Source organism: Microcoleus sp. T3_B1 (assembly GCF_036700445.1).
Lineage (GTDB): Bacteria > Cyanobacteriota > Cyanobacteriia > Cyanobacteriales > Microcoleaceae > Microcoleus.
This window is the reverse complement of the sequence record NZ_JAUBOX010000045.1, coordinates 1-57671: the sequence shown is the minus strand read 5'-3', so window position 1 is coordinate 57671 and position 57671 is coordinate 1. Positions and strand designations below refer to the sequence as shown.

The 57671-nt window shown below is 45.6% G+C and carries 47 protein-coding genes, 1 tRNA gene and 1 pseudogene (1 of these 49 running past the window's edge); 18 read left to right on the top strand and 31 right to left on the bottom strand.

What is annotated here, in order from left to right; all coding sequences use genetic code 11:
- Positions 1–192 carry the beginning of an ABC transporter ATP-binding protein gene (locus tag QT990_RS22195; RefSeq protein WP_006631855.1) on the bottom strand. The gene continues 516 nt to the left of window position 1, outside the view, so the window shows 192 of its 708 coding nt (coding positions 1–192); the start codon lies at positions 190–192; its stop codon lies off the left edge, out of view.
- Between the two features lie 61 nt (positions 193–253).
- Positions 254–1033, bottom strand: a complete 780-nt coding sequence (locus QT990_RS22190; RefSeq protein WP_333143799.1) for an ABC transporter ATP-binding protein — start codon at positions 1031–1033, stop codon at positions 254–256.
- Positions 1034–1326: 293 nt separating this feature from the next.
- Between QT990_RS22190 and dpdE the strand changes: the two genes are divergently transcribed.
- From dpdE to QT990_RS22165, 5 genes are read left to right on the top strand one after another with little or no spacing between them, the layout of a single operon-like run.
- Complete coding sequence (gene dpdE / locus QT990_RS22185) at positions 1327–4695, top strand: protein DpdE (RefSeq protein WP_333465753.1); 3369 nt, start codon at positions 1327–1329, stop codon at positions 4693–4695.
- Positions 4695–7238, top strand: coding sequence for a protein DpdF (dpdF, locus tag QT990_RS22180; RefSeq protein WP_333465752.1), 2544 nt, complete (start codon positions 4695–4697; stop codon positions 7236–7238). Before dpdE ends, dpdF begins: the two co-directional genes overlap by 1 nt.
- Complete coding sequence (dpdG, locus tag QT990_RS22175; RefSeq protein WP_333143802.1) at positions 7235–8122, top strand: protein DpdG; 888 nt, start codon at positions 7235–7237, stop codon at positions 8120–8122. Before dpdF ends, dpdG begins: the two co-directional genes overlap by 4 nt.
- The gene (gene dpdH, locus QT990_RS22170; protein ID WP_333465751.1) at positions 8119–11229 is read left to right on the top strand and encodes a protein DpdH; all 3111 of its coding nucleotides are present in this window, start codon (positions 8119–8121) and stop codon (positions 11227–11229) included. Before dpdG ends, dpdH begins: the two co-directional genes overlap by 4 nt.
- Before the next feature lie 5 nt (positions 11230–11234).
- Entirely contained in the window at positions 11235–11942 is a 708-nt protein-coding gene (locus QT990_RS22165) for a hypothetical protein (RefSeq protein WP_333143804.1), read from the top strand.
- A gap of 261 nt (positions 11943–12203) precedes the next feature.
- On the opposite strand, the gene QT990_RS22160 is transcribed toward QT990_RS22165, so the two are convergent.
- Both QT990_RS22160 and QT990_RS22155 read right to left on the bottom strand, forming a co-directional pair.
- Complete coding sequence (locus tag QT990_RS22160) at positions 12204–13037, bottom strand: SAM-dependent methyltransferase (protein ID WP_333143805.1); 834 nt, start codon at positions 13035–13037, stop codon at positions 12204–12206.
- A gap of 272 nt (positions 13038–13309) precedes the next feature.
- Entirely contained in the window at positions 13310–14875 is a 1566-nt protein-coding gene (locus QT990_RS22155) for an ABC transporter permease subunit (RefSeq protein WP_333143806.1), read from the bottom strand.
- Positions 14876–15011: 136 nt separating this feature from the next.
- On the opposite strand from QT990_RS22155, the gene QT990_RS22150 reads away from it, so the two are divergent.
- Entirely contained in the window at positions 15012–15614 is a 603-nt protein-coding gene (locus QT990_RS22150; protein WP_333143807.1) for a Uma2 family endonuclease, read from the top strand.
- Positions 15615–15643: 29 nt separating this feature from the next.
- On the opposite strand, the gene QT990_RS22145 is transcribed toward QT990_RS22150, so the two are convergent.
- From QT990_RS22145 to QT990_RS22130, 4 genes are all read right to left on the bottom strand, one after another.
- The gene (locus QT990_RS22145; RefSeq protein ID WP_333300584.1) at positions 15644–15934 is read right to left on the bottom strand and encodes a helix-turn-helix transcriptional regulator; all 291 of its coding nucleotides are present in this window, start codon (positions 15932–15934) and stop codon (positions 15644–15646) included.
- 22 nt (positions 15935–15956) lie between these two features.
- A complete protein-coding gene (locus QT990_RS22140) occupies positions 15957–16358 on the bottom strand; it encodes a type II toxin-antitoxin system RelE/ParE family toxin (protein ID WP_333143809.1) in 402 nt (133 codons plus the stop codon).
- A 170-nt stretch (positions 16359–16528) separates the two neighbouring features.
- The gene (locus QT990_RS22135; RefSeq protein WP_333143810.1) at positions 16529–17605 is read right to left on the bottom strand and encodes a branched-chain amino acid ABC transporter permease; all 1077 of its coding nucleotides are present in this window, start codon (positions 17603–17605) and stop codon (positions 16529–16531) included.
- 259 nt (positions 17606–17864) lie between these two features.
- Positions 17865–19259 (bottom strand): branched-chain amino acid ABC transporter substrate-binding protein, encoded by a 1395-nt coding sequence (locus tag QT990_RS22130; protein WP_333143811.1) that lies wholly within the window; start codon positions 19257–19259, stop codon positions 17865–17867.
- A gap of 295 nt (positions 19260–19554) precedes the next feature.
- On the opposite strand from QT990_RS22130, the gene QT990_RS22125 reads away from it, so the two are divergent.
- Genes QT990_RS22125 through QT990_RS22110 form a run of 4 tightly spaced genes read left to right on the top strand, consistent with a single transcriptional unit; the run spans position 19555 to position 21075 of the window.
- On the top strand, positions 19555–19851 hold the full coding sequence (locus tag QT990_RS22125) for a DUF1778 domain-containing protein (RefSeq protein ID WP_333143812.1): 297 nt from the start codon (positions 19555–19557) through the stop codon (positions 19849–19851).
- Complete coding sequence (locus QT990_RS22120) at positions 19842–20354, top strand: GNAT family N-acetyltransferase (protein WP_333143813.1); 513 nt, start codon at positions 19842–19844, stop codon at positions 20352–20354. The genes QT990_RS22125 and QT990_RS22120 overlap by 10 nt, the downstream gene beginning before the upstream one ends.
- A gap of 39 nt (positions 20355–20393) precedes the next feature.
- On the top strand, positions 20394–20741 hold the full coding sequence (locus QT990_RS22115; protein WP_333143814.1) for a nucleotidyltransferase family protein: 348 nt from the start codon (positions 20394–20396) through the stop codon (positions 20739–20741).
- The gene (locus QT990_RS22110; protein WP_333106827.1) at positions 20719–21075 is read left to right on the top strand and encodes a HepT-like ribonuclease domain-containing protein; all 357 of its coding nucleotides are present in this window, start codon (positions 20719–20721) and stop codon (positions 21073–21075) included. The genes QT990_RS22115 and QT990_RS22110 overlap by 23 nt, the downstream gene beginning before the upstream one ends.
- 142 nt (positions 21076–21217) lie before the next feature.
- Here QT990_RS22110 and QT990_RS22105 read toward each other — a convergent pair whose 3' ends face one another.
- From QT990_RS22105 to QT990_RS22085, 5 genes are all read right to left on the bottom strand, one after another.
- Positions 21218–21706 (bottom strand): hypothetical protein, encoded by a 489-nt coding sequence (locus QT990_RS22105; RefSeq protein ID WP_333143815.1) that lies wholly within the window; start codon positions 21704–21706, stop codon positions 21218–21220.
- A 129-nt stretch (positions 21707–21835) separates the two neighbouring features.
- Positions 21836–22825: an AAA family ATPase gene (locus QT990_RS22100; protein WP_333143816.1), complete on the bottom strand. Its 990-nt coding sequence runs from the start codon at positions 22823–22825 to the stop codon at positions 21836–21838.
- The gene (gene pnuC, locus QT990_RS22095; RefSeq protein WP_333143817.1) at positions 22822–23493 is read right to left on the bottom strand and encodes a nicotinamide riboside transporter PnuC; all 672 of its coding nucleotides are present in this window, start codon (positions 23491–23493) and stop codon (positions 22822–22824) included. The genes QT990_RS22100 and pnuC overlap by 4 nt, the downstream gene beginning before the upstream one ends.
- A gap of 24 nt (positions 23494–23517) precedes the next feature.
- Positions 23518–24969 carry an NAD(P)/FAD-dependent oxidoreductase gene (locus QT990_RS22090; protein WP_333143818.1) on the bottom strand — a complete coding sequence of 484 codons (1452 nt, stop codon included), beginning with the start codon at positions 24967–24969 and terminating at the stop codon, positions 23518–23520.
- 59 nt (positions 24970–25028) lie between these two features.
- Entirely contained in the window at positions 25029–26273 is a 1245-nt protein-coding gene (locus tag QT990_RS22085) for an RNA-guided endonuclease TnpB family protein (RefSeq protein ID WP_333143819.1), read from the bottom strand.
- A 29-nt stretch (positions 26274–26302) separates the two neighbouring features.
- On the opposite strand from QT990_RS22085, the gene QT990_RS22080 reads away from it, so the two are divergent.
- A complete protein-coding gene (locus QT990_RS22080; protein WP_333143820.1) occupies positions 26303–26452 on the top strand; it encodes a CopG family transcriptional regulator in 150 nt (49 codons plus the stop codon).
- Between the two features lie 105 nt (positions 26453–26557).
- On the opposite strand, the gene QT990_RS22075 is transcribed toward QT990_RS22080, so the two are convergent.
- Entirely contained in the window at positions 26558–27589 is a 1032-nt protein-coding gene (locus tag QT990_RS22075; protein WP_333143821.1) for a glycosyltransferase family A protein, read from the bottom strand.
- A 778-nt stretch (positions 27590–28367) separates the two neighbouring features.
- Between QT990_RS22075 and QT990_RS22070 the strand changes: the two genes are divergently transcribed.
- Both QT990_RS22070 and QT990_RS22065 read left to right on the top strand, forming a co-directional pair.
- On the top strand, positions 28368–28517 hold the full coding sequence (locus tag QT990_RS22070) for a glycosyltransferase (RefSeq protein WP_333143837.1): 150 nt from the start codon (positions 28368–28370) through the stop codon (positions 28515–28517).
- Between the two features lie 24 nt (positions 28518–28541).
- Positions 28542–29237, top strand: coding sequence for a hypothetical protein (locus tag QT990_RS22065; protein ID WP_333300587.1), 696 nt, complete (start codon positions 28542–28544; stop codon positions 29235–29237).
- Positions 29238–29526: 289 nt separating this feature from the next.
- On the opposite strand, the gene QT990_RS22060 is transcribed toward QT990_RS22065, so the two are convergent.
- Positions 29527–30066 (bottom strand): Dps family protein, encoded by a 540-nt coding sequence (locus QT990_RS22060; RefSeq protein ID WP_333108980.1) that lies wholly within the window; start codon positions 30064–30066, stop codon positions 29527–29529.
- 757 nt (positions 30067–30823) lie between these two features.
- On the opposite strand from QT990_RS22060, the gene hetZ reads away from it, so the two are divergent.
- The 3 genes from hetZ (at position 30824) to QT990_RS22045 (ending at position 35774) form a co-directional block, all read left to right on the top strand.
- Entirely contained in the window at positions 30824–32005 is a 1182-nt protein-coding gene (gene hetZ, locus QT990_RS22055; RefSeq protein WP_333143822.1) for a heterocyst differentiation protein HetZ, read from the top strand.
- Positions 31998–33068 carry a hypothetical protein gene (locus QT990_RS22050; RefSeq protein WP_333143823.1) on the top strand — a complete coding sequence of 357 codons (1071 nt, stop codon included), beginning with the start codon at positions 31998–32000 and terminating at the stop codon, positions 33066–33068. The genes hetZ and QT990_RS22050 overlap by 8 nt, the downstream gene beginning before the upstream one ends.
- 342 nt (positions 33069–33410) lie before the next feature.
- Positions 33411–35774, top strand: a complete 2364-nt coding sequence (locus QT990_RS22045) for a transglutaminaseTgpA domain-containing protein (protein ID WP_333465750.1) — start codon at positions 33411–33413, stop codon at positions 35772–35774.
- Between the two features lie 281 nt (positions 35775–36055).
- On the opposite strand, the gene QT990_RS22040 is transcribed toward QT990_RS22045, so the two are convergent.
- The 6 genes from QT990_RS22040 to QT990_RS35860 form a co-directional block, all read right to left on the bottom strand.
- Positions 36056–36418 (bottom strand): DUF5615 family PIN-like protein, encoded by a 363-nt coding sequence (locus QT990_RS22040; RefSeq protein WP_333053246.1) that lies wholly within the window; start codon positions 36416–36418, stop codon positions 36056–36058.
- 3 nt (positions 36419–36421) lie between these two features.
- Positions 36422–36784: a DUF433 domain-containing protein gene (locus tag QT990_RS22035; RefSeq protein ID WP_445252043.1), complete on the bottom strand. Its 363-nt coding sequence runs from the start codon at positions 36782–36784 to the stop codon at positions 36422–36424.
- A gap of 224 nt (positions 36785–37008) precedes the next feature.
- Positions 37009–37090 (bottom strand) — tRNA-Leu (locus tag QT990_RS22030).
- A gap of 308 nt (positions 37091–37398) precedes the next feature.
- Positions 37399–38109: a peptidoglycan-binding protein gene (locus QT990_RS22025; protein WP_333143825.1), complete on the bottom strand. Its 711-nt coding sequence runs from the start codon at positions 38107–38109 to the stop codon at positions 37399–37401.
- 814 nt (positions 38110–38923) lie between these two features.
- Positions 38924–39598: a glycosyltransferase gene (locus QT990_RS22020; protein ID WP_445252042.1), complete on the bottom strand. Its 675-nt coding sequence runs from the start codon at positions 39596–39598 to the stop codon at positions 38924–38926.
- Between the two features lie 4 nt (positions 39599–39602).
- Positions 39603–39788 carry a hypothetical protein gene (locus QT990_RS35860; RefSeq protein ID WP_445252041.1) on the bottom strand — a complete coding sequence of 62 codons (186 nt, stop codon included), beginning with the start codon at positions 39786–39788 and terminating at the stop codon, positions 39603–39605.
- Positions 39789–40328: 540 nt separating this feature from the next.
- Here QT990_RS35860 and QT990_RS22015 point away from each other — a divergent pair.
- A pseudogene (locus QT990_RS22015) lies at positions 40329–41523 on the top strand (RNA-guided endonuclease InsQ/TnpB family protein).
- A gap of 49 nt (positions 41524–41572) precedes the next feature.
- Here QT990_RS22015 and QT990_RS22010 read toward each other — a convergent pair.
- From QT990_RS22010 to QT990_RS21970, 10 genes are all read right to left on the bottom strand, one after another.
- Positions 41573–43096, bottom strand: a complete 1524-nt coding sequence (locus tag QT990_RS22010) for a carboxypeptidase M32 (RefSeq protein ID WP_333306022.1) — start codon at positions 43094–43096, stop codon at positions 41573–41575.
- Positions 43097–43175: 79 nt separating this feature from the next.
- Positions 43176–44378 (bottom strand): tetratricopeptide repeat protein, encoded by a 1203-nt coding sequence (locus QT990_RS22005; protein ID WP_333306020.1) that lies wholly within the window; start codon positions 44376–44378, stop codon positions 43176–43178.
- Positions 44379–44800: 422 nt separating this feature from the next.
- The gene (locus QT990_RS22000) at positions 44801–45565 is read right to left on the bottom strand and encodes a Uma2 family endonuclease (protein ID WP_333143829.1); all 765 of its coding nucleotides are present in this window, start codon (positions 45563–45565) and stop codon (positions 44801–44803) included.
- Positions 45566–45772: 207 nt separating this feature from the next.
- Positions 45773–45886 carry a TPR end-of-group domain-containing protein gene (locus QT990_RS35855; protein WP_445252040.1) on the bottom strand — a complete coding sequence of 38 codons (114 nt, stop codon included), beginning with the start codon at positions 45884–45886 and terminating at the stop codon, positions 45773–45775.
- Complete coding sequence (locus QT990_RS21995) at positions 45865–47580, bottom strand: tetratricopeptide repeat protein (RefSeq protein ID WP_333143830.1); 1716 nt, start codon at positions 47578–47580, stop codon at positions 45865–45867. Before QT990_RS21995 ends, QT990_RS35855 begins: the two co-directional genes overlap by 22 nt.
- Complete coding sequence (locus QT990_RS21990) at positions 47577–48923, bottom strand: ATP-binding protein (RefSeq protein WP_333143831.1); 1347 nt, start codon at positions 48921–48923, stop codon at positions 47577–47579. The genes QT990_RS21995 and QT990_RS21990 overlap by 4 nt, the downstream gene beginning before the upstream one ends.
- A gap of 104 nt (positions 48924–49027) precedes the next feature.
- Positions 49028–49546, bottom strand: a complete 519-nt coding sequence (locus tag QT990_RS21985; protein ID WP_333143832.1) for a Ycf51 family protein — start codon at positions 49544–49546, stop codon at positions 49028–49030.
- Between the two features lie 84 nt (positions 49547–49630).
- On the bottom strand, positions 49631–50689 hold the full coding sequence (locus QT990_RS21980) for an adenylate/guanylate cyclase domain-containing protein (protein ID WP_333143833.1): 1059 nt from the start codon (positions 50687–50689) through the stop codon (positions 49631–49633).
- Positions 50686–51060, bottom strand: coding sequence for a response regulator (locus tag QT990_RS21975; protein ID WP_333143834.1), 375 nt, complete (start codon positions 51058–51060; stop codon positions 50686–50688). The genes QT990_RS21980 and QT990_RS21975 overlap by 4 nt, the downstream gene beginning before the upstream one ends.
- Complete coding sequence (locus QT990_RS21970) at positions 51053–54772, bottom strand: response regulator (protein ID WP_333143835.1); 3720 nt, start codon at positions 54770–54772, stop codon at positions 51053–51055. Before QT990_RS21970 ends, QT990_RS21975 begins: the two co-directional genes overlap by 8 nt.
- 1310 nt (positions 54773–56082) lie before the next feature.
- On the opposite strand from QT990_RS21970, the gene ltrA reads away from it, so the two are divergent.
- A partial coding sequence (ltrA, locus tag QT990_RS21965; protein WP_333143836.1) for a group II intron reverse transcriptase/maturase occupies positions 56083–57671 on the top strand: 1589 nt, incomplete at its 3' end.

The window sequence follows — 57671 nt, the reverse complement described above, 5'->3', positions numbered from 1 at the left end:
AGGCTTTCCCTCAAATAATACAGTGCCTTGGCGCGGGCGCAGCAGTCCTTGAATCGTGCGGAGAGTTGTAGTTTTCCCCGCCCCGTTGCTGCCGATTAATGTCACAACTTCTCCCTGCGACACTGTTAGCGATACTCCTTTGAGAGCGTGGATATTTCCGTAGTAGGTGTGAATGTCTTTAATTTCCAACATAATTGCTCTTTGTGGGCTATCTTTACCTAAATCTTAATCAAAATATGGAGATATTTACCCATTAACCATGTCCATCTTCTTCTTTTCCCAAATATGCCTCAATCACGCGGGGATCGGCGCGAACTTCTGCCGGAGTTCCCTCAGCAATTTTAGTACCGTACTCCATAACACTCACGCGATCACTAATTCCCATCACCACTTTCATATCATGTTCAATCAGCAAAATACTCAAATTCAACTCATCGCGAATTCGGTAAATAAAGCGAGTTAAATCAGCCGTTTCGTTCGGGTTCATCCCGGCAGTTGGTTCGTCCAAAAGCAACACTTTCGGATCGGAAGCCAAAGCCCGCGCAATTTCCAATCTACGCTGATCGCCGTAGGAAAGGTTTTTTGCCAACTCCGGCGCTTTAGCAACACCTAAACCGACAAAATCAAGCATAGCGAGCGCTTTTATTTTAGCTTCCCGCTCCTCCAGATTCGCAGCGGGAGGGCGGAGGATTGCACCCAACAAACCTGTTTTTAATCGGCAGTGTCTACCTACTAAAACATTATCCAGGACAGTCATGTTGTTAAACAAGCGGATATTTTGAAAAGTTCTAGCAATGCCGAAAGTTGTCAGGCGATCGGGCGGTAAACCCGTGATATTCTTCTGTTCTAGGAGCAACTGACCCGCACTCGGTTTGTAGATACCTGTCAGCATATTAAAAAAAGTAGTTTTGCCCGCACCGTTGGGGCCGATCAAACTGGCGATCGAGCCTTTTTCCAATGTTAAACTCACCTGGTTAACGGCAGTCAAACCGCCGAATCGCATTGTAAGTTGCTGTGCTTCTAATAATGACATTTTGGTTGTGATTCCTAATATTAGTTAAGCGGTTATAGCTCGGATTCTATATAATACCAAATCGGCTCTGTTAAAGTGCGTCAGCTTGGCTGTGGTGGGATGCTCGTTACCACACGGAAAGATTTGGGGATCGGAATGCGTTACAGAAAGTCTTGGGCCAAGCTTCATGACTGCGTTTCGGTTTAAGGTTTCCCCTTGAGTGTAAGGACAAAAAGGGTGGAAAATTAAATTACACTGCTAGTTTTTCATGGGGATGGGCTAGTCTAGTAAGAGGGTATGTAGAGGCCGGAACTATGATAAAGCTTGGTTTGCTGGTGCGATCGCGAAGCGTCTCCGCAGAAAAATCGCCAAACAACGACTTAGGAATCGGAAAAGTTACCGAGCTATCCTACTCTACAGCAACGGTTGAATACTTCTGCTCAATTGGGCAACGCCTGGAAAAAACCTTACCCTTAACTTCGCTTTATAGAGTTCAACTCCCGCCTCAGACACGATGCTACATCCAGCCAGAAACCCAGGATACATGGATAATTGGCCGAATTTTTGACTGGGATCAAGACAAAGGTCAGTATCGAATCGATCTACCCGATAAAAAGATAGCATTAGTTGCTGAGCACGAAATTTACGTTCGTTGCAATCTACCCATCGATGACCCCATCGAAACTCTAGCGATGAAAGGTCAGGAAACGCCCTACTTTCACGATCGACGTTTAGCTTTTGTCCAGTGTCTCATCGAACAACGCGCTGTCAGTCGCGGGATGACAGGGCTGATTTCTGCCAATATTGACCTTTATCCCCATCAAGTTGAAGTTGTCCGCCGCGTACTCGAAGACCCCATTCAACGTTACCTCTTAGCGGATGAAGTTGGACTGGGAAAGACGATCGAAGCAGGTGCTATTCTTCGCCAGTATCTCCTCGATGAACCGCAGGGACGTGCAGTGGTGCTTGTACCGCAATACCTGCGGGAACAGTGGCTTCAAGAATTAGAACATAAATTCTATGTCTCTGACTTGGACAATCGTGTCCAGGTTCTTGCAGTAGAGGATGTCGATCGAGTCAGCCCGAATGCCGATTTGGGCTTCCTGATTTTAGATGAAGCACATCATATTGCAGCAATGGCGACCTCTTCAGATTCGATAAAGCGCAGCCGTTTCCAGACTTGCAAACACCTCGCTCATAAAAGCGATCGCCTACTTCTATTATCTGCAACTCCAGTTCTCAATCACGAGCAAGATTTCCTGGCGATGCTGCACCTACTCGATCCGAGCACCTACCAACTTGATGATTTAGAAGGTTTTCGTGCGAGGGTGAAAAACCGCCAACAAATTGGTCGAGTTTTACTCTCATTTAAAGAGAAAGCAAATCCGTTTGTGCTTAAAACTAACCTCAACCAACTGCGAAACCTTTTTTCTGAAGATAAATATCTGCTAAATCTCGTAGAGGAATTACAAAATTGTTTGCTTTCTAAAGAAACACTCCCGGCAGATCGAGATCGAATTGTGCGATCGATTCGCACCCACATCAGCGACACCTATCGGTTACACCGTCGAATGCTCCGCAACCGTCGCGCTGCGGTGGAAGATGTAATTTTTGCCCGAAATGTGACACCAAAAGTAGAGTATGACTTAGATGAGCGATCGCCCCAACTTCACGAACTAATTGATGAATGGCGCACAGTCGCTCCTAACCAACAACAATATCAGCAAATTTTTCTACTTTTATTCCGTGCTAGCGGGACTTGGTTAGGGATTTTAGCGCAAGTGCTGGAAACCCGTTTAAGCGGCATCTCCCATTCTGCCTTGATTCAAGAATTTGGTGCTGATAATATCCGCATTCTGACAGAAACCCCTAAATTTTCTGGGGAAGAACAGATTTTGCAATCTTTACTAAGAATTATTCAGCAACCTTCAGAAGAAGGATCTCGCCTCGAATTACTAAAGATAGTGATACTGTATCATCTTTCAGAGACTTTTAAACTTCAATCTTATCGCAGCAACCTTCATAAATTGCTCGAACAGGTGCAACAGCAAATTCGCAGACCGATATCGGGAACTCCCCTACCTAAAATTGTCATTTTCACCAGTTTTGCCCAAACAGGCGCTGAAATTTTCCGGTGCTTATCAGATACCTTTGGTCAGGCCTCTGTAGCTAGCCATCAATTAGGACTGTCTCGTTCTCATGTTGAGAAAAGCCTCAACAAGTTCAAAAATGACCGAAATTGTTTTATCCTTGTTTGCGATTCCTCTGCTGAAGAAGGTCGGAACTTTCAATTTGTTGATTGGATGATTCATTTCGATCTTCCCTGGTCGCCAAATCGTTTAGAACAAAGGATTGGTAGGATCGATCGCATTGGTCGCCCTTTAAATGTTCAATTTACAGTATTCGCAGGCTCAGACTTAGAGGATAGCCCTCACGATGCTTGGTATCAATTATTAAAAGACGGTTTCGGCATCTTTCATCAATCAATTGCCAGTCTCCAGTTTTATGTAGATGAAAAACTACCAGGACTACTAACCACTATGTTTCAATCTGGTGCTAGTGGACTATTGGAAATGATAGGGACTATCCAACAAGAAATTGCTGAAGAACAAGTAAAAATTAGCGAACAAAACGCTTTAGATGAAATAGATGCCCAGGATGAAAATGCTACCCAATATTTTCAAATTTTAGATGATTATGATGCTCGCCATCAGGAAATTAAACGAGCAACAGAAGACTGGATATGTCAAGCACTGCACTTCAAACAAATTGACGATCCGAATTTAGAAAAAGTAGGGCGTTATCAACCTACTAAGCGCACTCTAATTCCCATCCACGATCTGCAAACTCGCTTTGCTGCTTATGCACAACCCTCTGGTACTTATAACCGGAGAATATCAACTAAATATCCTGGTGTCAACCTCTACCGTATTGGGGAAGGATTTGTGGAAGCACTAGCATCTTATATCCATTGGGATGACAGGGGTCAAGCATTTGCTCTATGGCGATGCGATCGCTCTTGGGATGCTGGAGAAGGGATGGAATGGTTGGGTTTTCGCTTTAATTATGTAGTCGAGGCTGATTTGGAATTAGCCCAGCAAGTTTCAACAGATTTTGAGCTGGAGCGAAGTAGATTTGTATCTGTGAAACGGCGCGCTGATGCGTTATTTCCTCCAATCCTAGAGACAATTTTTATTGATGCTCGCTACGAACCAATGAGCATTGTTGAAGATGAAGCTGTTTTGAAGATTCTGCAAGGTTCATACAAGGGTAAAATTTCTCATCCCTGCCGAGATTATAATTTAGCAAAAAGTCGATTATCGGTTCTCAATGAGTTTGTTGATGAGAGTAAGTGGCCTGATTTGTGCAGTCAGGCGCGGGAGACTTCGGAAATACTGTTGCGCGATCGCACTTTTTTTATCTCGCTCTGCGAACAGCGCGCCCGAATCGCCGACCAGAAACTAGGAAATAGACTAGACCAACTGCGGCTGCGCCTCAACCGAATGGCTGAAAGCCAACAAACTTCGCACTCTTTACTAGCAAAAGAAGTCAACATAGAAACTGCGTTAAGTCAAGCTATTTTAGAAGGAATTCGCCATCCGCGAATCAAGCTTGATTCTGTAGGATTTATTGTAGTTTCTGGGCGACCTCCGGTTGAATCTCAGGAAGGGGGAGATGAGTGATGGCTGATTCTTTTCAAAAGCTCAGAGAAATTCTCCAGACAGATAAGATTCCTGGCGATACAAGTCAATTTTCAGAAGTTGGTTACAGGCGCTTGCTGGAAACTTTGGATGCTGCGGGAACTTCTTATGCGCCGGGAATGGGAGATATTGCGGCTCTGATCCGTCAGGTTCTGCGGCGGGAATACGAGCAAAAGGGCGGGATACCCCCAACTTTGAAAGTACCTCGGACTTCTCTTTTTCCCGATCGCGAAATGTGGCAACAAAGCGGTATCGATATTTTGATCGAAGGTGCGGATTACTATCTGATTAGCGCTCATCCTTGGCAGCCTGATTGGCTAGATTTTTCCGCACAATATCCCCCAGAAAAACCCGTACTTGATGATAAAAAACGCCGCAATTACGAGCCAGTAGAGGGAGATCCGTTTCTGGAATTGGTGAATTGGCAGAAGTATCGGAGTGTAGGGCAACGTGAAGCAATTCGGGCTGTTTTGACGGCTCCTGACAATTCGACACTCGCCATTAACCTGCCTACTGGATCGGGGAAAAGTCTCTGCGCTCAATTGCCAGCGCTGGTGCGATCGAAAAATGCTGGTGTAACAGTTGTTGTAGTACCAACTACAGCACTAGCCATTGACCAGGAACGAGCTTTAAAACCTTTTGTGAACCATGCCACTGCCTATTATGGCGACGAGTTTGGGCAAGGACAAGAGAGACGGCAGGAAATTCGCGATCGCATTCGCAACGGCACCCAGCGAATCGTTTTCACCTCACCCGAAAGCTTGATGAATTCTCTCGCACCTGCTCTTTACGAAGCCGCCAAATCAGAAATGCTGCGGTATTTCGTAATAGATGAAGCGCATATCGTCGAACAGTGGGGCGATGAATTCCGCCCCGCTTTTCAAGAACTCCCAGGTTTGCGAAGAGATTTGCTGCGCTTAACTTCTTTTACAACTTTATTGCTGACTGCAACCTTAACAGAATCCTGTTTAGATACCCTAGAAATTTTATTCGGGAAACCCGGCCCGTTTCAAGTGATATCTGCCGTACAGTTGCGACCGGAACCGTCTTATTGGTTTGCTTGGTGTCAAAGTGAAGAAATCAGGAAACAGCGATTAATTGAAGCAGTTTATCATCTTCCCCGCCCTCTGATTGTTTACGCCACGAAACGCGAAGATGTCAGGCGATGGCAACAGGATTTATTGTCGGCTGGATTCAAACGGTGTGCGATTATGACCGGGGAATCCAGCCCAGAAGAACGCTCTCAACTGATTGAAAATTTGCGCGAGAGACGAGTTGATATAGTTGTTGCTACTTCTGCCTTCGGATTGGGCGTGGATCAGTCAGATATTCGAGCCGTGCTTCATGTCTGCATCCCAGAAACTATCGATCGCTTTTATCAAGAAGTGGGTCGAGGGGGTCGAGACGGCCAAGCAGCAATCTCGCTCACCTTACATACCAATGAAGACTTAGAGATTGCCAAATCGCTTAATGACAAATCTGCCATAACGATCGATCGGGGTTTTCAGCGGTGGAAAAGTATGTTTTTGAGGAAAGAAATTCTTCCCGATGGGCGGTTTCGCGTTCCCGTCAATATTCCTCCATCCTTACAATCAGGAGACATTGACATGAACAGCCAACAGAATCAGGCTTGGAACATCCGCACTTTAACGCTGATGAGTCGATCGGGTTTAATCGATATTGATGCCGAGGAACCGCCGCGAAGAAGAAATTTTAAATCGGAAGCAGCTTATAACGAAGCTTGGGAACTGCACAGAGAGTCCCGGTTCATCCGCATCCGAGATGAATCACATCTGAATCGTCAAACTTGGGAACATAAAGTAGAGCCAATTCGCCAACAGCGCCAAAACTGGAGCTATAAAAATCTGCAATTGATGCGTGAGGTTTTGCGGCCGAAACGCTGTATTTCCGAAATCTTTGCTGAAGCTTACACTATTCCCGCCCGTGCAGTGCTAGAACCGAGAAAACAGGTGATAGTTTCTCGCGCTTGCGGTGGATGTCCTGTTTGCAGAAAAAACAGGGAACCAGAGTTTTCGGGAATTATGCCTGCGCCATTACCTGTATGGCAAAAACCGAATTTTTTTGTAGGTGAAGAACTAAAAGGATTGCTAGGAGGAAATAAATTAATGCTAGTTTTCTATGAGTCTCTTGAAGCTCAAAGCTGGCAACTCAAAAGCCCTAAACTTTTTAACTGGTTAATCGAGCAGGGAATTAATAATCTTGTTGTGGCTGATGAATTTCAGAGTATATTGATAGGAGCAACCAATGGAATGGCCAATGGTAGATTTGTGTTTTGGAAATACGAACCCATGCTGATGCCGCGCATTCCCACCCTGATATTTCATCCGCCCGGAAAGGCTATCCCTCACAACTATCTGTCACTCAACAGAACTTCTCAAGCTCCGCTAATCATTATGCTTCCCGTAGATACACCCGATCCGAGCCGCGATGACCGCAAGCTGATTAATATTTTTTCAGGCAGATACTTGATGTTTAACCATTTTTGCAGGGAGGTTAATTTATGAGCGTCTTAAAAACTGCTTTGGCTACTCCTAGCAGAATGCGAGGAATATTTAGATATTTACTTGAAGCACCCAAACAGCGCGAAAACAAGGAAAAACTCACTCGGCTGCTTTCTCCACATGAATTGTCAGAAGGGAGAAACAAAAGTGCCGAATATCCGATGTTTGATGCTGCACTGCGAGAAAGCATAAAATGTCGCTTATTAATCGCAGACAATGATGATATTGCTATAAATTTTGAGATTCCCGAAGCATCTCGACATCCTAAAATGGGTGATAAATTGTTACCCGATACGCTGGTACAGCTATTGTTTGCTTCTGATAACGAAGATGAAGAAGATTTAGGTCGGTTAATAGCATGGTATTTAGCACAGGATATTTATGATGCTCCCGGTACATGGCAAGAAGTAGAACAGCGTGTCGCAGAGCAGGGAGTTGCTGAGTCTTTAGATTTGAAAATATCCAGCAATAGTTTGTTTGGTCAAGTCGAGGACTGGATGTGTTATTTAGGGTTTGCTTGGGGTCATGCTTCAGATTCCAACAAAAAACTTGTTGTGGCTGAGCCAACTGCTTATCTCAGACGAAATTTAAAGGATTTATTTCAAGGAGAAGCAAAAGCTAAACTTTCAATTCGAGATTTTATCGATCGTCTAGCTCAAAAATGTCCTCTGTTTGAAACTGGAAAATTTCGAGAACAGGTTGAAGAAAAAATTGGTGGTCGCTTACCCAATCATTTATCAACTAGCACGGCTTTTGCTTTATTCCGCCTTCAGGATGATAAGTGCATCCAGCTTATAAAAGAGTCGGATGCCGATTTATTCATCTTTCCAAGTGGTGACAAAGAAGCAGGATTTTCTCATATTATTTGGACGGGAGTAGAACTATGACTTTTACAAAATTTGTTTGCTGGGATGTCGATCGCGTTCGCCGCGTAATGGGTGTGGAGGCTACGCAAACTCCAGATAGTATATTTCTGGCAACTCACCATCCAATTGCCATGTACCGCCAGGAACTTATCGATGCACCGTCGCGTGTTACCTACAGTGAGGAACAATTTCTGAAAGACTTTCTCGCTGAAAAAGATTTCGCTTTCGTGCCAGTTTTAGGAAGTTCCGGGACGGGAAAATCTCACCTGATTCGCTGGCTGGCTGCCAATATTGAATCGACCCAAAAGCGCCGAGTTTTGCTCATACCCAAAATTGGAACGAATCTCAAAGATATTCTCAGTTTAATATTAGAAGGGATGGCAGGAGCAACTTTTGATGAATACCGGCAGCGTTTAAATCGAGCCACTAGCAGCTTGACAGAAGCGCAAGCGCGGGAACAACTTCTGAATCAGCTTGCGGCTGCGGTTGGCCCAAACGGTCGGGGCGATCGCACAAAACTGTCGGACGTGGAAGATTACCTAGTTGGTGCTGTTGATTCTTTCCTATACGATCCATTTTTCCGAAAAGAATACTGGCTAAAGGATGGGGGTATTATCCATCAATTAGTTATCCACATTCTCGGACAGCGAGATACGGTAGAAGTTGTGGAAGAACGGAGGCATTTTTCGCTAAATGACTTGCCTCTCAATGTTTTAAACTTGCAAAAAGCTGGGCAGTCTGCGCGGGAATTTTATAGCTTACTCATCGGCGATGAGGATATTCAAAGGGCAACTGTAGATTGGTTGAACCGACATTTAGATGAAGCCATAGCTCAGGTTTTGAGCTTGGGGCGGGAAGATTTACAAAGATTGATGGGGGAAGTTCGCGAAACTTTAGCCCAACAAGGAATAGAGTTAGTTTTGCTGATTGAAGATTTTGCTAAATTGCAAGGCATCGATCGCGAAGTTTTAGAAGCAGTTTTAGCGCGACCTCAACAACCGGGTGGCAAACATTTGTGCGCGATCCGAACGGCGCTAGCTTGTACTACGGGCTATTTTGACAGTCTGAGGTTAGATACTGTAAAACAGCGGATTACTTTTAGCGTTAATCTTGACCTTGGCACAGTTGGCGAACAATCTTTAGTGAATTATGCAGATATCAAACAATTTGTGGGTCGATATCTCAACGCCGTGCGTTTGGAGGATAAAACAATTCAAAATTGGTGGGCTGACTCTCGCAATCGCGAAGGTGCGGATCGAGAATCTCTACCTAGTGCTTGCAATGAATGCGAACATAAATTAGCTTGTCATGCAGGTTTTTCAGAAGCAGACGGTTTGGGTTTGTATCCTTTTACGCCTGAAGGATTAGAACAAATGCTTTCTAGAGTCAATCCCGGCAATTTTAACCCTCGGATTTTGATTAAAGATGTTCTTAAGTGGACGCTAGAAAATTCTGCTGCTGATATCGAGGGCGGAGAGTTTCCTGCTATTTCTGTGCGAGAACACTTTGGTAAGATGCGGCTGAGTGCAATGGTTCAGGGAGATATTCAAGCGAAAGATCCAGAAAATGGCGATCGCCGCCAGATTCTCCTAGATTTGTGGACGGATAGTAACGAGCTTTGTGATTTGCACCCAGAAGTTCACTCTGCATTTGATATTCCGGCGCTGGGCGTGAAGGTTCAGCCTACAAAAAAATCATCATCTATTTCTGGTCCTAAAGAGTCTAGGTCTTCTGTTAGTAAGTATCAAGTTGAGTCACAATCTAAAACTAAAAAAAATCTGGCAGCAGCCGGACAAGTTCCCGACAAGCTGACTAGGCAAAAAGAATTTCTTGATAGGTGGAACAACACTCAAGAAAGTTTCCCGCAAGATATCGCTGGGGAACTGCGGCCGTTGATTTACTCAGCTATCGGCGAGCGGATCGAATGGGATACGGAAATGCTGCTTAAGGGGGTTTTTGCTAGTAGTGGGACGACATATTTTAAAAGCAGAAATATTACTTTTTATAGTCGAAAAGTGACGAGGGAGACGATTTCTGGAGTTAAACTATCTCTTCCTCTGAATCCTGATGATGCAGATGAGTTTCGGGAAACGGCGATCGCCTTTCAAGGTATTTTGCAATACAACCATTACAAGCATTGGAAGTTCCCCGATGGATCTCGCTACTTTCGCACCTACGCCAAACAACTGGAAAAATGGAGTCAATATGTAGTTGAGCAAATTCGCCTGTATCCCCGCGAGTCTGGGGAACCTTGGAACCCTGTCCCTGCGGCAGTTGAACTACTGGCGATCGCCGCCACAATGGCAGGACATCCTACAGATTCGATTGAACATTTGATTAATAGTTTGTTTCTCGATTTAGAAGCAAAAGATTTAGAAAATCGTTCAGCTAACTGGAAAAAGCTATTTAATAGCTTACAAAACCACCGGGAGGCTTTACTAGAAATTGTTAAAAGTCGCACTGCCTGCACAAAAGGAAGTTCTAAACAATTTCAGATTATTGATGTTGTACAAATCCTCGACCCATTGCAACAGGTTAGCAAATCTTGGCAACCTCAATGTGAAATTCCGACAGATGTTCGAGAAAAGTTTCCCGAAATTGAGAAAGCGCGTCAAGCTGCGGATGAACTGCTAGAAAAAGCGATTCAGGAAGAGTGCGATCGCCAACTTGGTGTTTACAATTCTCTAGTAGCTGCATTAGGGGAAGACATCAAGAAAAAAGATGTTACCGATTTAGTAAAGCGGGCGATCGATAGCTCGACAGAAGCTGGTGTATTTCGAGGCAGAAAGAATGTCGATGAGCTAAAATCAGTATGGGAACAGTTTAAACGAGTTGGGCTTGATAGATATTTAGGAACAATGAAGCGCGTGCAAGCTGAGAAAGATAATCCCGATAGTAAACCGGGGAAGCTGCTTGAGTATCTCAGGGAAAATCATCAAAAAACAATGACAGAGGCTGCCGAATTTGTCGGCAGCACTAACAATTTTCTTGATGCTTCTCTAACCGATGCGAATAACCAAATTGAAGTTTTAGAAGTGTCAGGTGGTGCAACAGTAGAATCTTGCCATAGGGCTATTCAAGATGGATTGGCTAAACTGCGAAATCTAATTACTGAAATTAAAGGATAGATAATATGCTTCTCGAAAAATCAACTCAACTGATTGACTTATCTCACAAGAAAATTAATCTTCAGACGTATGCAACCCATCTTCAAGGCTTTCAATCTCGACAACAGCAAATAGAGCAAGCTGTCGCTGGAACTATACCTCTCGTTCAATCTTTGAGAGCTTTTCGCCAAAGAGGAATTGCCAATTTCGCTCTAACTCAAAAAGCTGACGAACTGCTGAATTTTATTGCTAATGTTGAGGCAGAATTTAAAGCAGATCCTGAGTGGATTATAGACAATGAAAATTTCAATAAAATAAATTTCAATTTGAGGATAGAGCAATTGCAAAAAGCTCTAGAAGACCAATTGAGTCAAGCTTGGCGGCGCTACCGAAATCAAAATAGGCCCCGCACTAATAATGAAATCCTAAATTTATTGGATAAAGTTTCGGCATTTAAGCCAACTATCCAACGAATTAGAAATTTAGATTTGCAAATTCGGGCGTCTAACTCAATTCCCCAAAGCAGTGAGGATTTTGATAAAGTCGATCGGCTAATTGAGCAATTAAAGCAGTGCTGGGAGGGCTTAAATGCTGATGAGGTTCCTGAAGCAGTGCTTCGTTTTCTGAGAGTGGCTGCTAATGAGGGTGCTACCCTGGGACTTTTAACGCCAGAGGTAGAAGATTGGTTGACTAAACAGGGTCTTATTGATTCTTTACGAATTCGCTTGACCTAATAAATGGTTTGCGATTGTCCAAGAAATCACTGACGCACCCTCCTGCATTTTCTAGGGTACCGACAAAGTGCGATCGTCTGTACTCTGCGGTGCGTCAGCAGCAAATTGTGTGAGTTGAGTCAAATCTCTTGACTGACCAAGAATTTCTTGATGATACCCGCCACGTGATTTATCCGTGGAATCAATCCAAAATTGAAAATCGAAAATCTTCAAGCCCCCGCATTTATCCGTGGGGTCAATCTAAAATCTAAAATCTAAAATCTAAAATCGATTGACGCCCCCTACTGCATTTTCTAAAGTACAAACAAAATAGAACTTAAAAAGATTAGATTCTAGCGAACGGCCAGGGCGATACTGTGCGTGTAAATCGGCAGTCGAAAAGTTTTCAATAACTTTGAGATTGAGTTCATCAGCCCAAGTTGCAATCTTTTCAAACCCAGTAATCCACGGTGCATACATACTTTCGTATTTATCTATGTAATCATTGATATCTTGGTAGCCCGTCGTTCTCAAAATCACCTTTTCCGACATATAATCAAAGGATACTCGAAAATTAGGAAAATTGTCGCGAATTTGTTCTAGTACAAATATTACATCTTTTTTGTCAACCAAAGTAGTGTTGCCTTCCCACAAAAAATATGTCTGTCGAGCGAAATCAAATTCACTCTGTTTCAGCAAGGAGATTAAACCGTCTTTTACGTAATCGCCGGGAATATAGCGAACATTGGCAGTAACTTTGTTTGCTTTGAGAGTTTCTGCTTTTAATTGAAAAGTCGCGCGATCGTCTATTTCAAAATAAGTGACTTTTTCGCCATTAATTCTAGCAGCGCGAGTATCCAAGCCTGAACCTAAAATAACTACTTGCTTGCAACCTCCTAAAATTTGATTTGACAAAACATCATCAAAATATTTAGTCCGCAACTTAACCATTTCTTTAGCGGCGGGAGAGCTTTGAGCTATGTGGCTAGCTACTTTTTTTGTTTCCTCATTCAGCCATATTTTTACTACATGATCAGTATACAGAGGAATGGCCTCTTCATTCTCTTCTGCTCTAAATTCCGCAACGATAAAAGCAGTACCAGTTACATTTTTCATGGCTAATCTTTCACCCTTACTAAGTAGTTGGTTACAAATAAACATTAGATGGGGAGGGGGTTTTTACACCCCTAAACTCCCTTGTATCTTAGATGTTGCACCATTCTAAATAAGGTTTTTATGAACAGGCAAGATGCCTGTTCCACAAAGAGTGAATTTTATTGTGGAACAGGCATCTTGCCTGTTCTTGAGAATGGTGCAAAATGTGAGTTGCATCCTAGATTCTTAGCTAAACCCGCCTACAAAATACTATGGTTTTTGCCCTTACCTACTTATTGACTTCTCGCATCTGCTAAAGACTCATTGCTCGCTTCAGCATCCGAATGCAGTTCAGCTTGGTGTATTTTATCAGGAATCAGTCCCTCCGGCCGCACAAGCATCATGACAACAAGAGTTAGGCCGAATAGAAATAAGCGCATTTGAATCGGGTCTAAACTGGTTGCCAGAAAGTCTCGCAACTGGGGAATTGCAATCCTGGGGAGTACAAAAGTATTCAGAAAACCCTTGAGGACTTGCGCTAATTGTGGCAGATAAAGTCGATCGGCAGACATGATAATGATAGCCCCCAAAATCACCCCGGTCATGTTGCCCAAACCGCCTAAAATCACCATACACAGGATGATTACCGACACCGAGAAATCGAAAACGCTGGGAAAAATTGCGCTGATATAGGCGGCGTAAAACGCGCCTGCAAAGCCCGAAAACGTCGCTCCCATCGCAAAAGCCGAAAGTTTGGTTTTGACCAGGTTAATCCCCATCGCACTCGCCGCTAATTCATCTTCGCGCATGGCATTCCACGCCCTCCCCAAGCGGGAATCTCGCAGCCGCGAAATCATGAAGTAAGCGAAGACAACTAACAGTAAAATTAGGTAGTACCAGGGAAAGTAGTTGCCGGTGCTGAAAGTGCCGACGATGGGGAGAGATGGTCGCCCGATCGGGTTTATTCCCGCTTCGCCGCCGGTGAGGTTAAAAGGTCGATCGCACCCAACCAGACACAGCACCAACTCTGGTTTGCCCAAAACAGCCGCAACAATCTTCGAGACTGGTTCGTCGATCCGAATCGCCGTTAAATTCCTAAAGACAACGGGGATAATTTCGCCAAAACCGAGGGTAACAATCGCCAAATAATCGCCCTTGAGCCGCAGTGTCGGAATACCCAGGATTACGCCCGCGATCGCAGCTACACCGGCCGCGATCGGCAGTACCACCCAAAAGTTCCAAGCAATATTTAACTGCCCAGAAGATAGCAAAGCCGTCGTGTAAGCGCCGATCGCAAAAAACGCCGCATATCCCAAATCCAACAAACCCGCAAAACCCACCGTAATATTCAAACCCAGCGCCAACATAATAAAGATTTGAATCTGTACTACAGTAGCAATCCAGCCGGTCTGAGCCTGAATGTCGATAAACGGAAACAGAATTAGAATAAAAGCTAATGTCACCAGAGTTGCCAGCCGCTGGCGTTCTCCCTGCAAACCCTGCAAAGCACCCATTAACGTAGCTGTCAAAATTGCGATCGTCAAACTGCAAATCCCGTACAGCAGCGTCGTCGGCAAAGCAACAGCAGGTTGACCAGACAAAGGTCTAATCAAAACCCCTTCTACCACACTCGCAACTAACAGCCAAACTCCCAATCCCAAACCGGCTAAACTGCCGATCGCAGCACCCATTTTCGGGCTGTAAACCTTCTGATCCCGACAGCTCATAAAGCCCGCCGCCGTACCCATCAGCCAGCCGATCACAGTGCCGCTCCAACCGCCGAATAACAAAACAGTCAAAGAGGCGATCGCCCCTAAAATACCAGTCGATTTAATTGCTTGGATTATTTTATTAGTCATTAGTCATTAGTTATTAGTCATTAGTTATTAGTCACTGTCAACTGTCAACTGTCAACTGTCAACTGTCAACTGTCAACTGTCAACTGCTATATACTGGAACTGTTACCCCAACACACTTCAAACGGGCGATCGCTATATGGTACAAGCACCTCAAAAAACTATCACCCTCGACGAGTTTTTGCAACTCCCAGAAACCAAACCCGCTAGCGAATACATCAAAGGTGCGATTTTACAAAAACCTATGCCACAAGGAAAACACAGCACAATTCAGGGAGAACTTATCACGAGGGTTAATGCAGCGGGCAAACCTCAGCGGATTGCTTGGGCATTTCCAGAACTTCGCTGCACCTTTGGCGGACGTTCTATTGTCCCCGATGTCGCGATTTTTGTTTGGAATCGCATTCCCCTAGACGCTGACGGCGAAATTGCCAATACATTTAATGCTCACCCAGACTGGACAATAGAAATTTTGTCCCCAGCCCAAAGCCAAACCAAAGTCACAAACAATATTTTGCACTGTTTGAATGCCGGTTGCCAGATGGGTTGGTTGCTCGATCCCGATGAAAAAAACATTTTAGCCTATCCCGCAAGGCAGCAGCCGATTTCCTTGCAAGAACCAACAGATATACTCCCGATGCCCAATTTTATGCCGGAAATGCAGTTGACTTTAGGCGAAGTTTTTGGCTGGCTCAAACCTGGCTTTAGTATCGAACCGAAAATAGTGGAATTGAGTAAATAATAGGCGATCGCGCATACTCATTTCTTAATTTACGCACTACGCTGCTCAGTGCGATTTTCCTCAAGGGCGATCGGGATCAGTTGAACCTCCAATCGCTGATTGAGCGCACGTGCAATTTTTTGCAGCATTAAAAGCGAGTGTTCCTCATACTCAGCATCTTCAAGCTCCGCAATCACCGAATGTTTTGTCCCAATGCGATCGGCAAGTTGCTGTTGGGTCAATCCTGCTTGCGTCCGAGCACGATAAATCAGTTGTGCAAGTTCTGCATTGAAAGAGGATTCTTTAATCATTTCCTCCATTTCAGGATCTTCAGAGGTCATTTGTTGAAGGATCTTCAGTGCATCATTCGTCTTCGCCATCTTCTGTTTCCTCCACATAGGTATGAACTGCTGGATTGGCTTCAAATTGAGCCTTTTGCTGAATTGCCCGCTCAATCTCTGTATCAGGGACTCGATCCTCATCTTTTGTGATGGCATGAGCCAAAATTGCTACATTCTGCCCATTAAAGAAGTACAAAATGCGATACTGCACTCGGAGATGCTTTGCCCGTAATTCATAAATTCCGTCACGCAGGTAATCTGCCACAGGTCGTCGTAACTCGTAACCTGTACTTGCTAGTTGTTGAATTCGCGCAACACAGTTGGCATAGCCTTTGCGATCGTGCTTCAGGAGTATCTTAAGCCATTCCAGAACTGGAGCCGCGCCTTCTCGATCTTGATAAAAAATAACTTTTGTTTCGGGCACAGTTTTCGACCCTCGTCATCCACATTTACTTTATCACAATATTGCTATAATTAGCAGATTTGGTGATGCGAGGCAGAGCCTCTAGACATCAGTTCCCAAGCCGACCCTGGGAACCAGTTAAATTGCTTGAATTATCTTGTTTGACATATTCCCCTTTTTCCATTTCCCAATTAAACCTTTTCCTGAACATTTTCTCCCAACAAACCCCCAGGCCGAAAAGCCAAAATCACCACCAAAACCCCAAACACCCAAGCATTAGTCCAGCGGCTCGACAAATACTGATCGCTCAAAGACGAAAGCAACCCAATCAAAACCCCCCCCAACATCGCCCCGACAATATTGCCAATTCCCCCCAAAACTGCTGCCGTAAAAGCCCTCAAACCCGCCGTAAACCCCATCGTAAAAACAATAGTATTGTTGTACAGACCAACCAGAATCCCCGCCGAACCCGCCAAAGCTCCCCCAATCAAAAAAGTCAGAGCAATAATCTGATCCACATTAATTCCCATAATTTTAGCAGCATCCCGGCTTTGAGCAGTTGCCCGCATCGCCTTTCCCAGACGAGTGTATTGCACAAACACATGAAGCAAAACCATCAATACCACCGCCACCACCAACACAATTAAATCTTTCGTAGTAAATACAATACTCGTTTGAATTCCCAAAGCTTTGAAAATATCAACTCGCGGCAACAAATCGGGAAAACTTTTCGGCGCAGCAGAATTAGAACCCATCACCGGAATAAAAGCTTTCAATCCTCCCCAAAACAGCCCCATATTTTGGAAAATAAAAGAAACTCCAATTGCCGAAATTAAAGGAGCTAAACGAGGAGCATTTCGCAAAGGTCGATAAGCATACTTTTCCACAACAATATTCAACCCAGCACAAAACACCGAACATACAATTAAAGCAACTAACATCACCGGTATAGCAATAGCCAAAGGTGCGCCATCTTGCATCCCAAAAGCCCCGAACACGGTTAGGGAAGCAAAAGCACCCAACATATACAAGTCGCCGTGAGCAAAATTGATTAACTCAATAATGCCATAAACCATAGTGTAACCCAAAGCAATAATTGCAATCAGCGCGCCGTTAACAAGACCAACTAATAATTGTTGGATAAAAACTTCGGGATTGCTGACTATTTCACCAACTATTTTTGGCAAATCAAATCCTGCGATCGGGCCTAATAGCAAAACTATATAAACTACACCTACATATAAGAGAATACTTTTCCAGTTTTTCATAATTATTCGTAATGGGGAATTGGAAATTGGGCATTAGGAACATTCATTCTACTCGTTTCTAGGCAGATATTAGAAACGCGGATTCGGAGGCTCTACCTCCAATTTTTCGGATCGGAAAGCCCAGCCGGCCAAGAGTGACATTGGTTCCTAGGCTCTGCTTAGGAACCAGTTAAAATCACTACTGACAACAGTCAACAGCCAACAGTCAACTGACAACAGTCAACAGTCAACTGACAACAGTCAACTGACAACTGACTAATTATTCCGTCTTGAGCGCATTCACGAACTCCCACTTGCCACCTTTAACCACATTTCCTGACATTGTAGTCAAGCTCGTGTCGCCGTTGGTGTCAAAACTCCAAGTGCCGAGTACCCCGTTAAAGTCTTTAGTTGCCAAGACAGCTTCGCGGATAGCAGCGCGGTCATTTTTGCAAACTTTATTAATTGCGCCGATCGCAACTTTAGCAGCTTCATAGGCATAAGCTGCATAAGCTTCCGGTTCAGCATTATATTTTGCCTTGTAACTTTCGTACCACTTCGCGCCCGCACCAGTCAATTCTTGAGGAGGCAAGCCACCAAAAGTAGCGTAAATTCCTTCGGCATCTTTGCCCGCCGCGTCAATTAAAGCTTGCTCTTTAATGCCGTCGGGCCCCATGAACTTAACTGCATCAGCCGCCATCCCAACATTTCTCATGTCTTTAATTATTTGTCCGGCGTTGCTCTGAGTAGTGCCACCGAAGTAAATCATGTCGGGATTTAAAGCTTTGATCTTATTCATTAACGCCTTATAGTCGCTAGCTTTAATATCAATTCCCTCTCTTCCGAGGACTTGAATTCCCAACTTTTTAGAAGTTGCTTCAAAAACATCAGCGATGCCTTTGCCGTAGAGTTCTTGGTCGTCGAGAATGTAGACTTTTTGTACGCCTAAAGATTTCGCCCAGTTGCCAGCTACAGCCCCTTGAAGGTCGTCAGCGGGGACAACGCGGGTGAAATTACGAGTGCCAGCGGGATAATAAACGTTGGGTTCTTTGGCTTCGCCTTTTCCTGGTTTAGTCAGTCCCGGATAAGTGTTGGCCGGACTGATCATGACGATGTTAGCTTGGTTGAGCACGGGAATGGAAAGTTTGGCGGCACCGGAGTTATAGTGACCGATGACGGCAACTACCGAAGCGTCAGCGACGGCTTTGTTGGAGTTCGAGGTTACTTGGGCGGGGTCCCATTTGCCGGCCGCGGCGGTGGCGTCATCGTAAACTTCGTATTGGATTTGGATTTTGCCGTCGCAAGCTTTGGAGTTGGTTTCGGCGAGGGCTTGTTGGATGCCGTTGACCATTGTTTGAGCTTGACCCAAGGCGCTGCCTGTCATCGGCAGCATGGAGACAATTTTGACAGTATTTGGGTCTCCGGGGCTGCTGACTGCGACGGGAGTGGCTGCAGGACTGGTTCCGGGGCTGCCTCCGGGAGTTGTGGCGGTGGGTGCTTGAGGATTTTGACAGCTAGCGCACAGAGAGGCTATTCCGGCGGCAAAAAGTAATTTCCGCAATCCTCCGACGCCGAGATTGTGTGTTGAGTTGATTTTTGGGGATGTGGCACTTTTGCCCCCTGACTTCTGGGAAAACTTCATAGGTTGGTTCGTTTGTTGCTTGCGTCTTAGCATATTTTCACTGTTTTAAGTATGTAGTCAAGGGTTAGCACAAGTTTAAAAAATTTGTGTCAACTATCAAAAACAGACCTAGAAAGGCAACATCAGGACTTAGGCCGAGCGATCCTGTATCAGCGGCGGCGGGGGCTGCCCGTACAATGCGTGAGTTCACGATTCCCTCGCGGTTAACTAGATCCGCGATCGCAGATTTCAGTATATGTGTTGACATTGTGTATACAAAAAATTAGCATATAAATATGCTAGGGCTACTAGCTCAAATTACTACTGTGTCTAGCCAGAGGTAACTGTTATGCACCCGCCAGCATCTGAAGAATCAGTCAGCCAGACCCGCGATGTGACAATCAACATTCGAGCTAAGCCGAATCAACGCGCTGTAATCGATCGCGCGGCCCAATTACAGGGAAAGAGCCGATCGGAGTTCATGCTTGAATCAGCTTACCAAAAAGCTCAAGATGTTCTTCTAGACCGCTGTTTTTTTGGGTTAGATGAAATTAAATTTAAGCAATTTTTGGCGCTGCTGGATGCACCGCCGACGCCAAATCAGAAGCTAAACGCATTACTAAAAACAAAATCTCCGTGGGATTAGATCGAGATTTAGGCCAACTCTGCCCCCCTGAAAAACTGAACTCGTTACATCAAATTGAGACCTTTGATTCAGGCAACAGTCAGTTAGATGAATGGCTCAAGCGCCGCGCTCTGAAAAATGAGTCAGAGGGGGCTTCACGGACTTATGTTTTGTGCGATCGCCAAGCAGTCATTGCGTACTATTGTCTTGCAAATGGAGCAATAGCACAAACTACTGCAACGGGTAAAGTCCGGCGCAATATGCCCGATCCGATTCCTGTTATGGTGATTGGACGGCTTGCCTGCGATCGCAACTGGCAAGGTTCCGGCATCGGACGCGCTTTGCTGCGGGATGCAATTCTTCGCACTTTGCAAGCTGCTGAGATTGCAGGAATACGCGCAATTCTCGTACACGCTATCTCCGAAGATGCGAAGCAGTTTTACCAGAAGTGCGGGTTTACTGTTTCGCCGATCGATCCGATGACACTCATGGTGAAAGTTAGCGATGCCATTGCTTCACTTTAGCTCAGACATTATTTGCTCTCGTTGGAGGTTGACTCGCGGATGATTGAGTTGCAATCAGATTTAGAATATGTAGTGAGCGATCGCTTAAAAGTCTCTCTGGATGCGATCGCGCAATTTTGCCAGCGCTGGAACATTGTCGAGTTTGCCCTGTTTGGCTCAGTGCTGCGGGATGATTTTCGCCCTGATAGCGATGTGGATGTATTAGTTACTTACGAGCCATCCCACCGCCTCACGCTGTCTCATTTATTGGGTATGCAGGAAGAGATAGAGCATTTATTTCAGCGATCTGTAGATTTGGTGGAAAAAAAGCTGTTAAAAAATCCCTATCGGCGATCGAACATTTTGAAAACCTATCGAGTGATTTATGCAAGCGGGCGATCGGGATAGAGCTTCACTTTGGGACATGGCGCAAGCAATCCGTCGGATTCAGGAGTTTACTGCTGATGCCTCTTGCGACACTTACCTTGAAAGTGTTTTTATGCAAAGTGCCGTAGAGCGGCAGTTGGGGATTTTGGGCGAAGCAGCTCGCAGAGTTTCGAGCGAGTTTCAGCAGTTCCATCCCGAAATTGATTGGCGAAATGCGATTAACTTACGAAATATTTTGGTTCATCGCTATGACCAAGTGAGTTCGGAAGTTATTTGGAATATCGTTACAAGTATTTTGCCTGGTTTGCTGGTGCAAATAGAGGCATTACTGCCACCGTTACCCGATGATATTTGATATCATGCCCGGTCAAATTCCTCCGCTTAGCGCTTGAGGGCGATCGATCCGGTTTGTAGTGAGGACTTTAGTCCGCAGGATCGAAGGACTTTAGTCCTCACTACAAACTAATCTTAATCGATATCATTCAATCGGACATCAACTACGGTAGCTGACCTAATTTTTTAGTAAGAATCGCTACAGCCACTTCGTAATCCTTTCCGAGGAGGTAAGCGAAATGATAATAGCTGGCAAGATAGAAATCGCAACCAAACTTCTGATAGCGATCGCATATCGCCAGAAATCCATAACGGGCATCGCTGGGCTTTGTGAACCAATCACGATGGTAAGAGTCCTGAAGAAACAGGGTGAGTGTCTGTTGGTCAGCACTCGGAATCAATCGAATGGGATGGATGCAGGCATGGTGCGATCGCGGCACTGGCAGCAGCAGGTTATACTCTTGGACTGTGAGAAAATCTGCCAGACTATCTTCGGATATCTCAAAGTAGGATTCCTGCGGTAACTTGAGAAAATGATGCCACGCCATCCAAAATTCGTGTTTGCTGTCAAATCCTGGATCGATATCTAATCGCCACTGTCGATCCTGACATAAATCATCGAGAACATCTTGGGGCAAATCCGTGAGTTTCATGAATCGTTTCCCTGCAATCCTTTTAATCGCCTAGTTCGACTATTCTAATAGATATCTAGAGAAGCAAGAGATATTTCAAAAGAGCGATCGCCCGCCAATAAAAGGTGCGCGATCGCACTCCACTTATTCCTAATTCTCTAGCTCCTTTAACGCTTCAAACACCAACAGTGAATCGATCGCCCCAATTGCATCCGACATTCGCAACTCGTGCGTTCCTCCCACAGTAATATACCGCTTTCCTTTCTTCTGAAGAACCTCAACAAACCACTGGTGCATAGTCATCCGTAAATGTTCGCTTTCTCGCGTTCCATCCTGAACAAACCCGAAATCCGGCTGAGTCAAAATATACAAATCGTAGCGGCGGCTGTCTGCAATTTGCTCGACCATCGGGTGTTCGGAACCAAGGTAACGTTTGTGCCAAATACAAGTAGCTAAAGAATCTGTATCGCAGATAACGACTTTGTTAGCGCGAGTAGCAATATCGTCTTCTATAGCAGCTTGTTTCTTGGCAATTTCTACAAATTCATAGCTGTCCCAAATTTCCGGATCGGGCGAATATTGCCTGCCTTCCCAGTAACACCTGCCGTATTCGGGAACCCAAACAGTTTGGTAGTGCTGTGCGAGCGATCGTGCCAGGGTAGTCGTGCCGCTCGATTCTACACCCAGCACGCAGACTCGTTTGGCAAAGTAGGCTTTGGCTGGGGGAGTCAGCATTTGCCAGTGTTCGGCTAAGTGCGATCGCAATTGCGTTCCCGAAATCGGGAATTTGAGCCGTTCGCGATCGACTGCACAGTGTTGAGATCCCATCAGTTTTGCCCAAGGTTCGCCGTAATCTTCTGAAGAAAAAGCGATATCGGGTTTTCGCCCAGAAAGCACCTCAAGAGTCCTCTGAGCCCAAGGTTCGGGGGCTTCCGGCAAATCGTCGAGCACTTCGATAACTTCTGCATCGGGATGCAAAAACCGAATCCAGTCGGCTCTAACGCTTCCTGCAACTGCTTGATTTGTTTTATAACAGGCGAGAACGATTAAACGGTCAACCTTTTTTTTAGCTTCTCGAATTAAGTAGTCGTGTCCTTTGTGGAAGGGGTAAAATTTGCCTACAGTAACACCGAGTATCATAAAGATTGCTGCTGTTTTAACTTTTGTTCCGAGTAAATCCGCTGAAAATTTTGCAGTCCGAAAATTGCCATTAAGCAAAATATCGCGTACAAAATACTCGTCAGATATAGCCCGCGCGAGGCATACAAGGGAACGTAAATCGTGTCTGCAACAATCCACAAATACCAGCTTTCGAGATAGCGTTCCATCAGATACAACTGGGCGATCGCGCTTAAGATGGTGGTCAGGGCGTCCCAAAATGGTGCTGCACCGCCCAAATATACTAATACTGTTCGCAAGCCAAATACACCAACTGTAACGAAGACTGCGGTGAGGATGAGCCAGCGTTGGTTTATGCGAGATACAGGTTTTTCTGTGCTGTTTTCGCCACCCCGCAGCCAAATATAAATTGCTTGGAAGCTCGTGATCAAATAGAAGGATTGAAGCGCAACTTCGCCGTACAGTTTAACTTGATAAAACACCGCAGCGTAGGCGATAACTCCGATTAAGCCGATCCACCAGCCTAGGGGATTGTTTTTAGCAAGCAGCCAAACGCTCCAAGCAGAAGCGATCGCGGCTATCGCTTCGATTAAGTCGAGTTGGATAGGGACAAACCACTGCACTGAAAGCAGGAGCACGAAGATGCTTGCTGCGAAGCCGATTAAGTTTGGCAGATTCGCTTTTTTCATGGCCATCCCTATCCCGTCGGCTGGCTATATTGACTGCGAAATCAAATCCGAATCACTTTTTTCTTTTGAGCGATCGACACTAAAATCTTCATAGTACGATCGCTCAGTATTCACATCCCACAAATCGTGCTTTTCGCCGAGAATATTTCTCACAGCCAGCATCCCCGTCAGCATGGAATGGTCTTGGTTGTTGTATCGGTGCATACCGTTTCGCCCGATCGTCTGCAAATTCTCAAATCCCTTCAAAAAACCTTCAAGTACCTGCAAGTGTCCTCGATATTCCCCATCATAAACGGGATAAGCTTTAAGTTGCCGTATGACAACTCCATCTTGCACCTCAGCAGTTGTTGCTAACCCCAAACCCACCAACTCGCGAGTTGCTAATTCGATAAGTTCCGCGTCCGACATTTCCCAAATCTCATCGCCTACGCTACAGAAATATTCCATTCCTAAACAACTTTTGCTGGCGTCTGGAACTAAAGCGGCGCTCCAATTCTTAAAGTTTTGAATGCGTCCAACTTTGACTTCGGGGGAGTGAATGTAAATCCAGTTGTCAGGAAACAAATCCTTGCGATCGACAATCAGCGATACAATCAAAAAATCTCGATATTTGAGCGATCGCGCGGCGTGCAATACCTCTTCGGGGGGCTGCGGTTTCATTCTTGCTACCAGCGCCGATATCGGCATACTCGTAATGAAATTATCAGCAGAATATTGAACTAATTCTCCGTTTTGCTCCGCAGTAATACTTTTAATCGTATTACCTTCACGCTCAAAGCTAATCACTTTAGTATCGAGATAAACCTTGCCGTCTTTATTCTCCACAGCTTCCGCGAACTTTTCCCACATCATCCCCGGCCCCAAAGCTGGATAATCAAACTCTTTGATTAATGTTTTAGTGTCGTTGCTACCAAACAAAGCATTAATAATTGCTGTTGTCAGCGACAATCCTTTAATCCGCTGCGCCGCCCAATCTGCTTGAATTTCTGAACAGGGAATTCCCCAAACTTTTTCAGTGTAAGTCTTAAAAAATGTTTTGTACAAGCGTTCCCCAAAACGATTGATCACCCATTGTTCAAAAGTTTTTTCTTCCGTAAGTGGCCAAATTCTCACTTTCAGATAGCTCAAAATAATGAGCGTACTCTCAATTATCCCCAAATTAAAGAGAGTATTGAAGGCACTGATTGGATAGTTAAAAAATTTACCTCGATAAAAAATTCGCGACAATCGTGGCACTTTAATAAACTCATTTCCCAGTACCTCTTGCCACAACTGCTGCACGGCTTCAACTTTAGTATAAAAGCGGTGGCCGCCAATGTCGAAACGATAGCCTTTGTAGGTTTCTGTGCGAGCTATTCCCCCAACTTTATCACCTTTTTCTAGTACAACAGGGATGATGCCTTGCTTGACTAGCTCGTAAGCTGCCGTCAAGCCCGCAGGGCCTGCACCGACGATCGCAACAGGATAATGTTTCACTCAGCCTACCTCCAGCTTTTTTATCCAAACTATACAGTTATTTATAACTTTTGACATCCTCACCGACTATCAGGTGCGGTGATTCCCGACAGGTCAAACAAACTGAGTTGAATGAACTCCGGGCGGGTTGACGCTTCAACGGATGCGGCTAACTTGGCGCTAGTCTTACGCTTCCTCTGCAATCCGTTTTGAGTCTCCGAATGCCCTCCGGCGACTTTAATATTTACCGCTGCATTGATATCGCGGTCGTGGCTTGCTCCACAGAATAGACAATTCCACTCACGAATAGATAGCTCCTTCTTGCCACCAATCTCGTTACAACACGAGCAACGCTGGCTGGTAGGTTCCCATCTACTAATGATGCGAAATTCACGCCCATACTTTTGGGCTTTTCCTTCTAGAAATGTTCTGAACTGTCGCCACCCTAAATCGCTAATTGCGCGGGATAACTTACGGTTCTTGACCATGCCTGCGACATTTAAATCTTCCAGAATTACCGCTTGGTTTTCGCGGATTAATCTGGTTGATAACTTATGCAGAAAGTCTGTTCTTGTATCCTTAAGCTTGGCGTACTGTCTGGCTCTCCGTCGCTGTGCCTTCTCGTACCGCTTAGAGCCTCGCTGCTTTCTGGCTAGGTTTTTATCTAATCGCCTCACACGCTGAATACGCTTTTTCAGTGGCAGGAGTGCATCTACTTTTTCACCAGTGCTTAATGTGGCAAAGGTGGCTATGCCCAGGTCAACCCCCACGCTGTTTTCAGTAGGTGGTAAAGTTTCTGGCCCAATCTCCACGACGAAGCTGACAAAATAGCGGTGGGCTGCGTCTCTAATCACTGTGACCGAGCTAGGCTCAGACGGGAGAGGACGCGACCAGACTACATCTAATTTGCCTATCTTGGCAAGATAGAGAGAATCATTTTGCAGCTTGAAACCAAAGGTAGTAAACCGTGCAGACTGTGCAGCCCGACGCTTCTTAAACCGTGGTGGCTTAACAGCTTTTCCCTTACGCTCTCCCTTACATGATTTAAAGAAGTTTTGGTACGCCTGTTCTAAATCATTGAGCGATTGTTGCAGAGGTACGTTAGAAACCTCCGTTAACCATTCTCTTTCTGCTACCTTTTTGGCTTGGGTTATAAATTGCTTCTGTAATGCAGCATTGCTCGGTTTCTTACCTCCTGCCCGATATTCAGCATTGCAGTGAGCCAGTCCATCATTCCAAACCACACGCACACACCCGAACAGTTTAGCGAGTGCCAACTGCTGCGAGGGTGTGGGGTAGACGCGAAAACGATAACGTGCTTTCATAATAGTATTGTATCCTATTACGGACGCGAATGGCAAGACAAAACACTTTTAAAGTAAGGCTTACAGATGAGGAACTAGGCTGGCTCCAAGCTTATGCCGAGAGCAAACAAATAACTACCGCTGAAGTAGTGAGACAATATATCCAAAAACTCAAACCAAAAGAAAAGTCGCCCGCTTAGTGCGAGGCTTGTATCCCATTATTTCCGGTAACAGTGATAGATTCACCCGTGAATACCCTGAGAAACGATCGATCGACCTGATGTTTAAGCACAATTGGCCTTGATTTATTGAGCGGACACCGGCAAACTAACTTTGCCAGTCACAGGCTTTTTTTGGTATAAGTAGCGACCCGTGCCGATCGCGAATGCCAGTCCGCTGTAAAAGTAGAAAAGCCAGTGCCACGGAATTGTTTTCAGGGCAAATAGGATACCGTGTTTACGGTAAAAAAATCGGTAAAGCGGTGCATTAATTGCTACCAGCGGTATTGCGAGCAAACCAGCCAGTAGCAGAAAGCTCAGGGACCAGCACGTCCCCAAAATTGCCAGCACCACTGCATAAGTTAAAATCACGCTGATGCGGTTTGAAACTTGCAAGTTGAGGTCGTTATTCAATTGGCGATCGCGCCAAATCAGTTCTGTCCAAGGCAGCGCTCGGTAGAAAAAGTCAGCTTTCACCATCCCCATAGGTTTCCACCGCTTTAAATGCTTCACCTGCAATGTTTTGCACAGCCGAATGTTATAACCTGCTTGTTTCAAACGGTAGCCGAACTCAATATCTTCGATCGAAGCTTGGCGGTAACTCTCATTAAAGCCGCCCATCTGCAAAAAAATTTCCCGGCGAATCACTCCGCAAGCGCCCCAAAAAGTCGAAGCTTCTTCGTTACCTGTTTGGTGCACGTAGTGGTGCAGCAAGTTCCTGTACTGCGATAGAAAATCAGGATCTCCGGGAGCATCGTCGTAAGAGCCAATGAAAGCAGCTAAGTAGGGATTATTTTTGAACACCGATATCGCATAGCCCACAGCTTCTGGACAAACAGCGACATCAGCATCCACAAAAAACAGAATATCTCCCTTTGCAGCTTGGGCACCCAAATTCCTTGCCCGCGCTGGCCCCCCGCATTCGGGAATCCTGATGACTTTGGCGCCGAATTCCTTGGCTAGACGCCAGGAACCGTCGCTTTCGCCATCTGCTACTACAATAATCTCGATCGGCCTGGGCACAGTTTGAGCCAGTTTTGACAAACAGGTGCGGAAGTAAGAGCCCCCGTTGTGGACTGGGATAATAACGGATACAGTGGGGTCGGCGGTAGAAATCATTACCTAAAGTGTTTAAATTGCAGGGGCTAAAATTTGCTGGAATTTTATTGGTGCTACTTTACGAAGGGTAAATCAGCTCTACTTTTTTATTTATAACTCGATTTCTGTTTGTCTTCAACTAGATTTTTTGCTGGTATTCTCGATTTGATTTTCCCCATTCTTACCTCTATTTTACGCCATATCTTGCTGAGACTGACCTGATGTAGACAACAGCTTTACAAAATCTTTAAATATATCATTGTTTGTGTAAAGTTGGGAAAAAGCCCCAGCAGCATTTGGGTGCGGCTCTGTTGGAATGCACAAGACTTTGATTTTATAAGTAGGCACACCGTATAAAATCAAACATCGTTTATACGGATACCCGCGAACTCTCAGGACTGGCGCCGTACAATTTCTTTTACAGACCTCATCCGTGAGTGACTCCTGCACAAAGTATCGATCGCGACTGGGGACTCAACGCACACTTTATGACTTTTGGCAATATATTTTAAATATACGCCTTAAAATTTCCCCCGCTGTACGATCGAGCTTTAGTAATTTGCTAACATACCCTTAGCTAGCTCCCTTTGAACTAAAACTTTTACCTAAACCATTTTTTATATTACATGAACACCTCCCAAAATACTTTAAATCAGCCATTAGTTTCAGTCATCATACCAGCTTTCAACGCTAAAAATTTTATGGCTAAAACCTTAGAGTCTGTCTGATATCAAAATTATCAAAACATAGAAGTTTTAGTAGTTGACGACGGCTCTACAGATACAACACAACAGCCGAAATCGTCCAATCTTTTGCTCAAAAAAATAGCCGATTCAGCTTATTCCACCAGTCAAATACTGGCGTCGCCGTCGCTCGCAACCTAGCAATTGACAAATCAAAAGGCGAATATATTGCTCCCATCGAGACCGACGATATTTGGTATCCCTAAAACCTAGAAAAACAAGTTAACTGCCTGAATTCCTCAGCACCATCTGTCGGAGTTGTCTATTCCTGGTCACTTGATATCAACGAAAAAGACTTACTCACAGGTGGATTTTACAACTCCACCATCGAAGGAGAAGTATACAAAGCTTTAGTTTATAAATATTTTATGGGTAATGCTAGCTCATCTCTGATCCGCCGCATTTGTTTCGAGAGAGTCGGCGGTTACAATTGCCAATTGAAAGCCGAAAACGCCCAAGGCTGCGAAGACTTGGAACTTTTTCTCCGCATCGCTGAGCATTATCAATTTAAAGTAGTGCCAGAATTTTTAGTTGGCTATCGGCAGATTGCCAGCAGTATGTCTAGCAACTATGCAGCAATGGCAAAATCTCACTCTCTAATTATGGCAGATGTCCGGCAGCAACATCCCGAAATTCCTGCCAATATTTATCGCTGGTCTAACAGCAGTTTTTATATATACAATTTAGCCGTTAAAAGCAACCGTAACGGCAAGCATCGCAGTACATTATTCTGGCTATATCGAGTTTTTCCAGAAGATTCATTGATGACTCTTTTACGCCATAATTTGTATGTGCTGTCAATAGAAAGTATAGTAAAAATAATATTTCCACCGCCAACTAAGTCTGGGTTAGAGTTAAAACAAGCATCAGAATCGAGTGAAGGGACGACACTTGCTAGGATTGAGACGCGAAGGAAAGTTCACTGAATGTTGCCGTCGAACGTAGACGAAAGAATGCGATTCAATAGTTTAGGAAATCGAAAATCTACATAAACCCAACATTGAAAAACCCGGTTTTTTGAATAAACCGGGTTTTTGAGGAAGCTAGAGGGCGTTTAATTCTGCCTGGTTGGTCTGTCAAGAACCAGGAAAAAGGGTTAAATAAAAGAATTTTAATTTTCCATTCTTCCTTCTTCCGACTTCCATCGAACTGACATCCGTTACATCCGTTAGAGAATCCGTTACCGAACTTCCTTCTTCCTTCTACTTAATCTTTCTAAGCGTGAGAAGCTGTAGGAGTTTTAGCTTGTGGGTGCTGGCCGTCTGGCGCAAGGGATTCCCCCTCAATAAACGATCGCAACATCCAAGCCATTTGTTCGTGCTGTTCCATCAAACCAGTCAAAAAGTCTGCGGTTCCGTCATCCTTAAACTCTTCACCGCACTGTTCGACGTGTTGGCGGAGATTGCGAATAATCAATTCGTGGTCGTCAACTAAACGCGATACCATTTCCGTAGCCAAAGGCAAATCGCCGATATGTTCTTTAATCGAGCCATACTTCAGAAAACCCTCAGCAGTACCAATTGGATAGCCACCTAAAGTTCTGACCCGTTCGGCCATAGCATCGATATTTAGTGTTAAGGCCTGATAGTGTTCTTCCCACAACTGGTGGAGCGATCGAAACTGCGGGCCCACTACATCCCAGTGATACTTTTTGGTTTTGATTAACAGCAGATAAGCATCTGCCAGGTCGTGATTCAATAGTTCGATAACGCCTGCACGTTGCTCGTCCGATAAGCCTATGTTTAACTTACGCATTGAAAATTTTTCCTTCAACTCTAACTTTACATTTATTAGAACAAATTACGCCAGCAACTTACATCAACCCAGAGGACGATCGAAGACGATCGCACTTTCGTAAAATATCTGCATTTCAGGTTAAATTAATCGCAATATAGATACCCTTAGATAGATGCCATGAAACTTATTGTTCTGGAGTGCCTTTGTTTGGCAAACACAGGGATGGGGCAACCGATGAGTCCCCGCTCAATCGGGCTATACAAAAAGGCTGCACTATGATTGTTAGTAAAAATCAAGGAATTTATGTCCCAGTTAACCAACATCCCACACAATTAAGTGTGTGGGCTGCTTTAAATGACGGGCTAGGGGACTGGGAATTAAATATAACCGTTTCTAACCCTTGACCCCATCTAGTAGACCGAATGAGAGAACCTGTTTGCTCGCTTCACCTTCAGGAAGACTTGCGCTGCTGTGACAACCACAGCACGCTTGCCGAAGGTATCAACGACAGTGTAGCGTTTTGGGCCCCCATGAAGGCTTTGTCAAACCCGACACTCTGATGAACCATCGTTATGGCAACTGTTTAAACCTGTTTCTTAACGGATGGCGCCTCCAGGACAGATTAAAAAAAGCAGTCCTCTGTGTTTGCGCGAAGGAGGAGATAGAGGACGTTGCAGTTTGTCCTATCTGGGGAATACGCGGTAAAGTAGCAGTAGGAAAGATTTATCCATACTTTTACTAACTGTGGTACTTTCATTGTTAGCTGTAAACCATCATGCGGGAAATCTGCCAGAGCGTGGAAACCATATTTCAACTGCTGTTAGACGAACTTAAAAAGTCCACTCGCGCGTCTGAGCAGAACTGCCAAGATGTAGCAGGGCGACTCGCAGCAGAAGTCAACAGGATATGCACTGAAAGCCAGCGGATTCAAGCCTCTGGAGATATAGAAGGTTCAGCCCAGAGCCTCGCTCAGCACCGCTTGCAACAATGCCTCCACTATTACAATTTAGGCTCTGGGCCCGGTAGAGTAGAATTACACAGTACCCTCAGCGCGATCGTCTATCGCTACATAACCCCTCCGCAGGTGCAGTCTAGCTATCAGGCGCGAGTAGAACTGATCAAAGATTTTTTGCAAGGATTTTATCTGGAAGCTTTAAAGGCATTCCGGCGCGAAACCCAACTGCCACCCACCTACAGTCCCCGCACTCGCTTAGAACTAGCAGAGTACATGGCCTTTGTAGAGCGCTTTGGCAAGCGGCGCATTCCTTTACCTCGGAACCGCAGCCAGCAACTAATTATTTTACGGGCCCAAACCTTTTCCCAGCAGCAGCCCAAAGAAACCTCCGTAGATATGGAACAAGCCGCCGACGGAGGCGCTTCAGATTCCGACCAAACTTGGAACGACACCTCGGTGCACTCGGTGCGGGAAGCGATGGCCGGACAGGGTTCGGCGGCAATTCGTCCCCAAGGCGACGAGTCAGAATCTCTGCGGCAAAAGGTGATTGACGAATTAGTCGCCTACTTGAAAGAGCGCAACCAACAAGAATGTGCCGATTACTTCGTGCTGCGCTTGCAAGACTTGCCGACTAATGAAATAGAGTCGCTTCTGGGCATAACTCCCCGCCAAAGAGACTATTTGCAGCAGCGCTTCAAGTACCATTTGCTCAGGTTCGCCATGTCGCACCGCTGGGAACTCGTTCACCAGTGGCTGGAAGCAGACCTCGATCAAAATCTGGGTTTGCTACCTTCTCAGTGGCAGGCTTTTGGCGAGCAAATTGGTCCAGAGGGACAGCGTTTGCTAAAGTTGAAACAACAGGGTCTGTCAGAGTCAGCGATCGCCCAAACCCTGGGTAGCACGGTAGCCCAGGTACAGAAGCGGTGGTTTAAATTGCTGGAACTTGCGTGGGAATTGCGAAATCGTTCAGATTCCGGAGAAGGGGCATCTAGTGATGAATAACGAAACGAACAGGGATGCAGAGGCTTTCGATCGCCATTTTTTAGACTGGATATTGCAGGCGCCGATCGCGAATGCCTCTAGCGAAGATGAGGAAAACCTCAATCCATCCCCTCGCTCACAAGAGTGGGGCGATACAGAAGAGAATTCCGGGGTGGAATACTGGGAATGGGACGAACCAGACCCGCTGGACTATCAAGTGGGGGCGCACAGCAATGCACCCGCACAACCGCTGACAATTGGAGAAATACCGACCGTGCAAGACCGTTTTCAGACCTTGTTAAAACAAAGGCTTAGAGCCGAAATTGAATCTAACCCGCCGCTGTTCCCCTGGGAAACAGAATTCAAAAGCTACGACCACGATTACCCAGACGAGGTAGCCCCGCAATGGGTTCCCCCCCTACACATCTGGACTCCCCAACTACAAAATATCAGGTGGGGCCGCCTGCCAATTCCGATCGCCCAAGGGGTTTTTGCTCAACTGCTAGAACCTTGTCAGGAACTGGTAATGTCGTCGCTGCGGCAAGGATCGAAGTTAGTTCGCGCTGTAGATGGCTTATTTCCGGGCCATTCTCACGAACTCAACGAATTAGCTGGTTTAGTGCTCCGAGGTGCTTTACGGGGACTTCTAGATTTAGAAGATTTCCCGAATTACGAAGTGGCGAGTACCGATCAACAAATGGTGCTGTCGCTGTTGGCCGCCAAGGAAATCATTGAGTCTCTAACTCTCGATTGTCATGTGAATCAGCCGCCGATTTCGCGCGAGTGGCTTACTGCTTTGGGTTCGCTGACTCTGGAGGCTCAATACCTGTCGAACCCCAACAGAGAACAGCCAATGCCGTGTTTAAGAGTTGAGTGCCAATTTCCGGGGGCAGGAAGTTTGGAACTCAAGGGAGGAGATGCCGAAGCAACTGCACATCGTCCGAATTCGGGGCATTTAAGTGTGGAGTTGTTTGACCCGCAACCTAACAAGACTTATGCCCTAGAAGTTCGATTCCAAAACTTCGAGACCCGACCTTTGATGTTTGCTATTCGTCCAATTTTGGCAGGACAAGATAGCAACTAGAAAGGCCTAATTAGAGTAAATAAGGTAGGTGTTTACTCTCTGGTTTGACCTCACACAAAAACAGATGCAATCCCTCGACTTCTGTCGTGGAAAGCCAAAAAAATTAGATATTAGTTCAAGCCCCCAGATTCATCTGTGGATTCAATCTAAAATCTAATGACAGAGAAATAAGATTTAGATATTAGTTAAAATCCAGATTTATCTGTGGATTCAATCTAAAATCTAAAATCTAAAATCGTTTGACAGGGAAATAAGATTTAGATATTAGTTAAAACCCAGATTTATCTGTGGATTCAATCTAAAATCTAAAATCTAAAATCTAAAATAGTTGGATGGGTGCACATGACAACTGATAACCTGCGAAATATACCTGTGTTGGGTAAGCTGTGGGAGCAGATTGAGGCCATGCCTCCGCCGGTGATTGAGGATTCTTTACTGCTGCGAATCCTAGTTCAGTTGTTGGTGATTGTGGGAATTGTAGCTACTGACGTTGCTGCTGAAGAAGCCCTGAACCTGTGGGCTGTGCCTGTTAGTATTGTGGGAGCAACTTGGAGTTGGTACCGCCGCCGCGATCGCAATGTAGCTGCTAAGTTCTGCATAGCTATTGGAATGCTGGTGGCGCTGTTCGCTTTTTTTAGCCGCTTGGTGGGAGAATTGAATGATACGCGGTTAGTTTTGGCGCAACTGTTAATCCAACTTCAAGTGCTGCACAGTTTCGATTTGCCCCGCCGCAAGGATTTGGGCTATTCGATGGTAATCGGGCTAATTTTGTTAGGGGTAGCAGCGACTCTCAGCCAAACCTTGACTTTTGCGCCGCTGTTGTTGGTGTTTTTGGCTTTAGCGCTTCCGACTTTGGTGTTGGATTATCGATCGCGCTTGGGATTTTTGAAGCCAGAAGCCATTGGCGAAAAAGCACAAGATAAAGGGAAAAAAGAAAGCCTGTCGCTATTTGCTGCTACTTTATCCCCAAAGTATTTTGGTTGGCTGCTGCTGATAACTGTCGGGTTGGGGCTGACTATTTTTGCGTTTTTGCCGCGCCTCCCTGGCTATCAGTTGCGGACTTTTCCGGTGAGTGCTCCTATTGAATATCAGGGGGAGTTTGACTCGCGCAGCATTCTGAATCCGGGGTATGTTAGAGGGGGCAATGAAAAAGGAACTGGCGGAGGAAGGGGGAGAAACCCCGACTCTGGGCCAGGAGAGGTAGACTCTACTTTTTATTACGGTTTTAACCAGCGCATTAATCAAAATTTGCGGGGTGAAATGAAACCTCAAGTCGTGATGCGGGTGCGATCGCAGGCGGCGGGTTTTTGGCGAGTATTAGGCTTTGACAAATACACCGGTCAGGGTTGGGAAATTTCTCGCAACGAACAAGCTCAAAAGCTTACTCGGCCTAGGTGGTCTTATCAATTTTATCTGAATCCGTTTCCCAATGCGCCTCGGAATCAAGAGGTGATTCAAAGTTATACTATTGTTGCTCCAATGCCGAATTTGATTCCGGCTTTAAACAAGCCGAAGGAGCTTTATTTTCCGAGCCCAGAGGTGGCGATTGATGCGGAGGGGGGTTTGCGAGCGCCTGCGGAATTGGGAGAGGGTGTGACTTATACGGTGATTTCTAATGTGCCTTTTCGCGATCGCTCTTTGTTGGGGAAAACTGGTACTAATTATCCGAAAAATATTCGCAATTTCTATTTGGATGTGCCGCCGCAAATTGCCCAGAAGGTGCGAGAAAAAACTGAAGAGATATTGGCTGCAAGAACTAGAGTAGCTCAGTCGGACAGACCGATCGACTCTCCCTACGAAAAAGCTTTGTATTTGGCTCAATATTTAAAGCAAAATCCGAATTACAAAATAGAAAAAGCTTTGCCTTACTTAGAAGAAGGTGAAGATTTAGTCGAGGGTTTTCTGTTTGGCTACAAAAACACTCAGGGTGGCAAAAAAGTTACAGGTGGATATCCAGACCACTTTTCGACGGTACTGACAATTATGCTGAGGTCGATCGGGATTCCGGCCCGAATGGTGGGGGGTTTCGATACGGGGGAATTTAACCCGTTTACGGGTTTGTATATTGTGAAAAATACCGACGCTTTCTTGATGACGGAGGTATATTTTCCCAATCACGGCTGGTTTGCTTTTAATCCGATTCCCGGTTATCCGCTGATTCCGGCTTCGGTGGAAGACAACCAGACTTTTAGTGCGCTGGAATCGTTTTGGAAGTGGATCGCGGGTTGGCTACCGACTCCTCTCAGAAGCGGGCTCGATTCAGTTATAGGTTTTCTAATTGGCTGGATAACTTTGATTGTGGGCTGGTTTCTGGGACAGTTTGCTAAGGGCTGGGTGGGGTTATTTACTGGTTTGATTGCTGCGATCGGCTTTGGCTTTATTGGCTGGTTAATTTGGCAAGTGTGGCGCAAGTGGCGCCACCGCCGCTGGCTGGCGAAGTTGCCGCCGGTGGAGGGGGTTTATCAGGAAATGCTGAAGGATTTGGCGAGTAGGGGTTTTGCCAAGCAGAAAGCTCAAACGCCTTTGGAGTATGCTGAGGCTATGCGCGGGAATCATGCAACTGATGAAGCTGAGGTGATTGATGAAGTTTCGGAAGCTTACGTGCGCTGGAAGTATGGCGGGGAAGCGGGTAATTTGAGTCAGTTGCGGGGGTTGGTGGAAAATTTGAGACGATCGCACTTGAAGAAACTGAAAAAGTTAAGATAAAAATCGGCGACGGAAATTGCTTCTACACAAATAGGAGTTACGGAGAAAAACCCAAGAAACCGGGTTTTTCCGGTTTCTACGGCTGCATGGCGTCTTCTGGGCAAAAACCCGGTTTCTGGTCACCCGCGCATAATCTGATGGCGATCGCAAAATTTTCACTCTTAATACAGCCTCACCCTTTCAATCATCCGTTTGATGAGCAACAATGAGGCGATCGATTTCTTGGTGGTGGCGATCGTAATAACGCCAAGCATTCTCTAGATCGCGATCGGAGTGTGGATTTATGTTAAGGGGAGATGAATGATTCGGTCTTGGTATTCGTTATCAAACGAACCATCAACAATCAAAATCAATTCCTCAATATTTTGCCCAATACTTAAATCTTGATTCAAAACGAAAATCCCTGGAATATGACAACCTTTAGCCAGATGATCTACCAAATGCACGGGCATTGACTTGCGATTATTTGTCACCAAAATAAAGCTATGCTCCTCACACCACACCAAAATCTCCGGATCGAGGGTGCTTTTTGGGGGTGTACCAATTTCACCCACGGCCCAAACTACTAAATCGGGGCGTTTCCGGCGAAGCTGTGTAGCATAAATGGGCGTAACATTCTCATCCATCAAATATTTAAGTGCCATTCTTCAAGCACCCTGGATCGCGGTTTGCCTTTCCCGTTCCGCTTTCAATTTTCGCAATCTTTCTGCTGCAGGATGGGGATTTGCTGCTTGCATTTTTCGCGGCTGATGCGACCACTCCAACCAATCTTGCAAATATCTACTTACTGATTCTTGATTTTTTAAATAATACAAAATAGTCGTATAAACTTCTGCTAAACTGAGAGAAGGATAGAGTTGGTGAATTTCTTCTGCGGTGCGTTCCCGATAAATATACTCATACAGTACCGTCTCAATCCCGATGCGATGTCCTTTAATACGAATATCATCCGGTGCTAAGAAATCAAAATACTCATTAAGTCCCATATCTAAACTTCCTGTTTTAGCCATCTACTATTCTACTCGTTATCAGGAATCCCTTGATTCGCCCGATCGGCATCATCAGAAGTTAAAACATCACAGTCAAGGGTATGCAAATGCTCGAACATTGCGATGATCGCACAGAGTGTTTTGATCGACCGCCTTACTCGCAAGAGTCAGCGAAACATGAGCAAAAAACGGGATTCTTGGTTCAATTAACCTCCAACCCTTGATTTATAAAGTATTAGATAGTATGCGGATAAAAGGACTTGAACCTTCACTCCTCTCGGAACCAGAACCTAAATCTGGCGCGTCTGCCAATTCCGCCATATCCGCATTTTGACATTCAACTACTATAGCACACAACAGAGCGATCGGTCAAGCGATTTTAGATTTTAGATTTTAGATTTTAGATTGAAGGAAGCGACCCACTGATAAATCCGCAGGCTGATGACCACATAGCCCAATCGATTTTAGATTTTAGATTTTAGATTTTAGATTGAAGACAGCGCCCCACTGATAAATCCGCAGGCTGATGACCAAATTGCTCGATCGCTCAAAATCGAGAAACCCGGTCATTTTGGGACACCGGGTTCAATCATGAGTTATCGCCACAGCAATTTTCCGTATTTTTCACTCGTCGCTTACTTTTGGCCCAGCGCCTTCCAGGTTGTGTCGTCCACCATTCCGTTAGCCATCAAGCCCTTATACTGCTGAAAGTTCTTGACAGCCGTAGCAGTGCGAGCGCCAAAAATGCCGTCGATCGGGCCCGGATCGTAACCCTGCATTTCCAAACGCACCTGTAGCGTTTTCACCTTGGAACCGACAGCCCCTTTATTCAGAAGAGTTGGAGGATTACCCGGAACAGCAGCATTGCTCAGAATTGGAGCATTGCTCTGCACAGTTTCAGGAGCCGACGCTGGATCTGCTGCTAAAGCTGTCCAAGTTTCTTTATCCACAATGCCATCTGCGTTCAAACCCTTAGACTGCTGAAAAGCACGAACCGCCGATGTAGTGCGAGAGCCATAGGTACCGTCGATCGTCCCCACCTTGAAACTGTGCACCTGCAAGCGCTGCTGTATGGCTGCAACTTCTGGCCCGTCAGCACCCGCCGAGATAGTTTTTTCCTTTTTCACTGGCGCCTGGTCGCCCGCGTAAAAAGGCTTGTTAAACATATCTGCTTTGGACTTTCCCTCGGGCGATGCTGACGCACCCGGATCGGCGGGAGCCGTAAAGTCTCGGCGGTACTCTTCCTGCACCAAGGGTTCGGAGTCGAAAGCAGCAGTTGCCTTTCGGGTTAAGCCGGGAGCGAGCAGAGCGATCAAGCTGAAAATCGTAACAGTAGTCACACGCATAAATTTCATCCTGTTGGTAAGGTTTGACAAGGTTTCCCTGTTTTCATGTTTCTAAATCTAATTGTATTACCCGGACAGCTTTCTGAGACATATAGCAGAAGCAAGAAGGAAGAATGACTTTCGACTTCGCGATCGGGTAACAAGAAGTCCGAGGGAAGGGGTAATAGACCGCATTGGTTTAGGCCATTAAGAAAGTTCTAAGCGTCTGGCGCGGTTGCTATATCTGCCCCGGTCTCTAGAATTTCGGCAATCGGGACACCAGCACTCAGAATTTGCGAGTTGGAAGTTACCTGTTAGAAGTAGGGGCCGGTTCGCACTATTCCTAATAAACCCGGTTGATTCCGAGATGTTTCGTTACCAAAGCCCATATTTTCGTAGAAACCGGGTTTCTTAGCCTCAGTCCTCTTGTACAAAACCTGCCGTCATTCACAAATATTTACGGGCAGGTTTGGTACAAAGTTGATCCATCAGAGGCGAAGTTTTTTCCTTGAATCCCCCCGTAAGATCAATTTCGGTTGTATCTGAGATGTTGCACCATTCTCAATTACTTGTTTAGGAACAGGCAAGATGCCTGTTCCACAAGAAAATTCATCTCTTGTGGAATGGGCCGTTTAGGAACAGGCAAGATGCCTGTTCCACAAGAAAATTCACTCTTTGTGGAACAGGCATCTTGCCTGTTCTTGACAATGGTGCAACATCTCAGTTGTATCGGAATTATTAAACCCCTCTTGACGCAGAGGATACAGAGAAAGGGAAGAGAGAGAGGAATAATTCCGATACCAACGGATTTGATATAAAAAGCCAAACTCGCGACTTATCGGTTAGCGTGTTCTGCCAATAAAGCCTTGGCTCTTGGCTTGTAAATCAGATAAAACAGCGATTCTATGTAACGGAGCATATCTTCGCGGTTTTCCTTGGACGAGTAGTTCCAGAAACCGTAAGTCCGCGCCAGTGTCAGCAGCTTGGTAGTGTGAATGTTCCAGGTATACGTGCTGTAAACTCGGTCAATCCCTCGCGTTGAAATTTCATACCAATAGTTGGGATTGTGTTCGCATTTCGATAAAAAATCGAGAATTCTTTGGGCAGTCTCCTGGTGGTTAGTCGGATTGATATAAAACCCATTTACCCCATCTTGAATGATTTCCAGCGGGCCGCCAAACTGCGTCCCGAAAGTGGGAATCCCGGTAATCATTGCTTCGAGAATTGTCAAGCCGAAAGCTTCAAATAAGGCTGGTTGAACAAATATACCTTGGGCGTCAGCGATTACCCGGTAGATTTCGCCGGACAGGCTTTTGGAAAGCCTCACTCCCAGCCAGCGAATTTTACCCTGAAGGTTGTATTGGTCGATAATTGCGTAGAGCTTTTTAATTTCTTCTGCTTCTTCGTAGTCTTCGGTTTCTTCGACCCGCAGTTTGCCAGCTACTAGAATTAAGTTGCATTTTTCTTGCAATTCCTGGCTTTTTCCGAACAATTCTGCTAAGCCTGTCATGTTTTTAATGCGATCGAGCCGGGCCATTGAAAATAAAGGGCGCTTGTGCGGATCGTCGAGTTTTCCAAAGACTTGTTCCGGGTCTTCGAGAGTAAACAGCAGTTCGCCCTGGCCGATCGCGATCGCCTTGCACCCGGTCTTCTATCCGCGTGTAGGGAAAGTACACACTTTCGTTAACTCCCGGCGGCACTACGTTGAATTTAGGGAAGATTGATAAAACTGTTCGGGCTTTTCCTATTTGGTGCAGTAGGCAACAAAAGTGTTAACTATATCGTTTCGCAGTAAATATTTGTTTCCCAAAGCGCGTAAATCGCTGGCAAACTGACGCAAGTCGGCTTTTTATTCGCTGGCGATAACAGCCTGAAAGAGTTCTGATAAGCTGTTGTGCATTTAAATTGTATATTTCGAGTCCCGATCAAAAATCGTCAAATCCTCTCCCCCGCTCCCCATCGGACGCTCTCCCTCTCTAAACCATAGGCAATCTAGATGCAACACAGCTTATAGGTAGCCCCTTAATTTTATATCTTCTTTGATATTCGCTCTAAGGGTGGGCGATACAAGTTAGTATCGCCTGTTTTTTTAAAGGTAATTTAAAAGCCTGCAATTTTACCAAAAAATTGGGTCTAAAGCCCCGTCCTTATAGGACGGCTTTAATTCATCAAACTATGAATAATTGTGGAGTATACGAATTTGTAATTAAAAGTTTTTGTAAAAGTGCTATCATATTCCTATGATAGTTTTAGAGTTTAAATTAAAAGGCAAAGCGGAGCAGTATCGGGTCATCGACGAGATGATCAGAACGGCTCAATTTGTCCTAAACAAGACTCTAAAATACTGGACAGAAAATCAAGGAGTTAAGCTGGTAGACTTATACAAACAATGCGCCATCATGGCAAAAGAGTTTGAATGGGCAGGCAAGCTTAACTCAATGGCACGTCAGGCTTCGGCGGAACGTGCCATTTTTGCTGTCCAACGTTTCTTTGCTAATTGCCAAGCCAAGAAACCAGGAAAAAAGGGATATCCACAGTTCAAAAAATATACTCGATCGGTCGAATACAAGACCTCGGGTTGGGAACTTTCTCCCGACAAAAGATACTTGACATTTAAAGACGGTTTTGCCGCTGGAAAGTTCAAGTTAATCGGTAGCCGGGACTTGCATTTCTATGCGCCCGCTGAGATTAAGCGAGTCAGGGTTGTACGTCGTGCCGATGGATACTACGCCCAATTCTGTATCAATAGGGAGCGAAAAGAGGAGGCTGTTTCTAATGGCAAAGCTATTGGAATAGACGTTGGACTAAACCACTTTTATACTGATAGCGATGGCGAAACAGTTGCCAACCCTCGATATCTCCGAAAGAGTGAAAAAGCTTTGAAAAGATTGCAGAAACGTGTTTCTAGAAAGCAGAAAGGTTCGGGCAATCGGAAAAAAGCAATCAATAAGTTGGGAAGAAAACACCTGAAAGTCACGAGGCAGCGTAAAGACTTCGCCATAAAGACGACGCCCGGCGCGGTAAAATCTAACGATTTTGTAGCCTACGAAGAGCTTGAGGTCAAAAATATGGTTAAAAACCATAAGCTTGCTAAATCAATTAGCGATGCAGCATGGTCACAAACTTGATCATTATTTGGAGTATTTTGGAAAAGTGTACGGCAAAACAATATGTGCTGTAGCCCCTCAATACACATCGCAAGAGTGTTCAAATTGCAGCAGTCTAGTCAAGAAAACCCTGTCAACTCGAACCCATATTTGTGATTGCGGTACGGTACTAGATCGCGATCATAATGCCGCGCTGAATATTTTGGCAAAGGGCTTGAAACAGGTAGGAATCAATTTAAATACGGTGGGGCACACCGAAATCCACGCTTGCGGACAGACTGATCTCTACTCTTTGATGGCAGCATCAATGAGCAAATCGACTGGCTGATTCAAGAATCCCTGTGCCTTAAGGCCAGGGAGTGTCAAATTGCTATCCCTCAAATGACATAAAACTCCCCGTATTTGTGGCGAATGTAACGGATAAAGGGATCGATAGTTAAAGGTGAACCTGTAACGCGATCGATCAATTCGACAGCAGTGTATTTGCGGCCGTGCTGGTAGATGTTTTGTTTGAGCCAGTTGTGGAGTACGCTAAAATTGCCCCGTTCTATTTCTACGGGAATTTCAGGATTGATTTTTACTGCTGTTTCGTAGAATTGGGCGCTCATCAAGTTGCCGAGGGTGTAACCTTGGAACATTCCGCCGATCATACCAACATACCACTGAACATCTTGCATCGCGCCTTCGCTGTCGGTAGCGGGGACAACGCCGAGGTCGGTTCTATAGCGTTCGTTCCAGGCTTCGGGGAGGTCTCGCACTGCTAGTTTTCCCTCTACCATTGCCAATTCTAGGTCAAAGCGGATGGCGACGTGGAGGTTGTAGGTTACTTCGTCGGCGTCGGTGCGGATGAGCGATCGCGAGACTTTGTTAATTGCCCGGTAAAATGCGTCAGTGGATACGTGTCCCAACTGTCGCAAAAATACGCCTTGGAGTTGCGGGTAGAAACATTCCCAAAAACCGCGGCTGCGCCCGACCAAATTTTCCCAAAGTCGCGATTGACTTTCGTGCACGCCGGAGGAAATGCCACCAGCCAGAAGCGTGCCCTCAAATTCCGGGGAATTTCCGAGTTCGTAGAGGGCGTGTCCGGCTTCGTGGATGCTGCTGAAGAGTGCTTGATCCAAGTGGTCTTCATAGACGCGGGTGGTAATTCGCACGTCGTCTATGGAGAAGTTGGTCATGAACGGGTGCAGGGTGGTGTCTTGCCGTCCCCGTTGGAAGTCGAACCCCATGCGTTCTACAACTTTGCGAGTGAATTCTAGTTGTTGGAATTCGGGGAAGTCTTGGTGCAAGCAGGAGTCGTCGGCGGGAGGTTGCGAGGTGATGGCTTCGACTATCGGCACTAATTCTTGACGCAGTTGGGCGAAAAGCGGGCGCAGCAGGGATACTTTCATGCCGTAGTCGCTACGATCGATCAACGGATCGGCGATGTGTTCGTAACCGGGGAAAAAGTCGGCGTATTGCCTGCTTAATTCTAGGGTTTTTTCGAGATACGGCTCAACGGCTGCGAAGTTGTTGGCTGCCCTGGCAGCGGCCCAAGCTTCGTAGCAGTCGGCTTGGTGGCGGCAGAGTGCGGACATGAAGGTTGCGGGGACTCTGGCGGCGCGATCGTAGTCTCTGCGGGCTATGCGGATCAGGCTGGCTGCGGTGGAGTCGTAGGGGAGGGTTTGTTCGTAGAAACGCAAGTCTTCTAGGAGTTCACCTATTTTTGGATCTGTAAATTTTTCGTGGGATATTTGTTTGAGAGTAGCCAACTGGCGGCCTCTGGCAGTTGCACCTTTGGCGGGCATATAAGTTGATTGATCCCAATGCAGCAACGACGAGGCTGATTCGATGTCCGTAACTTCTCTGAGGTGGGCTGCCAGTTGAGCGAATTTTGCTTGAGTTTTATCTAGGGTTTGCATGATTGGGGTTTATGGTGCTGTTTTGCCTACAAAGGTTGCGGTGCGGCATCCGTATCCATCAATCATAGCTACCCTGAAATCAAGCTAAAAACCGCACTTCTTCCCGTATTGTACGCAATTTAGAGTCATTTTTGCACAATTTCCGGTATTTATGCGGATTGAGTTCGATCGCCTTGGATAAGTTTTCGATCGCCCGCCCGATGCTGCAGGCTACAAGTTCCTGGCTGTTTGTGAGCTCGCCTGCTTCTTTTTCCAGGGCGTAAAGGCAAGCTTTTTGATAGTACAGGTTTGGATCGTCGGGTTTGAGTGCGATGATTTTATCGTAGGAGGCGATCGCTTCGCTAAATCGTTGAATTTTTTTGAGGGCGACGGCGCGGTTGTACCAGGCTTCGGTGTTGTCTGGCTGCAACTCTACGGTTTTGTCCCAAGAGGCTATTGCTTCTTCAAAGCGTTGTAAGTTGGCGAAGGCTAAGCCGCGGTTGTAAAAGGTTTCGCTGTCGTTTGGCTTGAGTGCGAGGGCTTTGTCCCAGGATGCGATCGCTTCTTCAAATTGTCCCATTTGTGCGATCGCCCTGCCGCGTTTGTTCCAGGCTTCGGCGGAATTCGGGCGCAGTTGCAGGGTTTTGTCGTAGGAGGCGACGGCTTCCGGGTAGAGTTTTTCATCGGCTAGGGCTAAGCCGCGGTTGTACCAGGCTTGATGCAAGTCTGGTTTGAGTTCGATCGCTTTGTCGAAGGAGGCGATCGCGGCTGTATTTTGGTCGGATTTTCTCAGGGCAAATGCTTTGTTGTACCAAGCTTCGCAGTAGTCTGGTTTGATGGCTATAGCTTTCTCGTAGGAGGAGATCGCTTCTGATAATTTTTCTAAGCTGACGAGGGTGTTGCCGCGGTTCGTCCAAGCTTCGGGGTAGCTGGGATTGAGTTGGATCGCCTTTTCGTAGGATGCGATCGCTTCTGAGAGTCTGTTGAGCTTCCGCAAAACGTTGGCCCGATTATACCACGCTTCGGGATTGTTTGGTTTGATTTTTAGGGATTGGTTGTAGGCTGCGATCGCTTCTTCTAGCTGGCCCAATTTTTTGAGGGCTACGCCTTGGTTGTACCACGCTTCATAAAATTTTGGTTCAAGTTCGATCGCTTCTTCCCAAGATTCGATCGCAGCTTGGAATCGTCCCATTGCTTCTAGGGCGTTGCCGCGTTCGTACAAGGTTTGAGCCTTTTGGGTATTGACTGCTATGGATTTTTCCCCTGAGTCGATCGGCTTTTCTATGCTGGCTAATTTTTGCAAGGGGTTTCACCTCATTATTTTCTGTCTAATTGATTCTTTTCTTTTTTATATGCGATCTTTTTCGCCTTTGAGTGCTTTTGATCGATCCTATTTGGTTATTTATGGCAATTTTACAGGAATTTTGGGACTTTTTCAATTTTTTTTATTATACTTCTAGAGCTGGGATTGGTAGGTATAGATTAATACTATTTTTTTGAGCTGACCGAAACCATCCAGGATGCAAGCCCCCGAATTTATCCGTGGGGTCAATGCTTCAATTCTAAAATCTAAAATCTAAAATCTAAAATCGCGCAATCGATTGACTGGGTAGAAAAGAGGAAAGGGCGATCGGGCTGACAGGATTACGTTAAAAGCACAAATAAGCGCGATCGCCACAAACCACATTTTTCAAACAAACCGGCCTTCTGAGCATTTATTCGGGGTTAAATGCTATCTGGATCGATGTTCAATTCGCGCAGTTTAGCTGCTAAACGTTGAGCAATTTGATTTGCTTCTTCGGCCCTTTGATCTGCTTGTTCTGCTCTTTGATTGGCTTGTTCAGCTCTTTGATTGGCTTGTTCAGCTCTTTGATTGGCTTGTTCGGCTCTTTGAGACTCTTGTTGTAGGCGCTGACGATCTAATAATCTCTCTTCTTCTAATTCCGCATAGGAAAGAAACTTTTCTCCATTAGGTCGATAAATTTCTAACCCATCTTCTCCCAACTCAAATCGCACACCTAATCTCGGACTAATCCATCCCTCCATCGGCTCAATAACTTCTAAATTTCCCTCAATTCTTTGCCAACCTTCCAGTTCATTTATTTGTGGATCGTAAAGGTAATACTCCTCAACCCCATGACGCTGGTAAAATGAAAGTTTTTTATTCATTTTAGTATTGCTGTCGTTGTGGGAGCGAATCTCAAAAACGACTTGAGGGCCAATATTATCCTCTCGATGTTGTATGTAGGAAGGGCGATCGCCCTTTGGCCTTCCAAATATCACCATCGTATCAGGTGCTTGAGAAATTTCAGGTTTCCCCTCAACGGGATACCACAGTAAATCGGCAGCTACAAAAACGTTTGGGTCATCTTTAAACAGCGATTCGCAACCTTCTTTGATTTTGACAATTAATTCATATTGAATTGTGCTTTCTGCCATTGGTTGACCGTCGCTGGAAGGATAAATGATTTCTTGGGTTGTGACTTGCATAGTCGTTGTCTCCGAGAAGTATCTAGGTTTAATTGTACTATTTATTCAGATAATTCGGCGGTTTAAACCGCGTCTATACAAACCAAGTCCGCCTGCGCGGACTAAGAAATAATAAGAGTGTTTTTGATGCTGTAGGGGCGGGTTTTACCAACAATAATTGCCTAAAACCGACAATCTCATAAACCCGCCCCGCCCAAGGGCAAATCCCTATTCTTGAATCAAGGCTTGAAACCGAGTATGCGATCGAAAGCTGTCAAAAACTGAGTCAGTTTTTGCCAGTTTTCGGTATGTGTCAGGATTCAGATTGATGGCTTGCTGCAAATTTTGAATCGCTCGATCGATCTGACTGTGCAACGCATGAAAGCAAGCCAGATGATAAATCTGAGATGTTTGATATTGTACCAGGCTTTATCTTTATCAGGTTTGAATTCTAAGGCTTTGTCGAAGGAGGCGATGGTTTCTTCTAGCCTGCCCAAATTACCCAGTGCATAGCCCCGATTGTACCAGGCGTCCTGTTTATCAGGTTTGAATTCTAAGGCTTTGTCGTAGGAGGCGATCGCTTCTTCTAGCCTGCCTAACTTACCCATTGTAATCCCCCGATTGTACCAGACTGCGTGGTCATCTGGTTTAAATTCTAAGGCTTTGTCGTAGGAGGATATCGCTTCTTCTAGCCTGCCTAAATCATCCAGTGCATTACCCCGATTATTCCAGACTTCGTGTTTATCAGGTTTAAATTCTAAGGCTTTGTCGTAGGAGGCGATCGCTTCTTCCCATCTGCCTAAATTATCCAGTGCAATGCCCCGATTGTACCAGGCTGCGTGGTCATCTGGTTGAATTTCTAAGGCTTTGTCATAGGAGGCGATCGCTTCTTCCCATCTGCCTAAATTATCCAGTGCAATGCCCCGATTGTACCAGGCTTCGTGGTCATCTGGTTGAATTTCTAAGGCTTTGTCATAGGAGGCGATCTCTTCTTCTAATCTTCCTAAGTTACCCAGTGCAATGCCCCGATTGTACCAGGCTTCGTGTTTATCAGGTTTGATTTCTAAGGCTTTGTCATAGGAGGCGATCGCTTCTTCTAGCCTGCCTAAATTAACCAGTGTAGAGCCACGATGGTACCAGGTTTCGTGTGAATTTGGTTTGAATTCTAAGACTTTGTCGTAGAAGGCGATCGCTTCTTCTAGTCTGCCTAAATCATCCAGTCCAGATCCCCGATTGTACCAGGCGTCGTGTTTATCAGGTTTGAATTCTAAGGCTTTGTCGTAAAAGGCAATCGCCTTTGCGTAATCTTCAGCAGAGAGATACAATAAAGCCTGTTCACCAAACAATTCAGCTTTTTGTTCAGGTGTTTGCCCATCCTCATCAATTAAACCTTGAAGCCTGACCAATTCGCGTTTCCGTGCTTCAGGAGTCAAAGCTAGATATTCTTCTAGCTTCCGTCTCTCCGAACAAGCTTGCATTGATTCGGCTTGCAAGCTTTCTTTATCCATCGACAACTTAAATAAGCTCGATCGCCAATCAAAGAAATCCGGTGCTCGTTCAATCAAATAATTAACTGCAAAACGAGGTAAGATAAACACAAAACAAATATTAAAATTATCTCTAAATCTTTCCCGCTGCTGGTTGAGATTGATCAAAACAGGTGGCACACCCCGCCAACTATAGGAATAAATTTCCTCACTTTTCCATCCCAGTTCTCTTTTTTCTTGTTCATACTCATAAAGTGAATATTCTAAGCCTGTCACAAACAAAATATTAATTTCATCTCGCTTTGGCAAATCTTCAATTATCTTATAAAAATTATAAACAGACTTATCCAGCGGTAACACCTGAATCTTTTTCTGGGATAAATCTTCTCGAACTTGCGTAATCAATCGTTCCCCCTCCGCCGGCACACACTCAACAAACAACAACCGGAAACCATTCGTCCGTTTGAGAGTGCGTAGCAGAGACTCATATTCTTCCTCTGCTGTTGCTGGCGGTAAATCGGCATCCCAATCAATTATTTCTGGAGTCATGGCTCAATTTCTGGAAGTTGTGCAAGACTATCTTGAAATTGCTTAATTCCTTTAATCAGCGGGTGAACGTCATGCCAATACTGGATTTCACCTGCTTCATCAAAGTAACGGTATTCCAAAATACAGCGGTTAAACAATAACTTGCGGCATTCATCCTCATTTTTGATTTCTTTTGAGCGTGAAACCTCAGCTAAAATTTTCCATTCTCCATCGTTTACATTTCTGCGAAAAGGATCTCGTGCTTTTGTAATAGCTCTTTGCACGGCTTTTGGAGAAATCGGCAATTCTTCAGTACGCTGAATAGCTTCTTCCATTAACTGTAACATATTTCGGACATGACCGCCACTCATCAAGCAAATTTGATTGAGTATTTCTAGGTTTTCAAACAGTCCAGTTTCCAGAGACAAGTTAGGAGAAAAAGGGCTGACTCGTTTACAAATCAACTCTTTCATTTTATTCAATCCTGGTTCGTAGATATTGCCATCACGAGTTCGCACCATAATCATCGGCAAAATTTCAGTGTTATCGTAATTGGAGGCTAACTCATTGGCACGATCGGAATACATCATGGAAATTGGCAAAGTATAGATAACGTGACAATCTAATCCTTTAAGTTGTTCGCAGCGGTTGATAAAAATGTCATCATGATTGTTGCTGCCTTCAGAGCCATTCAATATCACGATTCTGTCTAAATTATCCACAATAACTGCTAGTTGAGTATAGCCTTGAGGCAGATTTTGTTTAGCGCCAGCAATGTATTCATTTAGCGCAGTAATTAAAGTTGTTGTGTGAGGGTTTATTTTGCGGCGAATTTCTTGGCGCAAACTTGGTACAGCTTTAATATTTGCCGTGAGTTTGGTAAACAAAGTAATTTGAGATTCTAGACTGATAGAATCAAGGTTTACTTCCATTTGGGCCAAATCTTTTAATTCATTTCCTCGACTTTTTACCCAATTTAATAAAGCTTGAGATTTAGAGTTTGAGCTAAGTTTTTTCAATAAATGTTTGGTACAAGCGAGGAGAATATCGGTATATTCAGTATCTTCTGGATCGATATCTTCTTCTTCGGCGGCGAAATAGACTACAAAACAGCCTTTTGTTTGTAAATATTGTTGAAGTCGCAGCAATTCTGTTGATTTTCCCGCACCGCGATGTCCAGTATATAACTGACAAGTCATCCGTTCCGATCGCCGCTGAATCTTTATGCCCAAATCTTCTATAATATTCCCATCTCCTCGCGCTTCCTGACAGTCAACATACTGCGGATCATTTGCGGGCAAAGGATAGAATGGGTCAAAGGCATTGTAGAGGTTCGTTATTAATTTTTCGGATTCTTGAGTCATAATTTTATATTGTTTATAGTAGATTTGTCGTTGGTGGGGGCGGGTTTTTGAGATTGTCGGTTTGAGGCAATTTTTGTTTGTAAAACCCGCCCCTACAGGATTTATCAGGCTTGATATTTTTTCAGAATAGCAACTTTTTCGGGGAAAATTTCGATCGCCATTTTCTCATCATAACGAGTCGCGAGCGATCGCCTCACTTCGCCCAAAAACAGCGGCTGCGACAGCCCCGGTTCAGGATGTACCACTGTACGAACCCGGATTGTCATGTAGTCTCTACCGCGCCCAGAGCGCCCTGGAGAGTACAAATCCGCAGCCGCTTGCTGCATCGTTGCTTCTAATTCTGATTCCGTGATCGTAGGTGGCACAGTAACTACTGTTTGAGCGCCGCCAGTATCGTAAACTAAAGAATAGCGCACCGCACCCGGAATTTCTGTACGGGAAAACAGTCCCAAACCGAGACCGAATATACTCGCAGCAATCACGCCCATAAAGCTTGTCACTCCTACCAATCGGAAGCGAAAACCCCATTTGAAGATAAATGCTATAACTGTTAAAATAGCCAAAGCTACTGTCAGAATTCCCGCCCATTGGGCGTACATTAAGAGATTAGAATTTACGCTCATTTGATGATTTGTTGACTGTTGACTGTTGACTGTTGACTGTGGATATTAGTTACCGATACCCGATGCCCAATGCCCAATGATTAATTAAGCGTTTCGGGCCACAAGCAGATAAGTCATCATATCGCCTTTCCCCTTCACTGGAATGATGCCGCGCTCCTCAAAAACGTACTTACCCCGCAAGCGCTCGTAGGTAGCAACTGTCACCTGAATGCTGCCGGGGACGCCTTGAGATTCCATCCGGGAAGCTGTATTTACCGTATCTCCCCACAAATCGTAAGTAAATTTTTTAGTACCGATTACCCCAGCTTCCACCGGGCCTGTGTGGATGCCGATGCGGATGCTGAGCGGCTGACCTCCCTTGGTATGTATCTTAGTCATTGCTGCTTGAATTTCCAGCGCCATTTCCGCGATCGACTCGGCGTGGTCGTCGCTGGGCGTGGGCAAACCGCCAACCACCATATAAGCATCGCCGATCGTCTTAATTTTCTCAAGTCCGTAGCGCTCGGCCAACTCGTCAAAAGCCGAAAAAATTTCGTTGAGCAACTCCACCAATTGGGCCGGCGATAAATGAGCCGAAAGCTTAGTAAAACCGACCAAATCGGCAAACATCACTGTTACCTCAGCGAAACTGTCGGCGATCGTAATTTCCCCGTGTTTCAGGCGCTGCGCGATCGCCCTCGGTAAAATATTTAACAGCAAACGCTCGGACTTTTCCTTTTCCTGAGCCAACTCATGTAAATAGGCCTGTTCCTTATCCCGCAGCCGCTTCTTTTCCAGACAAGCGCTAATTCGAGCCTTGAGCAATACCGGATTGAACGGTTTAGAAAGATAATCCTCCGCCCCCAACTCTATACACCGGACGATACTGTCGATATCGTCCACCGCCGAAATCATAATCACCGGGATATGGCGCAACTTCTCGTCCGCCTTCAGATTTTCCAGCACCTGATAGCCGTTCATTTGCGGCATCATAATGTCTAGGAGAACTAAATCAAAAGGATCGCTTCGCAACATTTCCAGAGCTTGCAGACCATCTTCAGCAACAGTCACCACGTGGCCTTGACGCTGAAGTCGGCGGGCCAGCAAATCGCGGTTTACCTCATTGTCGTCAACAACCAGCACGCTGCCCTCGTCACCTTTCATGTCATAGCCTTTTTTAGAAGCAGTTCAATCTTACCCAAAAGTCGAGGAAACTCGACCGGTTTGGTGTCGTAGTCGTCGCAGCCGGCGGCAATACACTTTTCACGATCGCCCGCCATTGCGTGAGCCGTCAGCGCAATCACCGGAATCGTGCTAGTTTCAGAAGCCGCCTTAATTTGCTGCGTTGCTTGCCACCCGTCGAGCACTGGCAGACTCATATCCATCAGAATCAAATCCGGTACTTTCGCGAGCGCCATCGACACTCCCTCAGCACCGTCAACAGCAATAAAGACCTCGTGTCCCTTGCGGGCCAGACGCCTGGAAAGCATATCCCTATTCATTTCGTTATCTTCGACCAACAGGATTTTAGCCATTGGTGTTCTCCTTGCCTTTCGAGTCGTACCTGCGATCGAGCCTGTCATTTACTATAGAGCGAACATCGCGCAACAAAGTATCGCAACTGTAGACTCCCTTTTGTAGTACCCGCTCGACGTAGCCGTTTAGCTGCTGGCTTTCGGCCTGTGTCAAGTTTTTCCCCGTGAGCACAACAATCGGTATAGGATCTCCCGAATGGGATTTGCGAATTTCCCCGATCAACTCAAAACCATCCATTTCTGGCAACATCAAATCCAGTAATATCAGGTGCGGGCGAGCAACTTTTAGCCGATCGAGAGCAGCGCGTCCGCTGTCAGCTTCCGTTACTGCCCAGCCTTGTGTTTCTAGTACGCATCGCAGTATTTCGCGCGTGGCAACGTCGTCTTCCACAATTAGAATTTCACAGGTCAAATTGTTACTTGCAACGCCGTCTTGGTCGCGTCGGTACTTGTTCAACAAGGCAGCCAGCCGTTTGCCGTCCACTGGTTTGGTGAGGTAGTCCGAGGCACCCAATGCAAAGCCGAGGCTTTTGTTGCCCACAAAGGATAGCAGGATTACGGGAATTTCGGCAAGCTCAGGATCTGCCTTCAGCGCTGAGAGTACCGCCCAGCCGTCCATTCCGGGCATGATCACATCCAGGGTAATGGCGTCTGGCCGTAGTTGCTTAGCGAGCCGGAGAGCTTGCTCGCCGCCGCCTGCGACTTCTACGTGCAGTCCTTGCCGACTGAGGGTGCGCTGGATTAAATCCCGCGAGATCGGGTCGTCGTCCACTACCAGCACCGTGCCGACAGCGGGGGCGTCGGGAGGGCTAGTGCTGTCGTGGACGTTGTTGGGGATTTCCGGCTGTTTGATGGCGCTGGGCAAGATCACGGTGAAAGTAGTGCCGGAGCCCGAGGTGCTGCTGACCTCAATGCTGCCGCCCATCATCTGACAGAAGCGCTGGCTGATTGCTAGTCCCAAACCGGTGCCACCGTACTCGCGGGTAGTCGAGGCATCAGCTTGGGTGAAAGGTTGGAAAACTCGCTCCAATTGCTCTTGTGTCATGCCGATGCCGGTGTCGGCGACGCGGAAACTTAAAAATTCGGAGTTGGAAATTAAAATTTGGGAAGATTCCTCTTGATTTTTCATTTTTAATTGTTCATTTTTAATTCTTTCCACTCCGATCGAAATTCTCCCGTTTTGTGTGAACTTGGCAGCGTTGCTGAGCAAGTTAAGCAGCACTTGCCGCACTTTGGTCATGTCCGCGTGCATGGTGTCGAGGTTGTCTGGACAGTACACTTCTAGGGTATTACCGTTTTTCTCGACCAGCGGCCTGGCCGTGGCAACTGCACTTTCAATTAAGGTATGGATGTCGAAGGTTTCTAAGTAGAGATCCATTCGACCTGCTTCAATTTTAGAGATATCTAGGATGTCGTCGATCATCGACAGCAGGTGTTTGCCGGCGCTGCAGATTTTTTCGAGGTCAGGGACGAAAGCTTCATCGCCCAATTCTTCGGCTTCTTCTTGGAGCATTTCGCTGTAGCCGATGATGGCATTGAGGGGTGTGCGAAGTTCGTGGCTCATGTTGGCGAGAAATGTGCTTTTTGCCCTGTTGGCTGATTCTGCTGCTTCTAGGGCCGACTGCAAGGCGGATTCTGCCTGTTTGCGATCGGTGATGTCTTGGACTGTGCCTTCGTAGTACAAAATCCTGCCGTTTTCGTCGCAGATGCTGCGCGCGTTTTCAGAAATCCAGATCGTGCTACCGTCTCGGCGGTATATTTGGGATTCAAATTTTGACACTTGGCGGCGCGCGCCCAATAGGGCCATAAACTCGGCGCGCCGATTGGGGTCTACGTAAAGTTGGCGGTTGATCTCGGTGAGTTCGGCGAGCATTTGGGTACAGGATTCGTAGCCGTAAATTCGGGCTAGTGCGCTATTGCCACTGAGGTAGCGCCCGTCTGGGGTGGTCTGGAATATGCCTTCGACTGCGTTTTCAAAGATGCTGCGGTATTTTGTTTCGGATTGTCTCAAGGCTGCTTCTGCTCGCTTGCGCTCTAGGGCATTGGCGAGCATTTCTCCTACCATGTTTAGCTGTGTGGATATTTCGGTTGCTCGACCTGCTGTTTGCTTTAAGCCATCGAATCCGAGAATTCCTACTAGGTTTTTCCTCGAAATTAGGGGGATAATTATCAGTGAGTGGCTATTTTTTAGCGGTTTTTGGGATTCTAAATTATTGAGGGAAGTCCCAATCGAAGGTATTGAGGCGGTTGCTGTTTGATTGACTGTTTGGGATGGGGATTCTGTCTGGAATTGGGCTGGATTTTGACCGAGAAAATAGGCAATTTCGGCGATTGCTGAGGGCGGGAGTTCGCCGATTTCTGGAATATAAAGGCATTCGGCGCGATCGAGCTTTTCTGCAATCCAAGGGATTTGTGCGGTGTCTATTGGTTTGTCGGTGCTGTTTTTGACTGCCGGAATGCCTTCGCCGCACCACTCGTAGGTTTTGTCGGCGCGGGTTTTGTCGAATGATAACAGGTAGATGTAACTGCGGTTAAACCCGCTCAATGTGGCGATCGCTTCCAGGGTTCGATCGATGCCTTTGTCTATTTCTGATAAGGGCTGGCTGATGAAATCGGTTGACAAACGGGCAATCAACTGAGCGAATTCTATTCGATACTGCAAAGATTGTTCTACTTTTTTGAGTTCGGTAACGTCTCGAAAGATCCAGACTCTACCGACTGTTTTCGCTCCTACTTTTGATGGCAACGAATTTAATTCAATAATTTTTCCGTCTTTAAATTCTAATAATTCGCTGATTTGAGTATCTGAATCTGCCGACACTTTGAGCACGTTTTGGAGAAATCCTTGCGGGTCTTTTAATTGTTCCCTGTCGAATGGGAATCCTGTTTCGATCGTGTTTTTGACTGGGCCGAAGGTCGATCGGCTCAACTTTCCTTGGCTGGCGGACAAACCCCACAGCTCTAGAAATTTCTGATTATAATTGCATACATTGCCGTTGATGTCAACGGCCAGAATTCCTGCATCTGTAGATTTTAGAACTGCTTGCAGTATCGAGAGCGATTGCTTGTGTTCTCTAATGTCAAAAAGGTCAAAAAACACCAAGACTGATATTTCGCTGCCCTCAAATGCGGGATGGAAAAAATAGGAAACTGGTAAAATCTTGCCGTCGCGACACAAAAACTCGTCGTCCCAGTTGTTGCAAGGTTGACGGGAAGCGATCGCCTGTTGTAAATCTAGTGTAGGTGCGATCGGCCTATCTTCACTCTTGCTGGGCGACTGTTTCGGCTCCGTCAAAACTTGGGATTTGTGGCCTTCCTTTTGCTTCCCGATGCGCTCTAGCAGAGAAACGCCTGCAAGTTCCGACTCTCGCCACCCCAGCAAGCGTTCGGCCTCTGGATTCACCGAGATTACACAGCCCTTCGCGTCAAGGATACACAATCCCGCCCCCAAACTGTTGACACTCGCCCGCAGTCGATCGAATTCTGAAGCTGTTGGAGAGTCTTGAGGGGACTGGGGCGAGTGGGTTAAATCCTTTAACGGCACCGTCTCTGAGTTCAAGCAATCCTGCTGCTGAAGTTCTTGCTGACTCTGAACTTTGTCATAGCTAGAACTTACCTGCTCTAATAAAAGCTGCCACTGCTCAGCAGTGGGAGGGGGAGACTCGCCGACTAAACCAAGCTGTTCGAGTTGGCGCTGGAGGTGGGGGTGCATATTTTCTGGCGCTTTGTAGGCAACTTTCTACAGTATATCTTTTTAATTAATAATATATATACGTAGGTATACGGTTAGGGGACAAGTACGCGATCGAAATCTCTAACAGATTTTATTGAGAAGCCGACGGATCATCTCGGCTCTCCAAAATCTTTCCAACTCGGCTAATTATATTAATTCTCATAACTTTTAAGGGTTGTGTACAAACCAATCTTCTGAATGTCGGCAGCCGGCTCAAAAATAATAATATCATCTGATCGAGTCAATACTCAGGAAAGTTGGGGGAACGATACTACAAGCTTACGCGGGGCAAGGAGCACTAAAAAAGTCGAATTAAATGCAATCCCGGTGTGGAGCCGACATTGATTTAATTATCCACAGTCGATCGAAGTCAAGCGAGAATCAGCCATTGGGCCAGAGAAAAACTGTTCGGAGTATTGTAAAACTTCATTGAGTTTATAAGCAATTATAAACAATAATGGTATTATATTGTTGTGAGTGCGATTCGTTTAGCCGAAACCTTAAAAGGGGGATGGCTAGCAGCGATAGGGTAAGCCCATCAGGGTTAGAGTTCGCACTTTAATCCCCTATTGCCGACAACTTATTATCCATGCAGGTGAGAAAACCTAGTCGAGTATCTAGCTAAGACAACTAGGGGAAAACAGGAAAGATGAAGGTGCCAACCAACATCATAACTAAAATCCAAAATAAATCAAGTCCTGACATCATGATGCGTGATTGAAAGCACACAAGGAACCAGATATGAATTTGGTTTCCCCTACATAAAGAATGACAAACTTTATGTAAAGCGGGGGTGAAAGCGTACAATCGGGATAGCTGAATACCGACAACGCCAGCAAAAATCCTCTAACCGAATCATTGCGAAAGTAATGAAGTCGTGGGGTAGAAGCGCAAGCTAGCGAATTGTCGATATAACCGCCGTAAAATATGCCTAGAGGATATAAGCTCATCAGAGAAATCTGAACTTCTGGGTCAGGAACATCTGACAAGGGTAAGGACTATCAGGATTTTACAACCGAGATAGCGCATCACCTAGAACCCCGGCGGACAGACAAACCCTAACGGATTTAATCAATGGATAGTAGGAACGAAGTAATCCTTTTGTATGTTCCTCTTCAAATCGATTGTTGAGGTAGGCTGTCAGGCTACACGCTGCGAAAGGCTGGGATGGTTTAAGAAGCCAATGCCTAACCTGAAATAACAGGTAATGCCGAAAAAGGGATGGGGTAATGCCCAGGATATGCTGACGTAAACCGCGAAGGTGATTAAGTGAAAAGGTGCAATTAGTAATGAACAAGCCTAAATCTGATTTGGAAACGAATACAGAGGGATGGAAAACTATTAATTGGCGTCAAGCCGAAAGATATGTTTTCAAGTTGCAAAAACGCATTTTCGCTGCTTCCCGTTGTGGAGATGTCAAGAAAGTTCGTAAACTTCAAAAGACGCTGATGAGGTCTTGGTCTAATAAGATTTTGTCAGTAAGAAGGGTCACTCAGGACAACCAGGGAAAAAAGACGGCAGGAGTGGACGGGCTAAAAAGCTTATCCCCAGCAGCTCGTCTAGAACTGGCAAGGGAATTAAAGCTAACTGGAAAATCAAAACCAACAAGAAGAGTTTGGATTCCAAAACCAGGAAGTAATGAAAAACGCCCCCTGGGTATACCTGTAATGTATGACAGAGCTTTACAAGCCGTAGTAAAATCCGTACTTGAGCCGGAATGGGAGGCAATTTTTGAGCCAAACAGCTATGGTTTTAGACCAGGCAGGTCATGCCACGATGCGATTAAGCAGATTAAATTCTGTATTCAACATAAGGCGAAGTTTGTACTAGATGCAGACATAGCCAAGTGTTTTGACCGTATTAACCATTATGAACTACTCCAAAAGTTGAACATAAAAGGCAAGGTCAGGAGACAATTAAAATCCTGGCTAAAGTCTGGAGTAATTGACGATGGAGCGTTCACTGCTACATCTGAGGGTACGCCACAGGGTGGGGTCATTTCTCCGTTACTGGCAAACATTGCCCTCCACGGTTTGGAGCAACGCATAGAAAAAGAGTTTCCATCTGCACAAAGTGGATGGATAAGGAAATCACTTTCCATATTTGGCAAACAAATAGGCAGTCCGAACATAATCCGATATGCCGATGACTTTGTGATTCTATGTGAAGAAAAAGCCGTAATCCAAAGATGCCGAGAGATAATTTCGGAATGGTTAGCTGGCATGGGTTTAGAATTAAAACCTGAGAAGACGAGGCTAACTCACACTTTCAAAAATGAATTAAGTGAGGATGGTAAAGCTGGTTTTGACTTTTTAGGTCATCACATCCGGCAATACCCTGCTGGAAAGCATCGAAGCAGTTTAAGTACGCACGGTGAAATATTAGGTTTTAACACACTCATTACCCCAAATAAGAAGTCAAGTAAGGCTCACCAAGAGGAAATCGGAAGAATCATCAAAAAACATAGGTCATCGCCACAATCGGCGTTAATTAGAGACTTAAACCCTGTAATAAGGGGATGGACTTCTTTCTATACCAACTCTGACACCAAAACCGTTGGAGAACTCTCTAAACAAGATAACCTCACATACCTGAAACTTCGACGTTGGGCAAAACGCCGTTGTGGAAACATCAAGGCAGGACATCAACTGTATTGGCACACCATTGGCGGTAATAACTGGGTATTCTCAACCAGAGAAGAGGGAGCGAACCCCCTTCGGTTACTAACGCATAGTGAATTCGAGTGTAGCAGTATCGACTATGTGAAAGTTAAAGGGGATAAAAGTCCTTACGATGGCGACCTGGTTGTGCGAATCGAAGCCGCACGAGAGAGTGGGAAACTCAAAGACTCCCCTGGCAAGCGCTCAAATGCCAGTGT

Coding starts and splice junctions, on each gene's coding strand:
- QT990_RS22190 (WP_333143799.1), bottom strand. CDS start 1,033: ATGTCATTATTAGAAGCACAGCAACTTACAATGCGATTCGGCGGTTTG.
- dpdE (WP_333465753.1), top strand. CDS start 1,327: ATGATAAAGCTTGGTTTGCTGGTGCGATCGCGAAGCGTCTCCGCAGAA.
- dpdF (WP_333465752.1), top strand. CDS start 4,695: ATGGCTGATTCTTTTCAAAAGCTCAGAGAAATTCTCCAGACAGATAAG.
- dpdG (WP_333143802.1), top strand. CDS start 7,235: ATGAGCGTCTTAAAAACTGCTTTGGCTACTCCTAGCAGAATGCGAGGA.
- dpdH (WP_333465751.1), top strand. CDS start 8,119: ATGACTTTTACAAAATTTGTTTGCTGGGATGTCGATCGCGTTCGCCGC.
- QT990_RS22165 (WP_333143804.1), top strand. CDS start 11,235: ATGCTTCTCGAAAAATCAACTCAACTGATTGACTTATCTCACAAGAAA.
- QT990_RS22160 (WP_333143805.1), bottom strand. CDS start 13,037: ATGAAAAATGTAACTGGTACTGCTTTTATCGTTGCGGAATTTAGAGCA.
- QT990_RS22155 (WP_333143806.1), bottom strand. CDS start 14,875: ATGACTAATAAAATAATCCAAGCAATTAAATCGACTGGTATTTTAGGG.
- QT990_RS22150 (WP_333143807.1), top strand. CDS start 15,012: ATGGTACAAGCACCTCAAAAAACTATCACCCTCGACGAGTTTTTGCAA.
- QT990_RS22145 (WP_333300584.1), bottom strand. CDS start 15,934: ATGACCTCTGAAGATCCTGAAATGGAGGAAATGATTAAAGAATCCTCT.
- QT990_RS22135 (WP_333143810.1), bottom strand. CDS start 17,605: ATGAAAAACTGGAAAAGTATTCTCTTATATGTAGGTGTAGTTTATATA.
- QT990_RS22130 (WP_333143811.1), bottom strand. CDS start 19,259: ATGCTAAGACGCAAGCAACAAACGAACCAACCTATGAAGTTTTCCCAG.
- QT990_RS22125 (WP_333143812.1), top strand. CDS start 19,555: ATGCACCCGCCAGCATCTGAAGAATCAGTCAGCCAGACCCGCGATGTG.
- QT990_RS22115 (WP_333143814.1), top strand. CDS start 20,394: ATGATTGAGTTGCAATCAGATTTAGAATATGTAGTGAGCGATCGCTTA.
- QT990_RS22110 (WP_333106827.1), top strand. CDS start 20,719: ATGCAAGCGGGCGATCGGGATAGAGCTTCACTTTGGGACATGGCGCAA.
- QT990_RS22105 (WP_333143815.1), bottom strand. CDS start 21,706: ATGAAACTCACGGATTTGCCCCAAGATGTTCTCGATGATTTATGTCAG.
- QT990_RS22100 (WP_333143816.1), bottom strand. CDS start 22,825: ATGATACTCGGTGTTACTGTAGGCAAATTTTACCCCTTCCACAAAGGA.
- pnuC (WP_333143817.1), bottom strand. CDS start 23,493: ATGAAAAAAGCGAATCTGCCAAACTTAATCGGCTTCGCAGCAAGCATC.
- QT990_RS22085 (WP_333143819.1), bottom strand. CDS start 26,273: ATGAAAGCACGTTATCGTTTTCGCGTCTACCCCACACCCTCGCAGCAG.
- QT990_RS22080 (WP_333143820.1), top strand. CDS start 26,303: ATGGCAAGACAAAACACTTTTAAAGTAAGGCTTACAGATGAGGAACTA.
- QT990_RS22075 (WP_333143821.1), bottom strand. CDS start 27,589: ATGATTTCTACCGCCGACCCCACTGTATCCGTTATTATCCCAGTCCAC.
- QT990_RS22060 (WP_333108980.1), bottom strand. CDS start 30,066: ATGCGTAAGTTAAACATAGGCTTATCGGACGAGCAACGTGCAGGCGTT.
- hetZ (WP_333143822.1), top strand. CDS start 30,824: ATGCGGGAAATCTGCCAGAGCGTGGAAACCATATTTCAACTGCTGTTA.
- QT990_RS22050 (WP_333143823.1), top strand. CDS start 31,998: ATGAATAACGAAACGAACAGGGATGCAGAGGCTTTCGATCGCCATTTT.
- QT990_RS22045 (WP_333465750.1), top strand. CDS start 33,411: ATGACAACTGATAACCTGCGAAATATACCTGTGTTGGGTAAGCTGTGG.
- QT990_RS22040 (WP_333053246.1), bottom strand. CDS start 36,418: ATGGCACTTAAATATTTGATGGATGAGAATGTTACGCCCATTTATGCT.
- QT990_RS22035 (WP_445252043.1), bottom strand. CDS start 36,784: ATGGCTAAAACAGGAAGTTTAGATATGGGACTTAATGAGTATTTTGAT.
- QT990_RS22025 (WP_333143825.1), bottom strand. CDS start 38,109: ATGCGTGTGACTACTGTTACGATTTTCAGCTTGATCGCTCTGCTCGCT.
- QT990_RS22020 (WP_445252042.1), bottom strand. CDS start 39,598: ATGACAGGCTTAGCAGAATTGTTCGGAAAAAGCCAGGAATTGCAAGAA.
- QT990_RS22010 (WP_333306022.1), bottom strand. CDS start 43,096: ATGCAAACCCTAGATAAAACTCAAGCAAAATTCGCTCAACTGGCAGCC.
- QT990_RS22000 (WP_333143829.1), bottom strand. CDS start 45,565: ATGCAAGTCACAACCCAAGAAATCATTTATCCTTCCAGCGACGGTCAA.
- QT990_RS21995 (WP_333143830.1), bottom strand. CDS start 47,580: ATGACTCCAGAAATAATTGATTGGGATGCCGATTTACCGCCAGCAACA.
- QT990_RS21990 (WP_333143831.1), bottom strand. CDS start 48,923: ATGACTCAAGAATCCGAAAAATTAATAACGAACCTCTACAATGCCTTT.
- QT990_RS21985 (WP_333143832.1), bottom strand. CDS start 49,546: ATGAGCGTAAATTCTAATCTCTTAATGTACGCCCAATGGGCGGGAATT.
- QT990_RS21980 (WP_333143833.1), bottom strand. CDS start 50,689: ATGAAAGGTGACGAGGGCAGCGTGCTGGTTGTTGACGACAATGAGGTA.
- QT990_RS21975 (WP_333143834.1), bottom strand. CDS start 51,060: ATGGCTAAAATCCTGTTGGTCGAAGATAACGAAATGAATAGGGATATG.
- QT990_RS21970 (WP_333143835.1), bottom strand. CDS start 54,772: ATGCACCCCCACCTCCAGCGCCAACTCGAACAGCTTGGTTTAGTCGGC.